This window comes from Actinomyces sp. B33 (assembly GCF_028437565.1).
Classification (GTDB): Bacteria; Actinomycetota; Actinomycetes; order Actinomycetales; family Actinomycetaceae; genus Pauljensenia.
In genome coordinates, this window is record NZ_JAMRYR010000003.1 from 1 (window position 1) to 57,671 (window position 57,671).

At 68.5% G+C, this 57,671-nt stretch carries 45 protein-coding genes and 1 pseudogene (1 of these 46 running past the window's edge); 42 read left to right on the top strand and 4 right to left on the bottom strand.

Features of this window, described 5'->3' with window-relative positions:
- The first annotated feature begins 194 nt into the window (after nucleotides 1-194).
- Nucleotides 195-398 carry an antitoxin gene (locus M3T53_RS04660; RefSeq protein WP_272433313.1) on the top strand — a complete coding sequence of 68 codons (204 nt, stop codon included), beginning with the start codon at nucleotides 195-197 and terminating at the stop codon, nucleotides 396-398.
- A 630-nt stretch (nucleotides 399-1,028) separates the two neighbouring features.
- Here M3T53_RS04660 and M3T53_RS04665 read toward each other — a convergent pair.
- Entirely contained in the window at nucleotides 1,029-2,264 is a 1,236-nt protein-coding gene (locus tag M3T53_RS04665) for an AGE family epimerase/isomerase (RefSeq protein WP_272433314.1), read from the bottom strand.
- Between the two features lie 260 nt (nucleotides 2,265-2,524).
- Between M3T53_RS04665 and M3T53_RS04670 the strand changes: the two genes are divergently transcribed.
- The gene (locus M3T53_RS04670) at nucleotides 2,525-3,880 is read left to right on the top strand and encodes a threonine/serine ThrE exporter family protein (RefSeq protein ID WP_272433315.1); all 1,356 of its coding nucleotides are present in this window, start codon (nucleotides 2,525-2,527) and stop codon (nucleotides 3,878-3,880) included.
- A gap of 72 nt (nucleotides 3,881-3,952) precedes the next feature.
- On the opposite strand, the gene M3T53_RS04675 is transcribed toward M3T53_RS04670, so the two are convergent.
- Entirely contained in the window at nucleotides 3,953-5,548 is a 1,596-nt protein-coding gene (locus M3T53_RS04675) for an aspartate:alanine exchanger family transporter (protein ID WP_272433316.1), read from the bottom strand.
- A 375-nt stretch (nucleotides 5,549-5,923) separates the two neighbouring features.
- On the opposite strand from M3T53_RS04675, the pseudogene M3T53_RS04680 reads away from it, so the two are divergent.
- From M3T53_RS04680 to M3T53_RS04695, 4 genes and pseudogenes are all read left to right on the top strand, one after another.
- A pseudogene (locus M3T53_RS04680) lies at nucleotides 5,924-7,690 on the top strand (acetolactate synthase large subunit); the annotation flags it as partial.
- 2 nt (nucleotides 7,691-7,692) lie between these two features.
- Nucleotides 7,693-8,205: an acetolactate synthase small subunit gene (gene ilvN / locus M3T53_RS04685; protein ID WP_272433317.1), complete on the top strand. Its 513-nt coding sequence runs from the start codon at nucleotides 7,693-7,695 to the stop codon at nucleotides 8,203-8,205.
- Nucleotides 8,206-8,207: 2 nt separating this feature from the next.
- Nucleotides 8,208-9,233 carry a ketol-acid reductoisomerase gene (gene ilvC / locus M3T53_RS04690; protein ID WP_272433318.1) on the top strand — a complete coding sequence of 342 codons (1,026 nt, stop codon included), beginning with the start codon at nucleotides 8,208-8,210 and terminating at the stop codon, nucleotides 9,231-9,233.
- A 142-nt stretch (nucleotides 9,234-9,375) separates the two neighbouring features.
- Nucleotides 9,376-10,434 carry a 3-isopropylmalate dehydrogenase gene (locus M3T53_RS04695; protein WP_272433319.1) on the top strand — a complete coding sequence of 353 codons (1,059 nt, stop codon included), beginning with the start codon at nucleotides 9,376-9,378 and terminating at the stop codon, nucleotides 10,432-10,434.
- A 192-nt stretch (nucleotides 10,435-10,626) separates the two neighbouring features.
- Here M3T53_RS04695 and M3T53_RS04700 read toward each other — a convergent pair whose 3' ends face one another.
- A complete protein-coding gene (locus M3T53_RS04700) occupies nucleotides 10,627-11,700 on the bottom strand; it encodes a hypothetical protein (protein WP_272433320.1) in 1,074 nt (357 codons plus the stop codon).
- Nucleotides 11,701-11,782: 82 nt separating this feature from the next.
- On the opposite strand from M3T53_RS04700, the gene rimP reads away from it, so the two are divergent.
- From rimP to M3T53_RS04820, 24 genes are all read left to right on the top strand, one after another.
- The gene (gene rimP / locus M3T53_RS04705; RefSeq protein WP_442866925.1) at nucleotides 11,783-12,253 is read left to right on the top strand and encodes a ribosome maturation factor RimP; all 471 of its coding nucleotides are present in this window, start codon (nucleotides 11,783-11,785) and stop codon (nucleotides 12,251-12,253) included.
- Nucleotides 12,254-12,258: 5 nt separating this feature from the next.
- Nucleotides 12,259-13,299 carry a transcription termination factor NusA gene (nusA, locus tag M3T53_RS04710; RefSeq protein WP_272433321.1) on the top strand — a complete coding sequence of 347 codons (1,041 nt, stop codon included), beginning with the start codon at nucleotides 12,259-12,261 and terminating at the stop codon, nucleotides 13,297-13,299.
- A 32-nt stretch (nucleotides 13,300-13,331) separates the two neighbouring features.
- On the top strand, nucleotides 13,332-13,658 hold the full coding sequence (locus M3T53_RS04715; RefSeq protein WP_272433322.1) for a YlxR family protein: 327 nt from the start codon (nucleotides 13,332-13,334) through the stop codon (nucleotides 13,656-13,658).
- A gap of 108 nt (nucleotides 13,659-13,766) precedes the next feature.
- Entirely contained in the window at nucleotides 13,767-16,505 is a 2,739-nt protein-coding gene (infB, locus tag M3T53_RS04720; protein WP_272433323.1) for a translation initiation factor IF-2, read from the top strand.
- A gap of 257 nt (nucleotides 16,506-16,762) precedes the next feature.
- Nucleotides 16,763-17,221 (top strand): 30S ribosome-binding factor RbfA, encoded by a 459-nt coding sequence (rbfA, locus tag M3T53_RS04725; protein WP_272433324.1) that lies wholly within the window; start codon nucleotides 16,763-16,765, stop codon nucleotides 17,219-17,221.
- 2 nt (nucleotides 17,222-17,223) lie between these two features.
- Nucleotides 17,224-18,222: a tRNA pseudouridine(55) synthase TruB gene (gene truB / locus M3T53_RS04730; RefSeq protein ID WP_272433325.1), complete on the top strand. Its 999-nt coding sequence runs from the start codon at nucleotides 17,224-17,226 to the stop codon at nucleotides 18,220-18,222.
- A complete protein-coding gene (locus M3T53_RS04735; RefSeq protein WP_272433326.1) occupies nucleotides 18,222-19,211 on the top strand; it encodes a bifunctional riboflavin kinase/FAD synthetase in 990 nt (329 codons plus the stop codon). Before truB ends, M3T53_RS04735 begins: the two co-directional genes overlap by 1 nt.
- A 221-nt stretch (nucleotides 19,212-19,432) precedes the next feature.
- Nucleotides 19,433-19,702 carry a 30S ribosomal protein S15 gene (rpsO, locus tag M3T53_RS04740; protein WP_272433327.1) on the top strand — a complete coding sequence of 90 codons (270 nt, stop codon included), beginning with the start codon at nucleotides 19,433-19,435 and terminating at the stop codon, nucleotides 19,700-19,702.
- A gap of 249 nt (nucleotides 19,703-19,951) precedes the next feature.
- The gene (locus tag M3T53_RS04745) at nucleotides 19,952-22,318 is read left to right on the top strand and encodes a polyribonucleotide nucleotidyltransferase (RefSeq protein ID WP_272433328.1); all 2,367 of its coding nucleotides are present in this window, start codon (nucleotides 19,952-19,954) and stop codon (nucleotides 22,316-22,318) included.
- Between the two features lie 222 nt (nucleotides 22,319-22,540).
- Entirely contained in the window at nucleotides 22,541-23,506 is a 966-nt protein-coding gene (locus tag M3T53_RS04750; RefSeq protein WP_272433329.1) for a class C sortase, read from the top strand.
- An 896-nt stretch (nucleotides 23,507-24,402) separates the two neighbouring features.
- Nucleotides 24,403-27,252: a CshA/CshB family fibrillar adhesin-related protein gene (locus M3T53_RS04755; protein WP_272433330.1), complete on the top strand. Its 2,850-nt coding sequence runs from the start codon at nucleotides 24,403-24,405 to the stop codon at nucleotides 27,250-27,252.
- A 153-nt stretch (nucleotides 27,253-27,405) separates the two neighbouring features.
- Nucleotides 27,406-29,061, top strand: coding sequence for a SpaH/EbpB family LPXTG-anchored major pilin (locus M3T53_RS04760; protein ID WP_272433331.1), 1,656 nt, complete (start codon nucleotides 27,406-27,408; stop codon nucleotides 29,059-29,061).
- A 655-nt stretch (nucleotides 29,062-29,716) separates the two neighbouring features.
- Entirely contained in the window at nucleotides 29,717-31,033 is a 1,317-nt protein-coding gene (locus M3T53_RS04765) for a M16 family metallopeptidase (RefSeq protein ID WP_272433332.1), read from the top strand.
- Between the two features lie 264 nt (nucleotides 31,034-31,297).
- Entirely contained in the window at nucleotides 31,298-32,041 is a 744-nt protein-coding gene (gene dapB / locus M3T53_RS04770) for a 4-hydroxy-tetrahydrodipicolinate reductase (protein ID WP_272433333.1), read from the top strand.
- On the top strand, nucleotides 32,038-32,577 hold the full coding sequence (locus tag M3T53_RS04775) for a GNAT family N-acetyltransferase (protein ID WP_272433334.1): 540 nt from the start codon (nucleotides 32,038-32,040) through the stop codon (nucleotides 32,575-32,577). Before dapB ends, M3T53_RS04775 begins: the two co-directional genes overlap by 4 nt.
- A 70-nt stretch (nucleotides 32,578-32,647) precedes the next feature.
- A complete protein-coding gene (gene dapA / locus M3T53_RS04780; protein ID WP_272433335.1) occupies nucleotides 32,648-33,544 on the top strand; it encodes a 4-hydroxy-tetrahydrodipicolinate synthase in 897 nt (298 codons plus the stop codon).
- A gap of 832 nt (nucleotides 33,545-34,376) precedes the next feature.
- Nucleotides 34,377-35,696: an MFS transporter gene (locus M3T53_RS04785; RefSeq protein WP_272433336.1), complete on the top strand. Its 1,320-nt coding sequence runs from the start codon at nucleotides 34,377-34,379 to the stop codon at nucleotides 35,694-35,696.
- 10 nt (nucleotides 35,697-35,706) lie between these two features.
- Entirely contained in the window at nucleotides 35,707-36,675 is a 969-nt protein-coding gene (locus M3T53_RS04790; protein WP_272433337.1) for an alpha/beta hydrolase fold domain-containing protein, read from the top strand.
- Between the two features lie 32 nt (nucleotides 36,676-36,707).
- The gene (gene caiA, locus M3T53_RS04795) at nucleotides 36,708-37,841 is read left to right on the top strand and encodes a crotonobetainyl-CoA dehydrogenase (protein ID WP_272433339.1); all 1,134 of its coding nucleotides are present in this window, start codon (nucleotides 36,708-36,710) and stop codon (nucleotides 37,839-37,841) included.
- 28 nt (nucleotides 37,842-37,869) lie between these two features.
- Entirely contained in the window at nucleotides 37,870-39,090 is a 1,221-nt protein-coding gene (gene caiB, locus M3T53_RS04800; protein WP_272433340.1) for an L-carnitine CoA-transferase, read from the top strand.
- A gap of 6 nt (nucleotides 39,091-39,096) precedes the next feature.
- Nucleotides 39,097-40,695, top strand: a complete 1,599-nt coding sequence (locus M3T53_RS04805) for an AMP-binding protein (protein WP_272433341.1) — start codon at nucleotides 39,097-39,099, stop codon at nucleotides 40,693-40,695.
- Between the two features lie 3 nt (nucleotides 40,696-40,698).
- Nucleotides 40,699-41,574, top strand: a complete 876-nt coding sequence (locus M3T53_RS04810; protein WP_272433342.1) for a MaoC/PaaZ C-terminal domain-containing protein — start codon at nucleotides 40,699-40,701, stop codon at nucleotides 41,572-41,574.
- A gap of 160 nt (nucleotides 41,575-41,734) precedes the next feature.
- Nucleotides 41,735-43,027 (top strand): MFS transporter, encoded by a 1,293-nt coding sequence (locus tag M3T53_RS04815; RefSeq protein ID WP_334540465.1) that lies wholly within the window; start codon nucleotides 41,735-41,737, stop codon nucleotides 43,025-43,027.
- A complete protein-coding gene (locus M3T53_RS04820) occupies nucleotides 43,024-43,701 on the top strand; it encodes an MBL fold metallo-hydrolase (RefSeq protein WP_272433344.1) in 678 nt (225 codons plus the stop codon). Before M3T53_RS04815 ends, M3T53_RS04820 begins: the two co-directional genes overlap by 4 nt.
- Here the strand turns inward: M3T53_RS04820 and M3T53_RS04825 are convergent.
- On the bottom strand, nucleotides 43,665-44,228 hold the full coding sequence (locus tag M3T53_RS04825; RefSeq protein ID WP_272433345.1) for a TetR/AcrR family transcriptional regulator: 564 nt from the start codon (nucleotides 44,226-44,228) through the stop codon (nucleotides 43,665-43,667). The genes M3T53_RS04820 and M3T53_RS04825 overlap by 37 nt on opposite strands.
- A gap of 194 nt (nucleotides 44,229-44,422) precedes the next feature.
- Here M3T53_RS04825 and M3T53_RS04830 point away from each other — a divergent pair, with 194 nt between their 5' ends.
- The 12 genes from M3T53_RS04830 to recA form a co-directional block, all read left to right on the top strand.
- Complete coding sequence (locus M3T53_RS04830; protein ID WP_272433346.1) at nucleotides 44,423-45,184, top strand: electron transfer flavoprotein subunit beta/FixA family protein; 762 nt, start codon at nucleotides 44,423-44,425, stop codon at nucleotides 45,182-45,184.
- 17 nt (nucleotides 45,185-45,201) lie between these two features.
- The gene (locus M3T53_RS04835) at nucleotides 45,202-46,074 is read left to right on the top strand and encodes an electron transfer flavoprotein subunit alpha/FixB family protein (protein WP_272433347.1); all 873 of its coding nucleotides are present in this window, start codon (nucleotides 45,202-45,204) and stop codon (nucleotides 46,072-46,074) included.
- Nucleotides 46,075-46,086: 12 nt separating this feature from the next.
- A complete protein-coding gene (locus tag M3T53_RS04840) occupies nucleotides 46,087-47,391 on the top strand; it encodes an FAD-dependent oxidoreductase (RefSeq protein ID WP_272433348.1) in 1,305 nt (434 codons plus the stop codon).
- A 29-nt stretch (nucleotides 47,392-47,420) separates the two neighbouring features.
- The gene (locus tag M3T53_RS04845) at nucleotides 47,421-47,717 is read left to right on the top strand and encodes a ferredoxin family protein (protein ID WP_272433349.1); all 297 of its coding nucleotides are present in this window, start codon (nucleotides 47,421-47,423) and stop codon (nucleotides 47,715-47,717) included.
- 158 nt (nucleotides 47,718-47,875) lie between these two features.
- A complete protein-coding gene (locus tag M3T53_RS04850; RefSeq protein ID WP_272433350.1) occupies nucleotides 47,876-49,567 on the top strand; it encodes a ribonuclease J in 1,692 nt (563 codons plus the stop codon).
- Between the two features lie 49 nt (nucleotides 49,568-49,616).
- A complete protein-coding gene (locus tag M3T53_RS04855) occupies nucleotides 49,617-50,567 on the top strand; it encodes a PfkB family carbohydrate kinase (protein ID WP_272433351.1) in 951 nt (316 codons plus the stop codon).
- A 64-nt stretch (nucleotides 50,568-50,631) separates the two neighbouring features.
- Nucleotides 50,632-53,466, top strand: a complete 2,835-nt coding sequence (locus tag M3T53_RS04860; protein WP_272433352.1) for a DNA translocase FtsK — start codon at nucleotides 50,632-50,634, stop codon at nucleotides 53,464-53,466.
- Between the two features lie 19 nt (nucleotides 53,467-53,485).
- Nucleotides 53,486-54,145, top strand: coding sequence for a CDP-diacylglycerol--glycerol-3-phosphate 3-phosphatidyltransferase (gene pgsA, locus M3T53_RS04865; RefSeq protein ID WP_272433353.1), 660 nt, complete (start codon nucleotides 53,486-53,488; stop codon nucleotides 54,143-54,145).
- Between the two features lie 160 nt (nucleotides 54,146-54,305).
- On the top strand, nucleotides 54,306-54,620 hold the full coding sequence (locus tag M3T53_RS04870) for a helix-turn-helix domain-containing protein (RefSeq protein WP_272433354.1): 315 nt from the start codon (nucleotides 54,306-54,308) through the stop codon (nucleotides 54,618-54,620).
- Nucleotides 54,621-54,623: 3 nt separating this feature from the next.
- On the top strand, nucleotides 54,624-54,866 hold the full coding sequence (locus M3T53_RS04875) for a DUF3046 domain-containing protein (RefSeq protein WP_272433355.1): 243 nt from the start codon (nucleotides 54,624-54,626) through the stop codon (nucleotides 54,864-54,866).
- Between the two features lie 215 nt (nucleotides 54,867-55,081).
- A complete protein-coding gene (locus tag M3T53_RS04880; RefSeq protein WP_272433356.1) occupies nucleotides 55,082-56,326 on the top strand; it encodes a hypothetical protein in 1,245 nt (414 codons plus the stop codon).
- Nucleotides 56,327-56,764: 438 nt separating this feature from the next.
- Nucleotides 56,765-57,671, top strand: the 5' portion of a protein-coding gene (recA, locus tag M3T53_RS04885; protein ID WP_272433357.1) for a recombinase RecA. Its footprint extends 194 nt past the window's final position; 907 of the gene's 1,101 nt are visible here — the first part of the coding sequence; it begins with the start codon at nucleotides 56,765-56,767; its stop codon lies beyond the right edge, outside the window.

Genomic DNA, 57,671 nt, shown 5'->3' on the forward strand with positions numbered 1-57,671 from the left:
ATCATCGGCGGTGTCCGGTTGTTGGGGATGCGTGATCGCAGTGCCGTTCCGTTCTGCTGTTCCAACACTTCCTCGAAACAGGCACGGATGCGGGCCCCATGGCCGCTTCGCGGCGATCGAATGCAGCGTGCGTTGTCTTCTCAGCTCGACGATTACCATGAAGAGGACCACAACACCGTTGGAAAGGGCGGCTCATGGGAATCGATGACATCAAGAACCAGACTGAGGGAATCCGGGCGAAGGCCGAGGATCTCGTGCGAACGACGCTCGCCGATGAGGCGAAATCCGATGAGCTGCTCGACCGAGCGTCCAAAGCCGTGAAGAAAGCAACGGGAGGGCGCTTCGACTCCACGGTCGATACCGCCCGTGACGCCGTCGATGAACGCGTCGGCGAATAAGACGACGACATGCGCAACGACTGAATACCAATCGGATACGCAGGTGTGGGCCACCCAAATGGGCGGCCCACACCCCCCTTGCTGGAAAACGCCTTGAGCGGGCTTGCGACAGGAAGCGCCGCAAGAAAGTTCTCTTCTAATACTGGGGTTCGGCGCCCACCCATTGAAGCCACTTCTTTCGCCTGCACCTGCGGTTCGATTCATCGCGCACGCGCGGTTCGACCCGGACTCGCTCGCCTCAATTCGAGACTCCTGGCGACTGCATGCCCTGCTATGTCCCGCCGATGCTTCCTGCGACTTGCGTCCGCGCTGTTCCATTCCCCGCCCGCGCGTACGTGGTCGGGTGACGCTTCGCTTCCCCGGAAAACGAAAAAACCGGCGTGTATACGCGGGGAAATACTCGTTTTCGAAGGAAAGCACGGGGGGGATACGGGCGAGAGCAGGGGCACGATAGAGACCAGAAGGCGAGGTCCCGCCTACAACGGGAACGAACACCCCGACCACCAACCCAACACACCAGGGACAGCCAATCACCCCAAGACGCCAACACCAGCATCAACACCAGCATCAACACCCGGCAATACAAACACCCCACCCAAAAAACACTGGGTGGGGGTGTTTATCCGGGGATCAACCGACGGGAAGGGTCACAGAACTCTCACGGATCCCCACTGCAAAACACGCGCACAACGGCACAGAACCGATAAGACACGCCTGCAACGCATGATAAATATCCGGCTTGCCCGACCACGTCGCATCATCAGGACGATTCAACGCATCCAGCTCCTCGCGCCACTGCCCGGGAGCCTCGATGAGAAACTCCTTCGCCCACCCCCAGAACACGTCGACATCGCACGCGTAAGAACCGTCCCCGGTCGCGACCTCCAAAGTCCGCGCCGCGCAGATCCCCTCAGCCAACACCCAATACATCCGCTGACCAACAACAGGACGCCCCTCAAAATCCACGGTGTAGACAAAGCCCGGCAACCCATCCACACCCCACCCCTCCATCAACGCCCGCCGATACACCGCCGGCGCCAGGCCCGCCAAACGATCATCGCAGGAGATTCCCGCCGTCGCGCACGCATCGTGCACCTCGAGCATCAGCCGCGACCACTCGAGCCAATGCCCCGGCGTCGAACCGAACGGGCGGAACTGATCGGCGGGATTCTCGCGGTTGTACTCGAGCAACGGCCGCCACGTCTCGTCGAAATGCTCCGGAAGACGCAAATCGAACTCGAGGAACCAGCCGAGTACCCGCTCGCAGATGCGCCGGGCCTTCTCCACATGCGCGATCTCACCGGTCGCCGACCACGCCGCGATCAGCGCCTCGACCCAATGCATGTTCGCATTGACACCCCGATAAGGATCCACCTCCAGCGAATCCGGGTCGCGCGCATCGACGACCAGCCCCTCCGCGTCATCCCACCACAGCGCCTCGAACGAGGAGAGGGCCTCCGAGAGCAGCTCGTCGGCCCGCGGGATCCCCGCGATGACGCCCGAGGACGCGGCCAAGACGACGAAGGAATGGTCGTAGGACACCCGGGCCCCCGGACGGACCGAGCCATCGGCCTCGACCGCCGAGAACCACCCGCCATCCCCCGTGGAGCGCAGGGGTCCGTCGAGGAGCCGGGAGACGCCGTGCTCGGCGAGGGCGGCGCTGCCCGGGTGCCCGAGCAGCGCGCCCAAGCAGAAGCAGTGCGTCATCCTCCCCGTGATCCACAGGGGAACGCCCCGGGATTCGTCGATGCCTCCCCGGTCGTTGAGCCAGCCGAAGCCGTGGGGGACGCGGGATCCGCGCGCGAAATCGAGGAGACTCCGCGCCTCGTCGAGCATCTCCTCGGACCTGGACATGGGCTTCGTCATCTCTCTCCTTCGATCCGTCGCTCTCTCACGGGCGTCGGCGCCGCCCGAGGATGCGGGCGGGCTCCGGCTCCGTCGCCGTAGGCGTCGCGCATCGGCATCGCCTCTCGGCGCCATCGTAGCGACTGCGAGCACCGTCTCGGCATCCCCGCCGACCCGAGTGCACCGGCCCGATTCAACGGGGAGGGGAGTAGCCGATCAGACACCCCGTATCAGACGTACGTCTCGATCCACCCGCCTGCGCGAGTGGAACACTAGGGGCCATGCTCGACAACAGTGAACCGCCCCTCCCTCACACGCACCAGCCGCCATCGGAGAAAATCCGGTCCGAACGGGTCGACGCCCACGATCGACTGGCCCACCAGTCCCGCGTCGTCCTCCGACTGGGGCAGATGCTCTTGTCATGCGGAGCCAGCGCCTACCGGGTCAAAGCGGCGATGGCCGACACTGCCCGAGCCGTGGGGATCGCCGAGCACCACGCCCAGGTCACCTACACCGAGATCATCGCCACCGCCTACGCCAACGGGACGTTCCGCACCGAGCTCGCCGAGCAGCGCGCCATGGGCGTCAACGCCGATAAGATCGACCGGATCGTCAACTACGTCGCCTCCATCAAGGGCACGTCCGTGCAGGTCGAACAGGTCGACGACGAGCTCGACGCGATCGACGCGATCGGTCCGCTCTACGACTGGTTCCCCAATGCCGCGGCCTCAGGACTGGCGTGCGCGGCGTTTTCGTTCCTCAACTCCGGCGGCTGGGTCGAATGCTCCGCCGTCGCCGTCGCCGCGTTCTTCGGCCAAGCCCTGCGCCGGCAGATGCTCCATCGCCGCATGAACCACTTCGGCGTGTGGATGTCGTGCGGCGCCCTCGCCGCCCTGATCTACATCCTCCTCATCGCCCCGGCCCAGCAGTTCCTCGGCCTGGAGCCCACCCACCAGGCGGGCTTCATCTCCGCCCTCCTCTTCCTCGTCCCCGGGTTCCCCCTCGTCACCGGGCTCATCGACCTGGTTCGACAGGACTACCTCGGCGGACTCGGACGCATCGTCTACGTCGCGATGCTCGTCGTCTCCGCGGGTGTCGCGACGTGGGCCGTGTCCGCGGTGTTCCACTGGTCCGTGACGCCGCAATACGAATACCACCTCGCCCCCTGGCTCCTGTACCTCCTCCGGGCGATCACGAGCTTCGTCGCGGCCTACGGTTTCGCCATGCTCTTCAACTCGCCGCCGAAAGTCTGCGCCGCCGGTGCGTGCATCGGCGCCGTCATCAACACCTCCCGCCTCGCCCTGGTCGGCTTCGCCGGGATGATGAACCCTGCGGCCGTCGGCCTGGCCGCCCTGGGAGCGGGGCTCCTCGCCGACTTCGTCGCCAACCGCACCCGTTTTTCGCGCGTCACCCTGTCGGTGCCCGCGGTCGTCATCATGATCCCCGGAGTGCCGCTCTACCGTTCGCTGACCTACCTCAACAACGGGCAGACACTCGAGGCCCTCGCGGCCCTGTCAACCGTCCTCTTCACGATCGTCGCCATCGGCATCGGCCTGTCCCTGGCCCGTATGCTCACCGACAAGAACTGGTTGATGGAGGCCCCGTCCACGGTCCCTAACCTGTGGGAGCTCGATTGACGCGCGAGACGCGCGAAGGGGGGCGGCACCGATCGCGGTGCCGCCCCCCCAGTGCATCACAGCCGGATGAGGCTACGACAGGCCTCCGAGGACCGTGGCGACGATAATCTTGCCGACCATCGCCACCGGGTAGACGAGGGCGTAGCCCAGCGACACGCGCGGATCGGAATTCGTCCGGCCGTTCGCGAACGCGAGGACTGCCGGCTGCGTCTGCGAGCCGCCCAGGAGGCCCGACAGCTGAGTGCCGCCCATTGAGAAGACCCATCGCATCGTGCAGTACAGGCCGATCGCCATGATCGTCGTGATGATGAAACCGAGGATCCCGATCTTGATCCAGTCGCCGGAGGTGAAGGCGTTGGCGATCTGACCGCCGGCATTGGCCCCTGCCTGAGCGAGGAACACGAGCAGGCCGAACTCGGAGAGCACCTGGCAGGCCGTGAACGGCAGGGCCGTGACAACCGGGCCGATGCGCCCGATGCGGCCGAACACGAGGCCGACGACGAGCGTACCGGCGGCGGACCCGATCGAGAAGTAATCGCCCGACGGCGTGAGGATCGGCAGCTCGCCGATGGCGATGCCGAGGGCCATTCCCAGGCCCAGCGCGATCGGATTGAGGTCGGACAGGCCGCGCGCCGAATCCCCGAAGAACTTCGTGATCGACGCCATCTTCGACGCCGGGGCGACGACGCGGACCCGGTCGCCTTGCTGGAGGACCAGGCCGGGCTCGGCCACCATATCGACATCGCCTCGGCGCACGCGCGAGATCGTCGCCGAGAACTCCTTGGCCATCCCGAGGCTGCCCACGGTCCGGCCCGCGATCTTGGGGTTGGAGATCGTCATGCGACGGAAATCGAGGTACGAGCGGTCCTGCATGAGGGAGTGGGACGAGGCGTGGCCGAGCTCCGTGGCCGCCCGGGCCACGAGCTCGCGCGGGCCGACGACCGTCACGAGATCCCCCGGGTCGAGGGTGTCCGACATCGAGGGGCGGGTGATCGGCCCGGTCTCCCCGCGGCGCAGGCGGGAGAAGGTCACTTTGGCGCCGAGCTTCTCGTAGATGTCTCCGACGAAGGGGTGGTCGTCGCGCTCGACGCGGATCGTGCGATTCGCCAGGGGCGAGGGCAGGTCGGTGTCGTTCTTGCCGTAGGACAGGGCGGCCATGGCCGCGATGAGCATCCCGATGACGCCGAACAGGTAGGCGATGGAGTAGCCGACCGTCGCCCGATCGAGGGCGCCGGAGGCGTCCCCGGCCGCCGCCAGCGCGGGGGTGTTCGTCAGGGCGCCGGCGAAAGTACCCGCGATCAGCGGGATGTCCATCCCCATCGCCTTGCCGGCGAACAGGCCGACGCCGGCCGCGACCGCGTACAGGGCGACCATCGTCAGGATCGGGCCGATAGCGGTCTTGAGGTTGTGGAAGAACGAGGCGCCGGAGTTGATGCCGATGGCGAAGGTGAAGAGCGTCAAACCGAGAGTGCCGAGCTGGGGGGTCACCCGCAGCTCGATGCCGTAGGCCTGGGCCCAGGCGGCGAGGACGATCGCCAGGAAGAGGACGGCTGCGGCCCCCAGGCCCACGCCTTTGATCTTGACGTGGCCGAACGCCATTCCGAATCCGATGAGGAGGAAGAGGAAGAGGACGGGCTGTTCGGCCAACAGCTCGAATACTGTGGACACAGTCGTGGGCTCCAGTTCATTCGATGTGGATGAAAGACGCCCCAGTATCTCAGCTCCGCGCCGACGACTTCCTATCGAACGTCCTAGATCCGCCGGCGGATACGGCGCCGCCGATGAGCGCTCGCATCCGGCGCCCTCGGCGCGCCCGGAGCACCAGGTCCCGAAGTATGAGATGAGGACTGCCCGGACCCTCCTACGGCCTACGGTTGAGACGTGCTCAACATTCACGTCATGGGGATCCTCGTCTCGGTCATCGTACCGAGGCGTGCGACTCCTACCTCGTGAACGAAGGGTGGATCGCACGCCTCGTCCCCGGCCGCTGACACGCGGAGGGGGCTTTTTCATGCGACACGACCCTCGACACCGAGAGGAGAAACGGTGAACACCACTTCACACCCGCAGACGATGACTGGAGCCCAGGCGATTGTCGCCAGCCTGGAAGCGCTGGGCGTCACCGACGTCTTCGGCATGCCCGGCGGGGCGATCCTGCACACCTACGACCCGCTGATGAACTCCTCCCTGCGCCATATCCTCGTGCGTCACGAGCAGGGAGCCGGGCACGCCGCCGAAGGATACGCTCTGGCCACCGGCAGAGTCGGCGTCGCCATCGTCACCTCCGGACCGGGGGCGACGAATATCCTCACGGCCCTGGCCGACGCCAACATGGACTCCGTCCCCATGGTCGTCATCTCCGGACAGGTCGGCGCCTCCCTCATTGGCACCGACGCCTTCCAGGAGGCCGACATCGTCGGCGCCTCCATGCCCCTGACGAAGCACGCCTTCCTCGTCACCGACCCGCAGGAGATCCCCTCGCGGATCGCCGAGGCCTTCCACATCGCGACCACGGGCCGCCCCGGCCCCGTCCTCGTCGACATCACGAAGTCCGCGCAGGGCTCCGAGATGACTTTCTCCTGGCCGCCCACCCTCGATCTGCCGGGCTACCGCATGCCCGCCAAGCCGAACCGGAAGCAGGTGCGCGCTGCGGCGCGGGCGATCCTCGAGGCCCAGGCCCCGGTCCTCTACGTCGGCGGCGGCGCCATCCGGGCGAACGTTAGCGCCGACCTCGCCCGCCTCGTCGAGCTGACCGACGCCCCCGTCGTCACGACCCTCACCGCGCGCGGCGCCTTCCCCGACTCCGACCGGCACAACCTGGGGATGCCCGGCATGCACGGGACGGTCCCCGCCGTCGGAGCCCTCCAACGCGCCGACCTGCTGATCTGCCTGGGAGCGCGCTTCGACGACCGGGTCACCGGCAGGCTCGACTCCTTCGCGCCCCGCGCCCGCGTCGTCCATATCGACATCGACGCCGCCGAGATCTCGAAGAACCGCGTCGCCGACGTCCCGATCGTCGGCGACCTCGCCGAAGCCCTGCCCGCCCTCAACGACGAGATCGCCGGGATCCTCGTCACCGGGGACGCCCCCGACCTGTCCGGGTGGTGGCGCTACCTCGACCGGCTCTCCGACCGGTACCCGATGGGCTGGACCCAGCCGGAGGACGGGATGATGGCCCCCCAGGACGTGATCTCCCGCCTGTCCGCGCGCGTCGGACCCGACGCTGTCTACGTCACCGGGGTCGGTCAGCACCAGATGTGGGCCGCGCAGTTCGTCGACTACGAGTACCCCCGCCACTTCATCTCCTCGTGCGGCCTGGGCACGATGGGCTACTGCGTGCCGGCGGCGATGGGGGCCAAGGTCGGCGCGCCCGACGCAGTCGTGTGGGCTATCGACGGCGACGGTTCCTTCCAGATGACGAACCAGGAGTTGGCGACCTGCCGGATCAACGACATCCCGATCAAGATCGCCCTCATCAACAACTCGGTGCTCGGCATGGTGCGCCAATGGCAGTCGCTGTTCTACTCCAAGCGCTACTCGAACACGACGCTCAACCCCGTCGATGGCGACCAGGTGCCCGATTTCGAGATGCTCGCCCGGGCCTACGGGGCGGCCTCGCGCACCGTCCGGTCGATCGACGAGGTCGACGAGGCCATCGACTGGGCGATGTCGATCAACGACCGCCCGGTGCTCCTCGACTTCCGGGTGTCCCCCGAGTCGATGGTGTGGCCGATGGTCGCCGCCGGGGTGTCGAACGATGAGATCCGCTATGCCAAGGGCATGGCGCCCGACTGGGAAGTGGAGGACTGACCATGGCCGCGCTGCACACCCTCGCCGTGCTCGTCGAGAACAAGCCGGGCGTCCTCACCCGGGTCGCCGCGCTCTTCGCCCGGCGCGCGTTCAACATCACGTCCCTCGCCGTGGGGGAGACCGAGCATCCCGAGATCTCCCGCATGACGATCATCGTCGAGGCCGACGAGCGGCCCCTCGAGCAGGTCACCAAGCAGCTCAACAAGCTCATCAACGTGCTCAAGGTCGTCGAGCTCGAACCCGACGACTCGGTCGAGCGGCGCCTGCTCCTCATCAAGGTCCAGGCCGATGAGCAGCGTCGAACGGGGGTGCTCCAGGTCGTCGACCTGTTCCGCGCCCACGTCGTCGACGTCCAGCCCGAATCCGTCGTCATCGAGTCCATCGGCTCGTTGCCCAAGTTGGAAGCGCTCCTGCGGGCCCTCGAGCCCTACGGGGTGACAGAGATCGTCCAGTCGGGCGCCGTGGCCATTGGCCGCGGCCCGCGCTCGATCACGGATCAATTGAAGGAGAAATGACCATGGCAGAGATCATCTACGACGACGGCGCGGACCTGGCGCTCATCGAGTCGAAGACCGTCGCCATCATCGGCTACGGGTCTCAGGGCCACGCCCACGCCCTCAACCTCAAGGACTCCGGGGTCGAGGTCGTCGTCGGCCTGCGGCCCGGGTCGTCGTCGTGGGAGAAGGCCGAGGCCGCGGGCCTGACCGTCAAGGACGTTCCCGAGGCCGTCGCGGCCGGCGACGTCGTCATGATCCTCGTGCCCGATCAGGTCCAGCGCCACGTCTACTCCGAGCAGATCGCGCCGAACCTCAAGGAGGACGCCGCGCTCTTCTTCTCCCACGGATTCAACATCCGCTACGGGTACATCGCCCCCGAGGCCGGCCACGACGTCTGCATGGTCGCGCCGAAGGGCCCGGGGCACACGGTGCGCCGCCAGTTCGAGGAGGGGAGGGGCGTCCCCGCGCTCGTGTGCGTCGAGCAGGACGCCTCCGGCCGGGCCCTCGACCTCGCCCTGTCCTACGCGAAGGGGATCGGCGCGACCCGCGCCGGCGTCATCGAGACGACGTTCACCGAGGAGACCGAGACGGATCTCTTCGGCGAGCAGGCGGTCCTGTGCGGTGGAGTGTCGAAGCTCATCCAGTACGGTTTCGAGACGCTCGTCGAGGCCGGGTACAAGCCGGAGATGGCGTACTTCGAGGTCTGCCACGAGCTCAAGCTCATCGTCGACCTCATCAACGAGGGCGGTCTGACGAAGCAGCGCTGGTCCTGCTCCGACACCGCCGAGTACGGCGACTACGTGTCCGGGCCGCGGGTCATCGGCCCGCAGGTCAAGGAGGCGATGAAGGAGGTCCTCGCGGACATCCAGGACGGGACGTTCGCCCGCCGCTTCATCGCCGATCAGGACAACGGCGGCCTGGAGTTCAAGGCGCTGCGCATGGAGAACGAGTCCCACCCGATCGAGAAGACCGGCCAGAAGCTGCGCGCCGCCTTCGGGTGGACGTCGGTCGACGCCGACTACACGGACGGCTCCGCCGCCCGCTGACCGGCACAGGCCTCGCGTCCGCGATCGCAGGCCCCGTCCTCGCCCGACTCGGGCCGGGGCGGGGCTTTCCGCCACCCGCGTCCGCGTGCCCGTTAGCCGAGATGGTTCGTCTTGTCTGCGGAGACGGCCGTAGTCTCGCAGCATGACGACACTCGACCTGGCAGTGATCCCCGGCGACGGCATCGGCAAGGAGATCGTCCCCGAAGGATTCAAAGTCCTCGACGCGGCCCTCGCCGGAACCGGCGTCTCCCTCGACGCCACCGCCTACGACCTGGGCGCCGACCGGTGGCACCGCACCGGCGAGACCCTCACCGAGGAGGACCTCGAGGCCATCAAGGGCCATGACGCGATCCTGCTCGGCGCGGTCGGCGACCCCTCCGTCCCCTCCGGCGTCCTCGAGCGCGGTCTGCTCCTCGCACTCCGCTTCGCGCTCGACCACTACGTCAACCTGCGCCCCTCGAAGTACTACGAGGGCGTCCCCACGCCCCTCGCCGACCCCGGCGACATCGACTTCGTCGTCGTCCGCGAGGGCACCGAGGGCCTCTACTGCGGCAACGGCGGCAGCGTCCGCACCGGCACCCCCCACGAGATCGCCACCGAGGTCAGCGTCAACACCGCCTACGGCGTCGAGCGAGTCGTCCGCTACGCCTTCGCCCAGGCGGCGGCCCGCCCCGCCCACCGGCTGACCCTCGTCCACAAGCACAACGTCCTCGTCAACGCCGGGCACCTGTGGCGGCGCATCGTCGACGAGGTCGGCGCCGAGCACCCGCAGGTCGAGGTCGACTACTGCCACATCGACGCGGCGACGATCTACCTGGTCACCGACCCCGCCCGGTTCGACGTCATCGTCACCGACAACCTCTTCGGCGACATCCTCACCGACGAGGCGGGGGCCGTCACCGGCGGCATCGGCCTATCGGCGTCGGGCAACATCAACCCCGACGGGGCGTTCCCCTCGATGTTCGAGCCGGTCCACGGGTCCGCCCCCGACATCGCGGGACGCGGCGTCGCCGACCCCACGGCGACCATCGCCTCCGTCGCCCTCATGCTCGACCACCTCGGCATGGCGGACCGGGCGAGGGCCGTCACCGCCGCCATCGAGGCGGACATGGCCGAACGCGCCCGGGCGGCCCGGGAGGGCAGGCCGCTGACGCGTTCGACGTCGCAGATCGGCGACTCGATCGCGGCCCGCCTGAGCTGACGAACGGATCCCGGCCGGCGGGCGCGACACGGGCCGCCAGGAAGCCCCGTCCCCAGTGGGCGGCCCCGGCCCGCGGGGGCGTCAGGGGCTTCGCCGGGCCCGGGAAGGTCGCCGTCGGCGATCCGGGTCCGCGGGGCTCGCCGAAGAACCAGCGAAGAGGAGAGGCCGGCGCCGTGCCGTCGTCCCCTCGCGTCACGATCCCGACTGGGCGGCCCCGACCGGGGCGAGCGCGGCCCCGAGATCCACCGAGCCGCGCCAGCGCCGGACGTCGTCGAGGGCCGCGTGGACCCCGGTCAGCCTCACCGCGCGGGAATCCGAGTCCAGCAGGGACAGGTCGGCGTCGATCAGCGCGGCGGCCAGGCCCGCGGCCGTCGCGGCCGGCGGCGAGCAGCGCAGAACCCGGGTGTCCGCCGCCCCCGAGCTCAAGGCGTCGTCCACGCGCCGCAGGAGCAGGTCCGCGGTCGTCACCGCCCCCGCCACCTCCTCGTCGACGACCTCGGCCCTGGGCAGCGACTGGGCGACGCAGTCCCACACGCCGATCGCGGCCGACAGGTGCTCCGACGAGGGGGTCGACGCGTCCTGCTCGTAGTCGACCGCGGGGAGAAGAGCCCCTCCGCCCGAGGCCAGCGCCTCCAGCCCCCACGTGTCGACGGCCGGGTCGGCGAGCGCGACCGCCGCCTGGCGCGCGACCGCGGCCCGGACGTCGTCTTCGCCGGACCCCAGGGGGAGCCCGTAGGCGTCGGCGAGGACGAGGGCCGACTCGTAGCGGCTCAGCGCGACCAGGGCCAGAACCCTCGCCTGATCCCCTTCCAGCACGGCGGGGTCCGCCGCGCGGTCCAGATCCCGTTCGGCGGAGTCCACCAGCCACGAGACAAAAGCGCCGACCCCCATCGGCGCATCGGCGGAGGGGGCGGGCGGCTCGACCCCGTCGGGCGGCCCTTGCGGCCACGGATCCCACATCCCCCCGAGGGCCTCCACTCGCTCCTGTGAGCCGGAGGCCACGGCGTCGAGGGCCGCCGCGCACCCGATGCACGCGGACTCGTCGACGTCGGCGCGCAGCCTCGCGGCCCGACTGGCCGTCGCGTCCTCCGTCCGCGCGGCGCGATCGCGCACGGCCGCCGCCCCCGACAGCGCCGGCAGCCGCTGCGCCGGCGTCAGGGGATCGGGCAAGGCCGAGCAGGAGCCGAGCAGCAGCGAGGCGACGGGCAGGACCGAGGCCCAAAGGAGGGCGCGGCGCGGACGGGCGCTGGGGGAGAGGTAGGGCACCCGCGCATCATCCCACGGCGTTCGGCGGGTACCATGGGGGTCCGATGCCGTGTCGCTCACCCGCGTTCATACAGGAGGTCCCGTGCCCACCCACCAGCCTTCAGACGAGCTGCGCGTCCTGCTCGAACCGACGGTGAGGGCCTGCGGACTCGACCTCGACAGCGTGGTCGTGATCCGCCAGGGGAGCTCGCCCCTCGTGCGCGTCACCGTCGAGGCGCCCGAGGGGGCCGACGGGATCGACTCCGACTCGCTCGCCGACGTGTCCCGAGCGGTCTCGAAGAAGATGGACGAGGCCGACCCCATCGACTCCGAGTACCTCCTCGAGGTCTCGACGCCCGGCGCCGAGCGGGAGCTCGTTGAGCCGCGGCACTGGCGCAGGCAGGTCGGCAGGCTCGCGCGCGTCAAGACCCGCGACGGGGTCGTCGTCACCGGGCGCGTGACCGGCGCCGACGACGAAGCGGCGACGCTCGACGTCGACGGGCAGGCGATGACGGTCGCCTACTCGCAGATCAGGAAGGCGCGGGCGCGCGTCGAATTCGGTTCGGAGGACTGAGGACCATGGAAATCGACATGACAGCACTGCGCATGGTGGAGACCGAGAAGGGGGTCGCCCTCGACACCCTCGTCGACGCCATCGAGGAGGCCCTGCTCAAGGCCTACCACAACATCCCCGGCGCGATCTCCCAGGCCCGCATCGAGATCGACAAGAGGACCGGCCGGGTCACCGTCATGGCGATGGACGAGGACGAGGACGGCAACCCCATCGGCGAGTTCGACGACACGCCGAAGAACTTCGGGCGCATCGCCCAGTCGACCGCCCGCTCGGTCATCATGCAGCGCCTGCGCGACGTCGACGACCAGCGGGTCCTCGGCGATTTCGCCGACCGTCAGGGCCAGATCATCACCGGGACCGTCCAGCAGGCCCGCGACGGGAGGATCACCGTCGTCCAGGTCAGCGACGATTTCGAGGCGATCCTGCCCGACTCGGAGAAGGCCCCCGGCGAGCAGTACCGGCACGGGGACCGGATCCGCGCGTTCGTCGTGTCCGTCGAGCGCACCGAGAAGGGCCCGCGCATCACCCTGTCGCGCACTCACCCCGGCCTCGTCATGGGTCTGTTCGAGCGCGAGGTCCCCGAGATCCAGCAGGGGCTCGTCAAGGTCAAGGCCATCGCGCGCGAGGCCGGCCACCGCACGAAGATCGCCGTTGTCGCCACGCGCGACGGCATCAATGCCAAGGGCGCGTGCATCGGGCCGATGGGGTCGCGCGTGCGCGGCGTCATGACGGAGCTCGGCGGGGAGAAGATCGACATCGTCGACTGGTCCGACGAGCCCGGCCGCTTCGTCGCCAACGCCCTGTCCCCGGCGCGCGTCACCCGCGTCGTCGTCCACTCCGTCGACAACAAGACGGCGACGGCCATCGTCCCCGACTTCCAGCTGTCCCTCGCGATCGGCAAGGAGGGGCAGAACGCCCGCCTGGCCGCGCGCCTGACCGGCTACCACATCGACATCCACGCCGACACCGAGACCGGCGACGACGCGACCCCCTCGCGTTCGTCGATGCCCGACGACGTGACCAGTCGCTCACACGGCCGCGACTGATCGGCCGAGGACCTCGACTAGACTCGGGTGGCGTGCCGCATCCCGAGCATCTTCCGACGCCGCCCCCCGTCACGGACGGGCCCGTCAGGACGTGCACCGGATGCGGGAGGCGTCAGGCGCGCTCGGAGCTCATCCGAGTCGTCGCCTCACCCGGGGGGCCCATCCAGGTGGACCCCCGACGCGATCTGCCCGGCAGGGGAGCGTGGGTCCACCCGGACCCGGCGTGCATCGGCCGGGCCCGAGCGCGCGGAGCCCTGGCTCGCAGCCTGAAGACCGGATCCCCCATCGGGGATGAGGTCTGGGCCGAGCTCGAGGAGATCGCGCGGACAGCGGCGCGGCCAGCGCCGACCGACGAGTAATGGAAGCGGGTTGGAAGCCGATGGGCACCCGATGAGTACCCAGCGATGAGCTGCCAGCAGTACCAGTAACGCGTCTCCGGTTCGGAGGCGCTTCCGAACAGGAGAAAAGTGGCAAAGTTGCGTGTCAGCGAGCTCGCCAAGGAGCTCGGCATCACCAGCAAGGAACTCCTCGAGTTCCTCAACAACAACGGCGAGTACGTCAAGGCCGCCTCGTCCGGCTTGGAGCCGCCGGTCGTCCGCAAGGCCCGGGACCACTACGGCGCGGCCGCGCCGAAGGCCGACGCCCCTGCGGCGACAAAGCCGGCGGCGAAGAAGCCCGGCCCCAAGCCGCAGGCTCCCGTCCCCGCCGCCCCCGAGCGCCGGGCCACGGAGCCCTCGGCCTCGCCCTCGCCGGCGTTCACCGACGCCCCCGCGCCTCAGGCGCCCCCGGCGCCCGCGCCGGCCCCGCGTCCCGCGGCCAAGCCCCAGCAGCAGCCTCCCCGTCCCGGCTCCGTCGGCGGCCCGCGTCCCGGCCCTCGACCGGCGGGTCCCCGCCCCGGTAACAACCCCTACGCCTCCAGCCAGGGCATGCCCCGTCCCGGCGGCACCGGCGGCCCGCGCCCCGGCCCTCGACCGGGCGCCGGCCGTCCCGGCCAGGGCCAGCAGGGCGAGCGCCCGGCGCGTCCCGGCTCCGCCGGCGGGCCCCGTCCGGCGGGCCGCCCCTCCGGGACCCGCCCGAATCCGGGCATGATGCCCGGCCAGGCGAATTTCGCCCGTCACGCCTCCCAGGGGGCGGATGCGCGCGGCGGACGCCCCGGCGGCGCCGGCGGTCGCGGACGCGGCCCCCGACCGGGCGGCGGAGCCCCCGGAGCGGGAGGCGGAGCGCCCGCGGGCGCCGGCTTCGGGCCGGCTCGCGGCGGCGGGCGCGGTGGACGCGGTTCCACCCCCGGCGCCTTCGGGCGCGGCGGCGGGCGCAACCAGCGAGGACGCAAGTCCAAGCGCGCGAAACGTCAAGAGTTCGAGCAGCAGAACGCCCCGATCATCGGGGGTGTGTCGATCCCGCGCGGCAACGGACAGGAGATCCGGATCCGACAGGGGGCCTCCCTGGCCGACTTCGCCGAGAAGATCGAGGTCAACCCCGCGGCCCTGGTGACCGTCCTCTTCCACCTCGGGGAGATGGCGACGGCCACCCAGTCCCTCGACCAGGACACCTTCGAGGCCCTGGGGGCCGAGCTCGGCTACGAGGTCAAGGTCGTCTCCCCCGAGGACGAGGACCGCGAGCTGCTCGAGTCCTTCGACATCGATCTGGAGGCCGAGGAGCTCGACGACCTCGACGGCCTCCAGGCGCGTCCCCCGGTGGTCACCGTCATGGGCCACGTCGACCACGGCAAGACCAAGCTCCTCGACGCGATCCGCCACACGGACGTCGTCGACACCGAGCACGGCGGCATCACCCAGCACATCGGCGCCTACCAGGTCAAGGTCGAGCACGAGGGCCACAAGCGCCCGATCACGTTCATCGACACCCCCGGTCACGAGGCGTTCACGGCGATGCGAGCCCGAGGCGCGAAGGTCACCGACATCGCGATCCTCGTGGTCGCCGCCGACGACGGCGTCATGCCGCAGACGGTCGAGGCCATCAACCACGCGCAGGCCGCCGACGTGCCGATCGTCGTCGCGGTCAACAAGGTCGACAAGGAGGGCGCGAACCCGGCGAAGATCCGCCAGCAGCTCACCGAGTACGGCCTCGTCGCCGAGGAGTACGGCGGCGACGTCATGTTCGTCGACATCTCCGCCAAGCAGCGCCAGGGCATCCGCGAGCTCCTCGAGGCCGTCCTGCTGACCGCCGACGCGGCGCTGACCCTCGAGGCGAACCCGAACAGCGCCGCCCGCGGCGTCGCGATCGAGGCGAATCTCGACAAGGGGCGCGGCGCCGTCGCGACGATGCTCATCCAGCGCGGCACGCTCCACGTCGGCGACGCCCTCGTCGTCGGCGCGGCCCACGGCCGCGTCCGCGCGATGTTCGACGACGCCGGCAACGACGTCACCGAGGCGGGCCCGTCCCGTCCGGTCGCCGTCCTCGGCCTGACCTCGGTCCCGCGGGCCGGCGATTCCTTCCTCGTCGCCCCCGACGACCGCACCGCCCGTCAGATCGCCGACAAGCGCGAGGCCGCCGAGCGCCAGGCGATGCTCGCCAAGCGTCGCAAGCGCGTCTCCCTGGAGGACTTCGACAAGGTCCTCGCCGAGGGCGAGGTCGACACCCTCAACCTCATCATCAAGGGCGACGTGTCCGGCGCGGTCGAGGCCCTGGAGGACTCGCTGCTGCGCATCGACGTCGGCGACGAGGTCCAGCTGCGGATCATCCACCGCGGCGTCGGCGCGATCACCCAGAACGACGTCAACCTCGCGACGGTCGACAACGCCGTCATCATCGGCTTCAACGTCCGGCCCGCCGAGCGCGTCGCCGAACTGGCCGATGCCGAGGGCGTCGAGATCAAGTACTACAACGTCATCTACTCGGCCCTCGACGATGTCGAGGCGGCCCTCAAGGGCATGCTCAAGCCGATCTACGAGGAGGTCCAGCTGGGCACCGCGGAGATCCGCCAGGTGTTCCGCTCCGGCAAGTTCGGCAACATCGCCGGCTCGCTGGTCCGCTCGGGCACGATCAAGCGCGGCACGAAGGCCCGTCTGATCCGTGACGGCGTCGTCGTCGCGGAGAACCTCGAGATCGAGTCGCTGCGCCGCGAGAAGGACGACGTCACGGAGGTCCGCGAGGGCTACGAGTGCGGCATCACCCTGGGGTACAGGGAGATCGCCGAGGGCGATGTCATCGAGACCTGGGAGATGCGCGAGAAGGCCCGCGACTGATCCTGCGATCCCCGGCGCCCCGGTCGTCCCCCTCGGACGGCCGGGGCGCTCCGCGTTGAGGGGAGCCGCCGCCCGGGCCCCGACTGCGGGGGAGGGAACGAGTCGTCGGGTCGTGGGGAAGGACGAGGGGCGGCGCCGCGCGGGCGGGACGATCGGGGCGGGGGCCGGGCGGAATGGTCTGGACCGGGACGGGCCCGTACCATGGGCACCGACCGATCGGCCCTCCCGGGCCGACAAACCCGACGCAGGAGGAACCCATGGCAGACGAGGCGCGCCAGCGCAAGGTCCAGGACCGGATCCAGCAGACCGTCGCCAGCATGCTCGGGCGACGGATCAAGGACCCGCGGCTCGGCTTCGTCACCATCACCGATGTGCGCGTCACCGGGGATCTCCAGCACGCCTCGATCTTCTACACGGTTCTCGGCGGGGACGAGGATCGGGCGGCCACCGCCCGCGCCTTCGAATCGGCTCAGGGGATCATCCGCTCGGAAGTCGGCAAGGCCCTCGGCATCCGCCTGACCCCGACCCTCGAGTTCATCCCCGACGCCCTGCCCGAATCCGCCGCCGCCCTCGAGGACGCGCTCGCCGCCGCCAAGGCCCGCGACGAGCAGATCGCCCGCGCCTCCGTCGGCGCCTCCTACGCGGGCGACCCCGACCCCTACCGTCACGACGACGAGGAGGACGAGGAGGGCGACGAGGACGAGGCCGGCCTCTGACGATGGCCAGACGATCCGACACCCCCGTCCCCGGCCTCGTCGTCGTCGACAAGCCGCAGGGGATGACCAGCCACGACGTCGTCTCGCGCGTCAGGCGACTGGCCGGCACCCGCAAGGTCGGCCACGCCGGCACCCTCGACCCCATGGCCACCGGCGTCCTCGTCCTGGGCATCGGCAAGGCCACGAAGCTCCTCACCTGGGTCACCGGCCACGCGAAGACCTACGAGGCGACGATCCGCCTGGGGGTCTCGACCGACACCGACGACGCCGAGGGGCGCATCCTCGACGCCCCCGGGGCCGTCGACGCCGCCCCCGACCGGCTGGCCGAGGCCATGCGGGCCCTGACCGGCGACATCATGCAGGTCCCCTCAAGCGTCTCCGCGATCAAGGTCAACGGCGAGCGGGCCTACGCGCTCGCCCGCCGGGGGGTCGACGTCGAGCTGGCCGCCCGGCCCGTGTCCGTCGCCCGCTTCGACCTCCTCGCGCCCCCGCGTCCGGGCCTCGCCCCCTCGCCCGACGGGCGCGACGTCCCCATCGTCGACGCCGACGTCGTCGTCGACTGCTCGTCGGGGACCTACATCCGGGCGCTCGCCCGCGACCTCGGACGCGGCCTCGGCTGCGGCGCCCACCTCATCGCCCTGCGGCGGACCCGAGTCGGGGATTTCGGACTCGACGACGCCCTGACCCTCGACGCCCTCGAATCCGCGGCGCTGCCCGCCCCCGAGGACCCCGGGGCCGTCCCCGTCTCGCGCATCCCCCTGATCCCCTTGGACGAGGCCGTCCTCGACATGTTCGCGCCGCTGGCGCTGACCGCCGACGAGGCCCGGGCCTTCGCCCACGGCCAGGCGCCCCGGCGCGCCCCCGCCGACCTGGACGCGCAGATCGACGGTCTTCCCGAGCGGATCCTCGCGGCCGTCGACCCCGACGGGCGCGTCCTCGGGCTCCTGCGGTGCACACCGACCCGAGTGCGCACCGAACTCGTCTTCCACACGGAGAACTGATGAAAACCTGGACCAGACTCGACGAGGTCCCCGGCGACCTGCGCTCGGTCGTCACCATCGGCAATTTCGACGGCATGCACAACGGGCATGCGAAGGTCATCGCCTCGTGCGTCGACCGCGCCCGCCGGGCCGGCGCGTCCTCCGTCGCCATCACCTTCGACCCGCACCCCACCCAGGTCCACAACCCGGGCGTCGGCCTCGAACTGATCTTCCCCCTGAACGACCGCATCGATGCGATGGCCGCCACCGGATTGGACGCCACGCTCGTCGTCCACTACGACGCCTCCGTCTACACCCTTGAGCCCGAGGAGTTCGTCGTGGAGTTCCTCGTCGAGCGGCTCGGCGCCGTCGAGGTCGTCGTCGGGGAGGACTTCCACTTCGGCCGCGCCAACTCCGGGACCGTCGACACGCTGCGCGAGCTCGGCCGCCGCCACGGGTTCGACGTCGTCATGGTCACCGACATCGAGGCCCCCGAGGGGAGGCGCTGGTCCTCCTCGTGGGTCCGCGAGCTCCTCGCCGCCGGCGACGTCACCGGGGCGGCCCGCGTCCTCGGGCACCTCCACCGCATCCGCGGCACCGTCGAGCACGGGTTCAAGCGGGGCCGGGAGCTGGGCTTCCCGACGGCGAACCTCCACGGGGACATCGAGGGGGTCGTCCCCGGCGACGGCGTCTACGCCGGGTGGGTGGTGCGCACCGTCCCGGGGACCTCGTCGACGGAGTTCCTGCCCGCCGCCGTGTCCGTGGGGACGAACCCGCAGTTCGACGGCGATAAGCGGACCGTCGAGGCGCACGTCCTGGGGCGCTCCGACCTCGACCTGTACGGGGAGCGCATCGGCGTGACCTTCGTCGCCAGGATCCGCCCGATGGCCAGCTTCGACTCGGTCGAGGCCCTCCTAGAGCAGATGGACGACGACCTGCGCCGCACGGCGTCGATCCTCGGCGTCGCCGTGGCCGGTCGGGTGGCCCCCGATTCGGTGACCGCCGGCTGACGAGGGGCGCCCCCCGCGATAGTCGTCGGCCCTGGACCCGCGGGGACCGCGCGGGCGCCGACGTGCCCGATCCCACAGGGCCGAGGCCCCCGGCCGGCCCCGCGGCGGGGAGGGCCGGACCCGGCCCGTGCTAGCCTTGACAAGCCGTTGATCGGCCGCGGACCGTCAGCCGATGGGACAAGCCCACCGGCCCCGCGCAACGAGACATCAAGGAGAAGCCCGTGCCCCTGAGCAAGGACGTTAAGGACCAGATCATCGCCGAGTACGCCACGCACGAGGGCGACACCGGCTCCCCCGAGGTCCAGATCGCGCTGCTGACCCGGCGCATCAAGGACCTGACCGAGCACTTCAAGACCCACAAGCACGACCACCACTCGCGCCGCGGTCTGCTCCTGCTGGTCGGCCGCCGCCGTCGACTCCTCGGCTACCTGGCCGACATCGACATCGAGCGGTACCGGTCGCTCATCGAGCGTCTGGGCCTGCGCCGCTGACCCCGTACCGGCCCGATCCCCTCGTGGGACCGGGCCGGTTCACTACCTCCGGACGGACCACCGCCCGAGGTGGGCGCCCGACGTTCCGGGGCGCGCACCGTCCGGACACACTGCTGGAACGCCGCGCGCATCAGCCGCCGGTTTTCGACAGTGGCTCACGGACCCACCGCCAGGGCGCACGCCGTGGGCTTCGATCGAAGGCCGAAGCCGAGCGCGCATCCACTGAGAACGCAAGGAGAGACGCCACCCATGATGGAAGGCACCGATATCGTCGCCGCAGAGGCGATCATCGACAACGGGAGCTTCGGCACCCGCACTGTCCGCTTCGAGACGGGCCGCCTGGCCAAGCAGGCCGCGGGCTCGGCCCTGGCCTACCTGGACGACGAGACGACCGTCCTGTCGGCCACCACCGTCGGCAAGCACCCCAAGGACCAGTTCGACTTCTTCCCCCTGACGGTCGACGTCGAGGAGCGCCAGTACGCGGTCGGCCGTATCCCCGGCTCGTTCTTCCGCCGCGAGGGCCGCGCCGGCACCGAGGCCATCCTCGCCGCCCGCCTCATCGACCGCCCGCTGCGCCCCGGCTTCGTCAAGGGCCTGCGCAACGAGGTCCAGGTCGTCGAGACGGTCCTGACGATCCACCCCGACGACGCCTACGACGTCCTGGCGATCAACGCCGCCTCGATGTCGACGCAGATCGCCGGCCTGCCCTTCACCGGCCCGATCGGCGGCACCCGCCTGGCCCTCATCGACGGCCAGTGGGTGGCGTTCCCGCGCTGGTCGGAGCTCGAGCGCTCGGTCTTCAACATCGTCGTCGCCGGACGCATCGTCACCAAGGACGACGGCTCCGAGGACGTCGCCATCATGATGGTCGAGGCCGGTGGCGGCGCCAACGAGTGGGAGCTGATCCAGGCGGGCGCGACCGCCCCCACCGAGGAGGTCGTCGCCGACGGCCTGGAGGCCGCCAAGCCCTTCATCAAGGCCCTGTGCGAGGCGCAGATGAAGGTCGCCGAGCGGGCGTCGAAGGAGACCGCGGAGTTCCCGCTGTTCCTCGACTACACCGACGAGCAGTACGCCGCCGTCGAGGAGTGGACCGGGGACAAGCTCGCCCGGGCGCTGCTCACCGAGGGCAAGCTGGCTCGCGATGAGGCGTGCGACGCCGTGAAGAACGAGATGCTCGGCGCCCTGCACGAGCGCTTCCCCGAGTCGGAGAAGGAGCTCAAGGCCGCTTTCCGCTCCCTGGAGAAGCAGACGATCCGCCAGCGCACCCTGCGCGAGGAGATCCGCATGGACGGGCGCACGCCGCGTCAGATCCGCTCCCTGTCCGCCGAGGTCGAGGTCCTGCCCCGCGTCCACGGGTCGGCCCTGTTCCAGCGCGGCGAGACCCAGATCCTCGGCGTGACGACCCTGGCGATGCTCCGCATGGAGCAGCAGATCGACAACCTCTCGCCGATCAACGCCAAGCGCTACATGCACCAGTACAACTTCGCGCCCTTCTCGACCGGCGAGGTCGGCCGCGTCGGCGCCCCGAAGCGCCGCGAGATCGGCCACGGCGACCTGGCCGAGCGAGCCCTGATCCCCGTCCTGCCGTCGCGCGAGGACTTCCCCTACGCGATTCGCCAGGTGTCGGAGACGATGGGGTCGAACGGCTCGTCGTCGATGGGCTCGGTGTGCGCCTCGACGCTGTCGCTCCTGCAGGCCGGCGTGCCGCTGCGCGCTCCCGTCGCGGGCATCGCCATGGGTCTGATGACCGGCGAGGTCGACGGCCAGCAGAAGGCGGTCACCCTGACGGACATCCTCGGCGCCGAGGACGGCTTCGGCGACATGGACTTCAAGGTCGCCGGCACGCGGGACTTCATCACCGCCCTCCAGCTCGACACGAAGCTCGACGGCATCGACTCGCAGGTGCTGCGCGGGGCGCTCGCCCAGGCGCGCGACGCCCGCCTGGCGATCCTCGACCTCATCAACCAGGCCATCGACGGGCCCGATGAGATGAGCGCGAACGCGCCGCGGATCATCACCGTCAAGGTCCCGGTCGACAAGATCGGGGAGGTCATCGGCCCCAAGGGCAAGATGATCAACCAGATCCAGGAGGACACGGGCGCCGAGCTGACGATCGAGGACGACGGCACCGTGTACATCGCGTCGTCGAACGGCGAGGCCGCGGAGGCGGCGCGCGCGATGGTCAATCAGATCGCGAATCCGCAGATGCCCGAGGTCGGCGAGCGCTTCGTCGGCACGGTCGTCAAGACGACGTCGTTCGGCGCGTTCGTCTCGTTGACGCCCGGCAAGGACGGTCTGCTGCACATCTCGCAGGTCCGTCGTCTGGTCGGCGGCAAGCGCGTGGAGTCGGTCGACGACGTCCTCCAGGTCGGCCAGCAGGTCGAGGTGGAGATCGCCGAGATCGGGGACCGCGGGAAGCTCAGCCTGCACGCTGTCGTCGAGGGCGAGGCGGGCGACGCCGAGGCCTCCGAGTCCGAGGGCGAGGAGCGTCGCGAGCGCCGTGAGAGGCGCGATCGTTCGGAGCGTCGCGAGCGCCGTCCGCGCACCCGGACCCGCCGCAAGCGCGAGGACGAGGGCGAGGACGCGTCCTCCGAGGGGGATTCTTCCGACGAGTGATCCGATGGATGATCGGTCGTGAGGACTGATGACCGGGCCCGCAGCCACGAGCTGCGGGCCCGGTTCTCGTCGGGCTGCCAAGGGGCTCGCGGTTGCAGCGTCCGCGGGCGCCGGGAGGCGGGTGAGTCGAGGTGCGCGGATTCCCCTGAGCGCTCCGCTCAGGTATCGTGCAGACCGTTCGGGAGGGCGGGCCGCCGTTCCCGTGGAAGTGGGGAAGCGATCATGCGCCGTAGTCAGGGACAGCACCTCGGACAATGGGGGAGGGGAGACGACGGCGAGCATAAAACGAAGAGTGTCGTCGGGCCCCAGTGGCGGTGGGAATTCCAGCCGTTCTCTCTCATACCGGCGTTTCTGGCCGTCATCGGGATGCTGATCGTCAGCTATCCTGCGGTCGCGAGTTGGATTAGCCAGTACAACCAGTCGAAGATCATCACGAGCTACGGGGCCCAGCTTGAGGCCGCCGAGCCGGATCAAGTGGTCCAGCTGGAACGAGCCCACGCATACAACGCGGCGCTTCAGGTCGGGGCACTGCTCGAGGCGAACACGAATGCCCCTACGGGCAGCGGGACGTCCAGCGATGCCGACCTGGACTACGACTCGATCCTCAGCGTCAACTCGGATGGGTTGATCGGGAGGATCCGGATCCCCCAGATCGATGTCGATCTGCCGATCTATCACGGGACTGCGGACCGCACACTTCTGGAGGGGGTCGGCCACCTGGAGGGCACGTCGCTGCCAGTCGGAGGGCGCGGGACTCGAACGGTGCTCACCGGTCATCGAGGATTGGCCGATGCCAAGATGTTCACCGACCTCGACAAGGTCCGCGTCGGCGATATCTTCACCCTCGAGGTGTTCGGCGAAGTCTTGACCTACAGGGTCGACGACCGCAAGGTCGTCGAGCCTGAGGACACAGAGTCCTTGCACGCGGATCCGAACCGGGACCTCGCGACGCTGGTGACGTGCACTCCGCTGGGGATCAATAGCCATCGCATCCTCCTGACCGGTGAACGGGTGACTCCCACGCCCAGTAGTGAGGTCCAGGCTGCCGGTCGGGCCCCGGGGACTCCACGTTTCCCGTGGTGGGCGGTCTGGATCCCCGCCGGCGTCGTCGCAGCGGGTCTGTACGTGTGGTGGTCGGGTCTGCCGAAGCAGTCGAGAAGACGACGCGGCCCTGACGCTGCGAGTTGAGCGCGGCTCGCGTTCTCTCCTGTCCTTGTTCCGCGCGTGCTGATCCGTGAGGCAGTGCGTTTTCACTCGGATTCGGGGAGGCTCTCTCCGACGGGGCATGACGCGGATTGACGATCGTGTGGGGCCCGGTCGTTCGGTGCCTTGGGAACGCAAGCAGTCGTCCGGAGTGGCGAATGGTTCCTGATGAGTCAGCAATATAAGTGTCCTGACCTGCATTAACAGGGGAATAGCTGTTTCCGGTCCTTTTCCTTTTCTTGGTATTTTCCAGCGATTATCCAGGAAAAGTTGCGGGGGGGGGGAGCTATCCTCGACGTGCTCCAGGAGTCTAAAAGCGCGAGAGAAAGCATTGGTGCCCCAGAGAATTCGAGCGCTGATAGGTCAACTGCTTTCAGATGATGGGGCGGTGATGGGCTCCTTCTTCGACGACGGATTGTTCACATATTCAGGTGAGTTTTCCTGGGGCGTCTATTGCCTATTCGATGGCTGTTGACCGCGAGGACTGATAATCCGTGTTATTCAATTCCCCTGCCGCCCCCGGTGCCGCTCATGCTCGCTCGCATCCTCGGTGCCGTCGGAGCATCGTTATGGCATTCGCAGTGGTGGCGTGCCTACTGGTCTCCTCCGGGGGCGTTCTGTACACCGCTGGAGCCCGAGGGGCATTCGCGGCGCAAGGAGAGCCGGTCGCAGTCGGATCGGCCCCCCAATCGGGCGGACAGTCGGCAACCGAGCGTTTCGAGGGGAGAACCTCTCGCCCCTCGGGGACGGTCGACAAGGTTAACGACACAGAGGAGGAGGCGGCAACGGAATCGCAAGACTCTGAAATGGCTCCTCCTGAAACGAATGACGAAGGGCTCGATTCACATTCACCAGACTCCTCGGCCGCGTGGGATCAGGGGATGGTGACCCCCGGGGCTTCGGAACCGGGGCCAGCCGCTTACTCCGCGACTCCGCGCGCCCCCCGAGCCGGCGAACTACCGGCGGTCTTCGCCACGGGAGGAACTGGACGCTTCAAGGAATCGATCCAATGGCTCCAATGGGCGGACTACTCCCAGTTCGAGAACAACCCCCGTCCCAGGGTTCCCGTCCTGGACTATGGGCAGACCAAGACTTTCACGAACGCGCGCGATCTGGGCGAGGCGGGAACCCTCGTCACCACGTGCCAATTATCGGATCTCGACTACATCGGCAGCGGAACCGGAAGACCGGCCCAATCCAAGGCACCGCTGGTCGCGACGATCCCCGGGACCTGGGCGGGTGACGCCCTAGACAACATGTACAACGTCGGAGGAGCGCAGTATTGGAAGGGAGGCTACCCTATCCGCCAGAGTTGGCAGTCCTATCCAGACGATCTCATCAATCCGAATCAGATGGTCATCGGCCTGGCGAACGGCTATGCCTACGTCGGCGATCACTCCTACGAAGACAAGGACCACGACTGGACGCAGGGGAATGCTCCGACCGGACTGAACGCCCGAGTGAGATTCACCCTCTCATGTACCGCGACGCTCAACGGGAAGAATGTACCGCTTGAAGGGCTTGTCTTCGCCGATGCTGAAGCGTCCTCGGACCGTAGTAGTGACGGGATCGGGAACTCGAACAACGTCGAGACCAGCCTTTCGCAGCAGGGCTGGAAAGATGAATGGATCCAAGTGGACACGCTCGACGGGATCGCGAAATTCCGAGTTCTCGACACCCTCAAAGGCGACGGGTGCCCGATCACGACCAAGGCGTGGATCCAGGGGAGCGGCGGCGCGATCTCGAAGCTGCGTTTCATGCCCACCGGTGAGGAATGCGCCTATCAGAGCGATATTCAACATGACAAGTGGAAGTACCCGGTCGGCAAGGGAGGCCCTGATGTCGTGACCTTTATGGAGGGGGCGACGAAAGCCCGAATCACGATCCAGGGCGCCGGGTATTCCGCCGTTGCGCTCGGCCTAGTCATCGCCACCGACTTCGGAGACGCCCCGGCCTCGTACGGGAAGGCCTCATCACTGTTCCAGCCGACCTGGGAAGACGGACAGATCACGTCGAACGGCCAAGACATGTTCGGTGTCGGACAGGCCCGGATGCGCACCGACAAGACCGTCCTCGGTACTCGGATCGACGCCGAAGGGGAGCAACAGCACTCGGATAATGCCCGCGGCGACGACGATTCGGGGAGCCCGGACGACGAAGATGCGGTCGAGGACTCAGTGATCGCCCTCGGGATCTCCACTCAGCCCGGAGCGCTATACGACCTCACTGTCGCCTGCATGGGGCCGGGAAAGGTGGCCGGGTGGATCGACTGGAATCACAACGGATCCTTCGATTCCTCCGAGAAGAGCACCGAGGCCCCCTGCTCGCCCGCAGACAAGAGCGCCGTCGTCAAATGGGCGGTGCCGGCCGACGTCGTCCGCAGCGTCGACAACGAACCCGGCAGCGAAAACGACACCTACATGCGCCTGAGGATCACCAACGACAACAACGGCGATGGGCAGAAACCGACAGGTAACACCTCCACCGGCGAGGTCGAGGACTACAAGCTCTCCGTTCGCATTCCCACGCTCCAGATCGTCAAGAAGGTCGATGCCCCCCATGCGTCCGAAGAGGTCGGGGCCCTTCCGCCCCACGAATGGGCGCTCTCGGGCCGCAATGCCGTCGCATCCGGGTCTTTTGCTCGTGTCGAGGGATTCGGAGATACGGGTATCCAACGAGTCCAGCGAGGAAAGTACGCCCTTTCCGAGCAGTCGACCCATGCCGATGCGGCCGCCTACGAGGCCGGGCACTGGACCTGCGCCGAAACCCCTGGCACCATCCGCGAAACCGGAGTGCCCTTTGAGTCCACCGTGTCGACATCGACCGTGACCGTCGCGAACTCGGACCGCGTGACATGCACGATCACGAACTCCAGCCTGCCTGGAACCCTGACCTGGAATAAGGTCGACGAGGATTCCGCGACCCTCCTCGGAGGGACCTCATGGGTGCTGACCGGACCCGGAGTCCCCCCGGAGACTGTTGTCGTCGACTGCGAACGCGCGGCCTGCCCCGTCGGCGACCACCTGGATCAGGATCCAGCACCCGGCCGGTTCCGATTGACGAATCTGCGCTGGGGAACCTATTCCATTCAAGAAAGGACCGCCCCCGCCGGATACTCCGTCCTCCCCGATTCCCTGAGATTCACGACGATCATCCCCACTGGTCTCGAGGGGACCCTCGAAGCGCTCGGCTCGGGTCCGGTGAACGAGGACGGCGCAGTGGTCAACCGACGGATCACGGGGTCGGTAACCTGGCAGAAAGCCGACGAGTCGGACGAGTCTCATACGCTCTCGGGCTCACAGTGGTCATTGACGGGAGGGGCGTCCCTGCCGGCCGAAGGCGTGGTCATCGCCGACTGCGTGGCCTCAATCCCCTCCCAGTGCCCCCATGCGCCTAACGGCACCTACTATGATGTCGATCCGAAAGCAGGCGTGTTCAAGGTCGAAGGCCTCTCCTGGAGCGATACCCCCTATTCCCTCATCGAGGCCGTCGCTCCGCCCGGCTATCAGATCTCCTCGCAGGAGTACTCCTTCACCATCACCCGGGACCAGCTGAACTACGTATTCTCCGCACCATTCACGAATCGTCTTCAGGAAGTCCCACCCCTGCCGTTGACAGGTGGGACGAGCACGGACTCCTTCCTCATTCTCGGAGGAGCGGTGGGCGGCCTCGGCGTGATCGCGGGAGCCATCCTCGCGCACGGACGGCGACGGACTCGGTCAAGCCGATGACTGACGAGCATGCTCCCGTGTCTTCTGCAAGACGAGCTCTCGCATCGAACACCGAGTGAGGAGGCGCGTAATAGGGGCTGACAGCACTCTTTCAATGAACACAAGAATTCCTGCTGTTTCATCCATCAAGGCAACATAGTGGAAGGACAATTTGTGGAAACCACACGCCATCCCCTCGTGCGCCGAGTGCTTGCGACAGGCACGGCGATCGCCATAGGCCTCGTCGGCCTGAGTGGCACCGCATGGGCGACCGAGCCGAGTTTCGGCAACATCGATACGACCGTCAGCGATGGGAAGATCACGCTTCACAAGCACATCGAGCAGACCGGTGCAGTGGTGACGGGAGACCCCAGCGGCACCCCCGGCGTGGCCTCGAAGGCGATCGAGGGAGTCGAGTTCACCTTGTACAAGGTCAAGGATCTCGATCTCACGCAGTTCGCCGGCTGGGAGAATCTCTCCCAAGCGACCGTATCCGCCACCTGTGACAAACTGACGGTCGATACGAAAGATTACACGACCGAGAAGATCAAGGCCGTTAAAACCACCGCTGAAGGCATCGCGGTGTTCTCCGGCCTGTCCGTCGCCGCTTACGTCGCATGCGAGACCGACACCTCCGGGGCGAAGATCGACGGCCAGGCGACGACGGTCGTCGCCAAGGCCGCTCCGTTCCTTGTGACCCTCCCGTACCCCGATACGACGGATCCGACCCCGTCGGGCACATGGCTCTACGACGTCCACGCCTATCCGAAGAACTCGGTGGCGACGGCGAAGAAAACAATCGACCAACAGACCGCCTACGGTCTGGGGGCGGTCGTCACATTCCCAGTGACGACAGAGATCCCGACGATTTCTGCGGATAAGCTCTTCGCCTTCTACTGGGTCCAAGATGACCTGGACGTCCGCCTTGGCGACGTCAAGGTCGAGAAGGTCCTTCTCGACGGCGCGGCCCTGACCGCCACTGATGACTACACCGTGGCGATCATCAATAACAAGGTCACGATGGTCCTGACCAACAAGGGACTGGCGAAGGCCTGGGCCAAGCAGGGCAAGCAGATCATCACGACTTTCAGCGGTACCGTGACCAAGCTCGACACCGATGGACAGGCGAGCGGCGTCATCAAGAACACCGCGAAGCTCTACGTCGATACCTACACGAACCCGAATCCGCCGACTCCCCCGACACCCGACAATCCGCCTGAGCCGCCGAATCCGCCGACTCCCCCGACACCGGACCAGCCGACCCCTCCCGAGCCTCCGGTCCCCCCGGTCCCCACCAATGAAGTGACGACCAACTGGGGCGACGCCCGTATCCTCAAGTACGACGCGAACGACACCGCGTCGAAGAAGGGCCTCGCCGGAGCGAAGTTCAAGGTATACAACGGGAAGGGGACCCCAGGGGCCTGCCTCGCGGAGAAGTCGGATAATCAGGCGGTCACGACCGCGGCCGTACCCACGGGAGAATTCACCTCCAATGACGCCGGCCTCGTCGCGATCGACGGCCTCTATGTTTCGGATTCGGTCAACGGAATCGCCAACGCCCAGTCCCGCTGCTACGTGCTTGAGGAGATCGCTGCTCCGGCGGGCTACACGATGCCGGCGAACACGTTGACATCCCTGGAGGTGAGGATCGGCAAAACCGCTGAAGCCTCTTACGATCTTGAAGTCCCGAACACCAAGCAGAACGTCCCTCAGCTTCCGCTGACGGGGGCGAACGGTGAACTGCTGTTGACGATCGGTGGTGCATCCGTGATCCTCCTCGCGGTCGGCTCCGCCTTCGTCGTGCACCGGCGTCGTCAGCAGATCTCATGACATCGCGAGCAGCCGGGTGGCAGGCTCCTTGAGCCGATCTATCGGCTGAACGGGGTGGCGGGGAATCCTCTTTCCCCGTCGCCCCTTCGCGTGCGCGGCCTCACCGGGGGCGGACGGGTCAGTCAGTCGCCTCTTCATGCGCACTGACTCTCACCCGTTGCCGAAGATGAAGAGACAAGAATCCGGCTCGCGTAGAGTAGAGATGAAGCCCATGACAACAGAAAGAAGGCTGTAATGCTTCGTGCATGGAGGGGATGGAGCGCCTGGAGGAGATTCGCCGAGGTCTCGACCTTGGCCGGGTCCGCCGTCTTGGGATCCGGCCTGATCTATGCCATCGTCGCCGGGACCGATATCCCTGCGTGGGCCTGGTGGGGTTTTTGGATCGGACTCCTCCTGGCCCTGCCTTTCTACGGAATGGACAGCGCCCAGCGCCGTCGACAACCGAGCGCATCCCGGCCCCCGGTACCGACAGCCGACGGGACGCCCCACAACCGGTGACCCGGTCACCAGCTACGGGCCCGCGCACCCCTGTCCAGGGGACGCGGGCCCCGGCGCATCGGACGAGCCCCATCCCACACGAGTCGGAGGGGAGGCCGGCGAGGCCGCGGAACTACACTGCCGACAGCACACGACCGCAGCCTGAGGGGAACCGTCCATGACACCGCCCATCGACCTGCCCATCGGCGCGCCCGCATCCGCGTCCTTCGACGACTCCGACACCGCCGTCGAGCGCACCGTCACCGACGCCGGCACCCGCATCATCACCCAAGCCGTCCCCGCGACCCGCTCCGTCGGCATCAGCCTGTGGGTCCCCGTCGGCTCGCGTGACGAGGCCCCCCGCCACGCCGGATCCACCCACTTCCTCGAGCACCTCCTCTTCAAGGGCACCGGCCGGCGCTCCGCCCTCGACATCGCCGTCGCCTTCGACTCCGTCGGCGGCGAGTCGAACGCGGAAACCGCCCGCGAGCACACCGCGTACTGGGCGCGCATCCTCGGCGACGACCTCGACATGGCGGTGCGCACCCTCGTCGACATGGTCGCCGACTCCCGCCTGGACCCCGCCGACTTCGACATGGAGCGCGGCGTCATCCTCGACGAACTCGCCATGAGCGAGGACAGCCCCACAGAAGTCGTCCACGACGCCTTCCAGCTCGCCGTCCACGGCGACACCCCCCTGGGGCGGCCCATCGGCGGCACCCCCGACGCCATCCGGGCCGTCACCCGCGACGACGTCCACACCCACTACCGCCACCACTACGGGCCCGACGCCCTCGTCGTCGCCGCCGCCGGAGCCGTCGACCACGCGCGCCTCGCCGGCCTCGTCGCCGACGCCCTCGCCGACTCCTCCTGGGCCGACGCCGCCGCGAGCTCCCGCCCGTCGCGCCCGCGCCGCCCCACCGCCGCCCCCGCGCCCCTCGACCACGAGCACGAGATCGTGCGCCGACGCGACGTCGAGCAAGCCCACCTGATCGTCGGCACCCGCGGCATGCGCGCCAACCACGACGACGGCCCCGTCATGTCCGTCCTCCTGAGCGTCCTCGGCGGCGGCATGTCCTCACGGCTCTTCCAGGAGGTCCGGGAGAAGCGCGGCCTGGCGTACACGACCTACGCCTTCGAATCCGCCTACTCCGACACCGGCAGCTTCGGCATGTACGCGGGGACCTCCCCCGACCGGCTCGCGGAAGTCGAGAGGATCATGATCGGCCAGCTCGAGGACCTCGCCTCCGACGGCCCCACCGACGACGAACTCGCGCGCGTGCGAGGCCAGGTCCGGGGCTCGGTCGCCCTGGGATTGGAGGACAACTGGTCGCGGATGATGCGCCTGGGGCGAGCCGAGGTCTCCGGACGCTACCGCACCGTCGCCGAAACCCTCGACGCCATCGACGCCGTCACCGCCGACCAGGTCCGCGGCCTCGCCGCCCGGCTGGCCCGCCAGACCCGCGCCCGCGCTCTCGTCCTGCCTCGCGACTGACACCGGTCCCGTACCAGGGGAGGCCCTCGTCTACGAGGCGGAGCGCTCGCACGCCCCGCGACTGCCCACAGCCCCCGTATCCGGGGCGCTCCGCCCCCGGGGCGCCCCGGACGACGCCGCACGGACCCGGGCGCGATCCGCGGCCATGACGCTCGGGTCGTCTCCCCGTGCCCCGACCGACCCCGCCCGATCGCCCGGCCCTGCGCGCGTCCCCACCCTCGGACCCGCCGCGAGCCCGCGGCGCGGAGCCGATAGGGTGAGCCCATGCAGATCCGAGTAGCAGTGACCGGGGCCAAAGGCCGCATGGGATCCACCGTCGTCGACGCCGTGACGAACGCCGACGACATGGACGTCGTCGCCCGACTCGACGCGGGCGACGCCATCACCGCCGAAATCCTCGCCGGCGCCCAGGTCGCCGTCGACTTCTCCACCCCGGCCGTCACCGAAACCAACGTCCACGCCCTCCTCGACGCCGGCGCCCACGTCGTCGTCGGCACTACCGGCTGGGACGACGACGCCTACGCGCGCGTGCGCGACCACGCACGGGAAACCGGGCTCAGCGTCCTCATCGCCCCCAACTTCTCCATGTCCGCGGTCCTGGCCATGACATTCGCCCAGATCGCCGCCCCCTACTTCGAATCCGCCGAAGTCATCGAGATGCACCACCCCGACAAGGTCGACGCCCCCTCGGGCACCGCCGCCGCCACCGCCCGTCGGATCGCCCGGGCGCGCGAGGACGCCGGCCTGGGCCCCCTGCCCGACGCCACCGAGACCGACCCCGCGGGAACCCGCGGAGGCCGCGTCGACGGGATCCCCGTCCACGCGGTGCGCCTGCGCGGCCTGACCGCCAGCGAGGAGATCCTCCTGGGCAACCCCGGCGAGCAACTCGTCATCCGCACCGACGCCTTCGACCGCGCCTCCTTCATGCCGGGCGTGCTCCTGGGCATCCGCCGCGTCGCCGACCGCCCCGGACTGACCATCGGCCTCGACCGGCTCCTCGGGCTGTGACCGACCGGCCCCGACCCGGCGCCGACCGCTCGGTGCGCCCCGCCCTGGCAGACGACGCCTCGGACATCGGACGGATCCAAGCCGCCGCCCTCGCAGCCCTCGCCCCCGGCCTGCCCGGCGCCGACCCCGCCTCCCTGGCCGCCGCCTGGACGACGAGCCTGACCGGGTCGCGCCCGCCCGGCGTGCACGCGCTCGTCGCCCTCCACGGGACCGCGGTCGTCGGTTACGCCCTCGCCGCCCCCGGGGAGAGGATCGACATCGCCGGCCGCGATCCGATCCCGGCCGGCGCCGACATCCACGAGCTCGCCGTCGACCCCGACTTCGCCCGCAGCGGCCACGGCTCGCGGCTCCTCCACGCGATCGCCGACACCACCGGGGCCGCCTGCCTGAGGGTCTGGGTCGGAGCCGACGACCAGGCGAGGATCCGCTTCTATCAGGGGGCCGGATTCGCCCCGGCCGGACTGCGCTGCCGCCTGACCGCCCCCGGTGCCCGCGCGGACGACCTCGTCCAGCACCTGTGGTGGGCCGCCCTCTGACCCCCTGACACGCCGCCCACACCGCGAGCGCTCGGGCCAGCGCACCCCTCGACCGCATATGCTCGCCCCCATGAGCCACACGCCGCCCCGCACCTTCGGCACACTCGCCCCCGCGATGGTCACCCCCTTCCACGAGGACGGGTCCATCGACCTCGACAGCGCCCAGCGCCTCGCCGGCCGCCTCGTCGACGACGGCAGCGACACGATCCTCCTGTCCGGGACGACCGGCGAATCATCGACCACCCACCAGCCGGAGAAGAACGACCTCACCGATGCCGTCCGCGAGGCCGTGGGGGACAGGGCCTTCATCCTGTGCGGCGCCGGCTCCAACGACACCGCCCACGCCGTCCGCATCGCCGAAGGAGCCCAGGCCCACGGCGCCGACGGGCTCCTCGTCGTCTCCCCCTACTACAACAGGCCCTCCCAGGAGGGCCTGCGCGCCCACGTCCTGGCCATCGCCGAGGCCACCGACCTGCCGATCATGCTCTACGATATCCCCGGGCGCACCGGCCTGGCCTTCAGCGACGACACCCTCGACATCCTCGCCGCCCACCCGCGCATCACCGCCGTCAAGGACGCCACCGGCAACGTCGAGCAGGGCGTCGAGCGGATGCACCGCACCGGGCTCGAGTACTACTCGGGGGACGACGGCCTGAACTTCGCGTGGATGACCGGCGGGGCCTCCGGCTTCATCTCCGTTGTCGCCCACATCGCCGCGCGCCACTACCGGCGGATGATCGACCTGCTCGACGCCGACCAGGTGTGGGAAGCCCGCGAACTCGCCTACTCCCTGCGACCCCTCGTCGCCGCCGTCATGGGCGGCGGGCAGGGCGCGGTCATGGCCAAGCACGCCGTCCACCTCCAGGGCCTGATCTCCAGCCCCGCCGTGCGCCTGCCCCTCGTCCAGGCGCACGGCGAGCAGGTCGCCCGACTGGAGCAGGCGATGAGGGACGCCGACCTGCTCTGAGGAGCGCGCTCCGAAGAGTCCGCCCGCAGACCGGCCGGTCCGTCATCGAAGGCCGCTCCTCCTCGCCAGGGCCTGCCCGCAGCCGCTGTGCGGCGGTCATGGCGACCATGGCAACTCTCCTCCCCGCAAGGGCCTGCCCGCGGCGCTTCCTCGTACGGCCCGCCCGCGGCGCGGCGCAGTGCCCGCAGTGCTGCCGCGCCGGACGCCCGCCCCCCGGGCATCCGCGACCGGGCATCGGCGATCCCCGTCGTGCCATATGCCCGTCGGGAAGCCCCGGCGGTCGAGTCCGACCAGGATCTGATCGACCGGCTTTCGATCGGATCGGCTGACTCCCGATGCACGGGGTCAGTACGGCCTCCGATGAGAGGATCGACGCCGCCGCGGCTGACTCCCTATCCGTACAGGGCCAGTCGGGGTGTTCCTCCCCCTCTCGAAGGTGCGATGCGCCGGATTTCGGCTCGCCCGTTCCTGAGCCGCGCCAATGCCGAGGGCATTAGATAAATGGACATTATTCGTCCAAAAAGAAACCGGTTTAGCTAATAGTGGCCAAATATCGCGCAGAAGTCGTTTTCGGACGGTGGGGGACCGAAATTCATAACGGCAGTTCTGGGACTAACGTCTAGGGCAAGCGTGGGAAGCGTCGCTACCGTATCCGTCGTGGCGCTTAGCGAATGCGACTCTCAGTACCGCGTGAATATCAATGTCGATCAGAGCGGTGGCCGAAGTCGTTATCGTGACGCGAATTATCGGAATTCAACCCGCGCATGAAAGAAAAGCGCGAACCCCTCGACGAAAACACTATTCCCTCCTCGCCATATGAAAGGTGATCATAGTGCTGAGCAACCTCACTCAGGAACGCTGCGCCGATGAGCTCACGCGATTCCACCGGGTATTCCTCCTCATCCTGGTCTCCATCGGCAGCTCGATCGTCTACACGCCCGCCTACCTGCAGTACGTCTTCGACGAGCCCCTCGGGAAAGCCCTGATCGCTTCAGGGGCCGCGAGCCAGGAGAACGTCGCAACGACCCTGGGAACGCTCCTGGCGGCCTACTCGTGGACCGCCCTCGTGTGCTACCTGCCGTCGGGCATCGTCGCCGATCGGATTCGCGTTCGGACCCTGGCCTGGGTGGGGTTCGGTACGACTGCGCTGCTCACCTACTGGTATGCGCTCTTCCCGTCCTACGCGACCCTCATCGGCCTGTTCATCGCCATGGGAGTCACGACGATCCTCATCTGGTGGGGCATTCGATTCAAGCTCGTCCGACTCGTCTCCGAAGAGGACCAGTACTCCCGCAACATCGGCCTGTCTTACGGCTTCTACGGGCTGGCCGGCCTGATCCTCGGATTCGTCAACGCCGCCATCGTCTCCCGCCTAGCCGATCAGGGCGACATCGTGCCCATGCGCGTGCTCCTCCTCGTCCTCGGCAGCGTCATCATGGTCCTCGCCGTCCTCTCCTTCCTCTTCATCCCGAAGTTCGAAGGCGAGATCGGATCTTCCGAAGGCGGCTTCAACCTGGCGCAGCTCGGGCAAGTCCTCTCGAACCCCGTCGTGTGGCTCGCCGCGCTGACGCTCTTCTTCGTCTACTTCTTCTACACCGGCGTCAATCAGACCACCGGCTACATGAACAACGTCATGCACATCGCCCCGGGCATCGTCCTCGTGGTCGGCACTGTCCGCACGTACGGCGTCTCGCTCGTCTCGGCCCCCGTCTTCGGTGCGATCGCCGGCGCACTCGGATCCCCCTCGAAGGTCATCGGGGCCGGATCAGCAGTCGTCATGGTCGGTCTGCTCGCCTTCGCCTTCCTCCCCGCCCAGGCCTCCCTGGCGTACGCGGCGGTCGCCATGGCGATCCTGCTCGCCTTCATCGCCAACGGCGTCTTCGGCATCTGCTCGAGTCAGCTCACCGAGGGCAAGGTCCCCGTCAGCGTCTTCGGGACCGCCACCGGGCTGCTGTCCGTCATCGGGTTCCTGCCGGACACCTTCTCCTACATCTGGTTCGGCTCCATCCGCGACGCCCACCAGGACAACCCCGCCGCGGCCTACACCCAGATCTTCCTGATCCTCGCAGGGGCGGCCCTCATCGCGGCGGTCTGCGCCTTCTGCCTCATCGCCGTCGCGCGCAGGCGCGACAACGCCCAGCGGAACGCGTAAGGGCGCGGACATGGGGCACAAGTACGACGCTCCCAACCTGTGGAGCGAACAGATGGGACAGGTCGTCGCCACCCAGAACGAACTCGCCGAAGGGGCCTACACCACCGGGCAGAGCCTCGAAGACATGCGCCGGGCGTACCGTGCGGAACGATCGTTCTGGAACGAGGGCGGCCCCAGCGTCGGCTCCTGCGTCGACGAGGAGACCCCCACGCGCCACGGCTGCGTGCGCGTGCGCCACTACCGCCCCCACGGCGACGGAATCCTCCCCCTCATCGTGTACACGCACGGCGGGGGATGGGTGATCGGGGACGTCGATACGCACGACCGGATCACCCGCACCCTGTGCCATCTCACGGGCGCGGCCGTCATCAGCATCGACTACACCCTCGCCCCCCAGGCCAAGTTCCCGCGTCAGATCAACGAGTGCCGCGACGTCATCGCGAACATCCGCGACCGCGCCGACCAGTGGCGCATCGACCCCGACGACATCGCGTTCGCCGGCGACTCGGCCGGGGCCAACATGGCCGTCGCGACTGCGCTGATGATGCGCGACGAGGGATCGCTCGCCCGTGCGCGCGCCCTGCTCCTGTTCTACGGGGCCTACGGATTGCGGGACTCGATGTCCATGCGCCTGCTCGGAGGACCCTGGGACGGGTTGACGGAGGAGGACTACGCCTACTACCTGGACCAGTACCTCTCCGACCCGGCGGACGCCGAGAACCCCTATTTCAACATCCTCGGCAACGACTTCAGCTCGGGGATCCCGCCCTGCTACGTCGCGGCCGCGGGACTGGACCCCCTGCGCGACGATTCGCGCGCCCTCGCGGAGATCCTCGGAATATGCGGGGTCCCCCGCGTCTTCCACGAGGTCGAAGGGGTCATCCACGGGTTCCTCCACCATTCGAGGATGCTCGACCAGACCATGAGCGTCCTGACCGAGGCCGCCGACTTCTACACCGAACACCCCCTCGACCGCTGAGCGCAGGCGCTCAGGCACAGAAAGGACTCACCATGGAATTCTCCCTGTCCGAAGACCAGCAGCTCATGGTGGACGCGTTCACCGAACTCATGCGCTCACGCGGATGGGACAAGTACTTCCACGAGTGCGACGAGAAGCACGAGTACCCGATCGAATGGACCGAGGCGATCTGCGAACTCGGGTTCGACCGCATCCTCCTGCCCGAGGAGCACGACGGGCTCGGCGCCGACTGGGTCACCCTCACGGCGGCCTACGAGGCCCTCGGGCGCGCGGGCGGCCCCACCTACGTCCTCTACCAGATGCCCTGCTGGGACACCGTCCTGCGCGAAGGCACCGAGGAGCAGAAGGAGAAGATCCTCTCTTTCGTGGGCTCCGGCAAGCAGATGATCAACTACGCCATGACCGAGCCGTCGGCGGGATCGTCGTGGGACGACATGCAGACCACCTACACCCGCAAGGACGGCAAGGTCTACCTCAACGGGCACAAGACCTTCATCACCTCCTCCCTGCACGTCCCCTACCTGGTCGTCATGGCGCGCGACTCGGAGAACATGGACACCTACACCGAGTGGTTCGTCGACATGAGCCTGCCGGGCATCACCAAGGAGCCTCTCGACAAGCTGGGCCTGCGCATGGACTCGTGCTGCGACGTCTACTTCGACAACGTCGAACTGGAGGAGAAGGACCTCTTCGGCACCGAGGGCAACGGCTTCCGTCGGGGCGTCGCCGACTTCGACCTCGAGCGATTCCTCGTGGCCCTGACCAACTACGGCCAGGCCTACTGCGCCTTCGAAGACGCCGCCACGTACGCCAACCAGCGCATCCAAGGCGGTCAGGCCATCGCCCGCCACCAGCTCATCCAGCTCAAGTTCGCCGAGATGAAGATCCGCCTGACGAACATGCGCAACATGCTCTACGAGATCGCGTGGAAGCACGACGAAGGCCTCCTGTCGCGCGGCGACTGCTCCATGGCCAAGTACTACTGCTCCCAAGCGTCCTTCGAAGTCGTCGACCACGCCCTTCAAGTCCTGGCGGGCGTCGGCATCACCGGCGAGCACCGCGTTCAGCGCTTCTACCGGGACCTGAGGGTCGACCGGGTCTCGGGGGGCACCGACGAAATGATGATCCTCGCCGCCGGGCGCTCCGCCCTCTACGACTACCGCTGATCGCCCGAGGAAGAAAGGAACGACAGAGATGGCACTGCCCACGGACAAGCCCTCATTCGGAGTCCTCGACGGCGTCAAGGTCGTCTACTCCGCCGTTGAGATCGCCGCCCCCACGGCGGCGGCCGTCATGGCCGAATGGGGAGCCGACGTCACCTGGATCGAGAACGTGTGGACCGGCGACTCCATGCGCGACACCGCCTGGGTCAAGGAGATGGAGCGGCGCAACATGCGCTCGATCTCCATGAACCCGTTCACGGAGGACGGCAAGGAGGCCCTGAGGGCCATCGTCAAGGACGCCGACATCTTCATCGAGTCCTCCAAAGGGCCCATGTACGCCCGCAAGGGGATCACCGACGAGTTCCTCTGGGAGATCAATCCGAGGCTCGTCATCGTCCACGTGTCCGGATTCGGGCAGTGGGGCGACGACGAGCAGATCAACTCCGCGGCCTACGACCTGACCGTGGCCGCCTACGCGGGCATCATCGCCCAGAACGGCACGACCGACCAGCCGATGAACATCTCCCCCTACCTGGGCGACTACATCAACTCCCTGATGATCGTCTCCTCCGCGCTGGCCGCGCTCCACCGCGTAGGGGTCACCGGCGAGGGGGAGAGCATCGACATGGCGATGTACGAGACACTCCTGCGAGTCGGCACCTACTACATGATGGACTTCATGAACGCCGGGATCTCGTATCCGCGGCCCGGCGCGCGCCACCAGAACCTGTGCGGCATCGGCGTCTACGAGTGCGCGGACGGATTCATCGGGCTGTGCCTCTACGGCGTGCCGCAGAACAAGTACCTGCTCGAGACCATCGGCCTGGGGCACCTGTGGGGCACTGAGGAATACCCGGAGGACACCTCGGCGCTGTGGCTCAACGGCCCCAAGGCCGAGCTGATCCAGGAGACCCTCGAGGCCTACCTCAAGACCCAGTCGAAGCACGACGTGCAGAGCGATTTCGTCGCCCATCGGATCGCCGCTCAGGTCGTCAACGAGTTCCCGGACATCCTCGCCGCCGACCACGTCAAGCAGCGCGAGTGCTTCATCGAATGGGAGAAGGCCGACGGCGAGCGCGTCATGGGACTCAACACCTTCCCGAAGTTCTCCCGTAGCCCCGGCGCGTTCTGGCGCCCCATGCCGGCCCTGGGCGAGGACACGCGGGACGTCTTGGCGCGCGCGGGCTACTCCGCGGAGGAGATCGCGCGCCTGGCGGAAACGGGAACCGTGAAGATCGCCGACGAGGACTGACAGATCGTGGCCCGCTCGGAGTTCACGCCGGAGACCACCACGCTGCCGCAGCTGTGGGAGCGACAGGTCAAAGACAGGGGAGAGCACGAATTCCTCGTGTACGAGGACGCTCGGACCCGTCAGACCCGTCGTTTCACCTATCGAGAGTTCGACGCGCGGGTCAACCAGTGCGCCAACGCCTTGGCCGCGCGCGGCATCGGTGAGAAGAGCCTGGTGGCGCTCTACCTCGATAACTGCATCGAGTTCGTGGAGTGCATGCTGGCCCTGGCGAAGATGGGGTCTGTGGCCGTCCCCGTCGACGCCTCTTCGGCGCCCGTCGAGCTGGGCCGCATCCTCCGCCTCTGCCGCGCCGCGACGCTCGTGACGCGGGTCAGGGGCGTGGGAGGGGTGCGCCCCCACCTGCCGGTCACCGTCGAGGACATCGTCGTGGTCGGCAGGGGGGACGACGCGGATGAGGCGGTCGCCGCGGACCTGCCTCATTTGGATGAGCTGAGTCGGCGAGAAAGCGCGGTTTTCGTCTCGAACCCGCGTGTGGGGCCCTTGGATCTGTGCGAGATCCTGTTTACCTCGGGGACCACCGTCGAGCCCAAGGGCGTGATGATCACGCATGCGAATATCGTCTTCTCAGGCGCTTTCGTCAACTGGGAACTCGACATGACCCCCGAGGACCGCTACATGACCTCGATGGTGGCGGCCCGGGTGAATTACCAGCTCTCGGCGCTCGCGCCCGTCCTGACGCTGGGCGCGACCCTCATCATGATCTCCCACTATCGGGCGACCTGCTTCTGGCAGCAGGCCCGCCTCCACAGGGCGACCCTCGTCCAGGGGATGGCGATGATCGCCGCCACGATGCTGCGCCAGCCCGTCGATCCTGACGAGCGCGATCACCACGTGCGCGAGATCCACTACTTCCTGCCCCTGAGCACGAAGGACAAGGAGGCCTTCGAGTCCCGTTTCGGCGTCCCGCTGCTCAACAACTACGGTTCGACCGAGTGCCTGATCGGCGCGATCACCGATTCTGCGCACGGGCCCCGCCGGTGGCCCTCCATCGGCCGCGCGGGGCCGGGCTACGCCGTTCGCATCGTCGATGAGAACGGCACCGACCTGCCGGACGGGCACGTCGGCGAACTCGTCCTCCACGGGGTCCCGGGGGTGAGCCTGATGGCGGGCTACTGGGGAGATCCCGAGGCCACGGCCGCCGCGATCGACGAGGACGGGTGGTACTACACCCGCGATTACGCCTATGTCGAGGACGGATGGGTGTATTTCGTCGATAGGCGCGTCGACCTCATCAAGCGCTCGGGAGAGTCCGTCTCCTCGGCGCAGGTCGAGAGCGTGATCGGAGACCTGGACGGGGTCTGCGAGGTCGCCGTAATCGGCGTGCCCGACAGCGTGCGCGGTCAGGCCGTCAAGGCGTTCGTCGTGCCCGCGTCGGGTGCCGAGCTCAGCGTCCGATCCGTCCTCGATCACTGCGAGCGCCGACTCGCGGCCTACAAGGTGCCCACGGTCGTCGAATTCGTCGACGATCTTCCGCGCGGTACCTACGGGAAAGTGCAGAAGCATCTCCTGGCGATATCAAGAAACCATCCCGCGAAAGGACAATGAACAATGGCGATCAATACTGAGATGGTGGGGCAGACCTTCGGCCCATTCGTGCGCGATTACACCTTCCGCGACCTGGAGCTCTTCGCCTTGGGCTGCGGTGCGGGCATCGATGGCAAGGACGGCCTCGAGTACCTCAATGAGCACGACGAGCGGGAACCCAGGCTCAAGGTGCTGCCGATGTTCGGCGCGATGCTCATCGTCGACTCGGAGGTGACCCGCACCATCGACTACGGGTACAACTACGCGGGCTCCCTGCACTGGGGCTTCGACATCGTCTTCCACAGGCCGATCACGAAGATGAGCGACCGCCTGGAGACCAGAGTGCGCCTCGAGGGGCTCTACGATCGCGGCGAGGGCCGGGGGCTGCTCGCCCAGCACATCGGCGACACCTACGACTCCGACGGCAACCTGCTCTTCACCAACGAGTCCTGGGACTGCCTGATCTACGACGGCGGGTGGGGAGGCCCCCAAGCCCCCAAGGACATCGTCGAGATGCCCGATCGCCCGGCGGATATCGAAGTCGTCGAGACGATCCCTGAGAATCAGGCGCTCATCTACCGCCTTTCGGGCGACTACCACCCCCAGCACATCGATTGGGACTACGCCGCCGAGAACGGCGAGCCGCGCCCGATCCTGCACGCGATCTCCTACGCGGGAGTCGTCATGCGCCACGCGATCACCGCCTTCGTGCCGGGAGAGCCCGAGCGCATCACGCGCTTCAAGACCCGCATCACCTCGCCCGTGCATCCTGGCTCGACTCTGAAGACCCTCCTGTGGAAGGTCGGCGAGGGGGAGTTGCGCTTCGCCCTGGTCGATGCCGACGCCGAAGAGACCGGCGCCAAGCCGCACCTGAATTGGGGAGTCATCGAGTACCGCTGACCATCTCTTGATGCAGCCCCCGGGACGGCTCCGAGCGGTGGCGCGGGAGGCCCCTCCCGCGCCACCGCGAAAACCCCCACCCGCGTGCATCCCGCACTCAGATCGGAAGGAGACCGACGTGACCAGCGATGAGCCCGTCATCGACCTGGAAGACCTCGAGATGACGCCGCTGCTGCGGCGCGTCATCGTCTTTTCCTCGGGAGGCCCATTCCTCGAGGGCTACGTCCTGTCGATCATCGGAGTGGCGCTGGGCGCGATGGGAACCGACCTGGTCCTCGACGCGCACTGGAAAGGCCTCCTCGGCGTCGCCGCCCTCGTCGGCCTGTTCCTGGGCGCCTCGGTCGGAGGATGGGTCACGGATCTCATCGGTCGGCGCAAGATGTTCGTCATCGACCTGGTCGTGATCGCGGTTCTGTCCGTCGCATGCGCGCTGGTCGACTCTCCCGCGGCCCTGGTGGCCCTGCGCTTCCTCATCGGCGTGGCGGTGGGCGCCGACTACCCGATCGCGACCTCGATGATCGCGGAGTTCTCCCCGCGCAAGTACCGCGCCGCGGCGATGGGAATCATCGCGGCGGCCTGGTACCTGGGGGCGAACGTCGCCGCCCTGGTGGGCTTTGCCCTCATCGACGCGCGATGGGGGTGGCGCTGGATGCTGGCCTCCTCGGCGATCCCGTGCCTCGTCATCCTGGCGGGCAGGTGGAATATTCCCGAGTCCCCCCGGTGGCTCGTGTCGAAGGGGAGGGGCGACGAGGCCCAGCGCATCGTCCACGAGACTTTGGGGGCGAACGTGCGCCTTCCTCAGGATGAGCAGGCCGCGCCGACAACGGTCATGAAGGTGCTCCGCGGCGTCTACCTTCAGCGGGTCCTTTTCATCGGCGTCATCTGGCTCTGCCAGGCCATCCCCATGTTCGCCCTGTACACGTACGGGCCCCAGATCATCAGCGCCGTCGGCCTGGGGGAGGGGAGGAGGGTGCTCCTCGGCGAGCTGCTCATCGGCACCTTCTTCATGCTCGGCACCCTCCCCGCCATGTACCTGTGCGAGAAGATCGGCCGCCGGCCTCTCATCATCTCCTGTTTCGCCGGAATGACCGCGGCCCTGGCCCTCATCGGGTTCCTGCCCGGCGCCGGAATCGGACTCATCATGGGGTGCTTCATCGCCTACGCGGTCCTGTCGGGAGGGCCGGGGAACCTCGAATGGCTCTACCCCAACGAGCTCTTCCCCACGGAGATCCGGGCGACCGCTATGGGTTTCGCCATGGCCTTCAGCCGCATCGGCACAGTCGTGTCGATCTACGTCCTGCCCGCGTTCACCGCGGAGCACGGGATCGGCATGACGATGCTCGCCGGCGCGGCGATCTCCGCGCTGGGCATGATCGTTTCGATCATCTGGGCCCCCGAGACGCGCGGGTACACGCTCGCCCAAACGGGCTCGCCCGACTTCAGGGGGCGGTGACGGTGTTCACCATCGACCGGATCGCCGTCGGGGCGTGGAGGGCCGTGTGCTACGCGCTGACGAACACCGGCGGCACGCTCCTCATCGACCCGGGGGCTCAGCCCGACCTGCTCCTGCGCTGGCTCGCCGGCGCTCGCGTCATCGGGATCGTCCTGACCCACTGCCACTGCGACCACATCGGGGCCGTCAACGAGCTCGTCGACGCCCACGGCTGCTGGGTGGCCTGCGGGGCCGACGACGTCGACGGGGTCGCGGACGTCCACCGGTCGGGATTCGACGAGGAGGGCGTCGACTACACCGTCGACCGCATCGACCGGCCCCTCGGCGAGGGGGATGTCGTCGCATGGGGAGAGGACAGCCTCCGGGTCCTCCACACCCCGGGCCACACCCCGGGCAGCATCTGCCTGCTCAGCGAATCCCAGCGCACCCTCTTCAGCGGGGACACGCTCTTCGCGGGGGCCGTCGGCTCGACCGCTTTCGTCATGGGAGATACCGCTGATATGAGGCGCTCGTGCGCCCGGCTGTCGCAGCTCCGGACCGACCTGGCCGTCCTGCCCGGTCATGGCAGGCCGACGACCCTGGCGCAGGAGCGGCCCATGCTGCGCTCGATCGCCGGGCCGCAGCTGGGCGGCGGGGATCAGGCGCTCAACTGGCGCGAGGGCTCATGGTGGTGAAGTTGATCGTCGACAAGATCGGCAACATAGGCCGGGACCTTCTCCAGGAAGCAGTCGATGACGTCGTCGGGCAGGCAGAAGGTGCGCATGAGCACGCTGCCCTCGATCGCGTCCAAGAGCCGCACCACCGACGTGTTGAGAGGCAGCCCGCCTTCGGCCTTGAAGCGCCACAGGCGCTCGCGAATGGCCGACAAGGGGGTGACGAACAAATCCTCGTAGATCTGCCAGATCACCGGGTCCTCGGCGTTGCCGGCTTCGACGAACAGGCGGCGCACGGCGGAGCGATTGGGCCCCAGGTATTCCCGGAGACGGAAATCGGCCTCGTTGACGAGGACCTCCCGGGGGGAGTCCCCGATCGGGCCCGGGCAGATCACCAGCGCCGTGAATGCGCGGTGGAGGAGCTCATCGCGATCGCTCCAGCGAGAGTACAGGCTCGATTTCCCGACCCCGGCCTCCGCCGCGATCTTGGTCAGGTTGAAGCCCGCCCATCCGTCTTCCCCGTACACGTCGAGGGCTGTCCGGAACACGCGCTCCTCCAACTGCGGGTCGCGCGGCCGACCGGGTTTAGGCGAGGTGAGAACCGCAGGATGCGCCACTGCCCACGCACCTTTCGTCAAGGGGGTCACATATCGCTATGTGAGTGATTTCTATCGGACCTCTCCAGAGATTCCCACCATACATAACACACCGCTACCCGCACCTCGTGCAGAAAGAGCAAACGATGAGCATCGTTGTCGCGTACAAGTACGCCGCTAACCCACAAGACACCACCGTTGACGCCTCCGGGTCGGTCGACTGGTCGCGCGCCAAGGCCTCGATCTCGGAGTACGATCCCGTCGCCGTGCAGGTCGGGCGCGACCTGGCCGATTCCCTGGGAACCGACGTCGTCGGGATCTCCGTCGGCACCCCTGCCGTCGCGACATCCATGGCGAAGAAGGGCGCCCTCTCGCGCGGCATGGATCGCGCACTCGTCGTCGCCGACGACGCGACCTCCGCATGGAACGCGACCACGGTGGCCAGCGCCCTCGCCGGTCTCGTCGGCGCAGTCGATGAGGCGGCCCTCGTCCTGACGGGGGATTCCTCCATCGACGAGTCCGCCAAGATCGTTCCCGCCCTCATCGCGGGCTTCCTCGGCTGGCCCTGCTTCCAGGAGGTGACCGCCATCGAGGCGTCGGGAGACGGCTGGACCCTGACGCAGAGCACGGCCGGCGGCACTCGGACCATCACCGTCGACGGCCCCGTCGTCGCGGCAGTCGCCACCGATGCCGTCCCCGTCAAGGTCCCCGGCATGAAGGACATCCTCGCCGCCGGCAAGAAGCCGCTCGACGAGGTGCCCGTCGACGACCTGCCGATCACCCCCGTGACCCTCGACATCACCGGCCGCTCCAAGCCCGTCGCCCAGGCGCGCCGCAATGAAATGTTCACCGGAGACGATGCTGCCGCCCAGCTCGTCGCAGCGCTGCGCAACGCCGGCGCGCTCTGAGAAAGGACAGCAGAACAATGACGAACACCTGGATCCTCACCACCGACGAGAGCATCGGCGCCCTCGTCGAGACCGCCGCCTCGATCGGCGGGACCTCCACCGTCGTGGCCGTCGCCCCCTCCGCTCCCAGCGTCACCGGGGTCGACCGCATCATCCATGTCCCCGTCGCCGAGAACACCCCCGCCGAGGCCTATGCCGGGGTGGTCGCGGGATTGCTCGCGGATGCGGGCTCCGACGTCGTCCTGACGGCCAACCGGCCCGCAGAGCGGGCCTTCGCCGGGGCCGTCGCCGCGGCCCTCGCCCTTCCCATCATCGTCGGCGCGACCAGCGTCGGCGCGGATACCGCCGAGGTCGCCCGCTACGGGGGCCTCACCAACGAGACCGTCGAATTCAACGGGGCCGTCCTCGTTCTCGACGGCGGGGCAGCGACGCAGGCCGGCGGCCCCGCGCCCGAAACCCACGAGGCGGCGCCGATGGGCGCGACCGTGGTCTCGGCGCAGCCCGCCTCCTCCGGCCCGGCGAACCTCGCCGCGGCCCGGCGCATCGTCTCGTGCGGCCGCGGCTTCAAGTCCGAGGAGGATCTCGCCATCGCCCGATCCCTCGCCGACGCGCTCGGCGCGGAGACCGCCTGCTCGCGCCCTCTCGCCGAGGGGACCGCCTGGATGACCAAGGACCGTTACATCGGCGTCTCCGGCATGCGCGTCTCACCCGACCTCTACATCGCCCTGGGGATCTCCGGGCAGGTGCAGCACACGTCCGGAATGGCGGGATCGAAGATCGTCGTCGCGGTCAACACCGACGCCAACGCCCCCATCTTCCGCATCGCCGACTACGGCATCGTGGGCGATATCTACGAGGTCGTGCCGGCACTCGCGGCCGCGCTGGCCTGAAACGAGGAGACCGTGTCCGAGGAAGCGAACGTCGACTTCGACGTGATCGTCATCGGGGGAGGGGTGGCGGGCGCGGTGTGCGCCTACGCCCTGGCCCACCAGGGCCGGGAGGTCCTGCTCATCGAACGGGGAGCGGAGCCCGGCTCGAAGAACCTCTCCGGAGGCGTGTTCTACTGCCGGGTGATGGAGGAGGTCTTCCCCGACTTCGTCAATGCTGCTCCCGTGGAGCGCAGGATCACGCGCAACTGCGTGAGCCTCATCAACGAGGAGTCGTTCGTCACCATCGACTACTGGGACCGGCGCCTGGCCGAGCCCGCGAACGCCGTCACCGTCCTGCGCGCCAAACTCGACGCCTGGCTTCTCGAGCAGTGCGAGGAAGCGGGAGCGACCGTCATGCCCGGTGTCAAGGTCGATTCTCTCATCATCGAGGGCGACCAGGTCGTCGGCGTGCGGGCCGGCGAGGACGAGTTGCGCTCGCACGTGGTCGTCGCCGCGGACGGGGTGAACTCCTTCATCGCCCAGGGCGCGCAGATCCGGCGCAAGGAGCCGAAGAAGCACCTCGCCGTGGGCGTCAAGTCCGTCATCGGACTGCCGCGCACGGTTCTCGAGGACCGTTTCAACGTCCGCGGCGACGAGGGGGTGGCCTATGCGATGGTCGGGGATTGCACCAGGGGCGTCGCCGGCGGCGGATTCCTCTACACCAACGAGGAGTCCGTCTCCATCGGCGTCGTCATGCGCCTCGACGATCTCGAGGAGTCGGGACTGTCCTCCTCGGACGTCCACGACCATCTGCTCAAGCACCCGGCCATCGCCCCTCTTGTCGAGGGCGGCGAGCTGCTCGAGTACGGATGCCACCTGACTATCGAGGACGGTCCGGCGATGACCTCCCATGATCTGACCCGCCCCGGGCTCATCATCATCGGGGACGCGGCCGGCTTCACCCTCAACACCGGACTGACGATCCGCGGAATGGACCTCGCCGCGGGTTCTGCGCTCGCCGCGGCGAAGGCCATCGACAGCGCATTCGCGACGATGGACTTCGGCCAAGGGGCCATGGACGGGTATCGGAGGGCGCTCGACGAGGGCTTCGTCGGCCAGGACATGAGGACCTATTCCCGGGCGCCCGCCTTCCTCGAGCGCCCCCGCATGTACAAGGAGTACGGCAGGCTCGCGGCCGACGTGTTCCACGGCGTTTTCGCCCACGACCTGACCCCCCGGCGTCACCTGCGCACGGTCGGTCTCAATGCCTTCAAGGCGTCGGGACTGAAGATCACGCAGCTCATCGGGGACGTCCTGGCGGGTATCCGCGCCCTATGACCCGCATCTTCTGAAAGGAGCACGGAGCAGTGACTGAACTCGTCATTGACAGCGTTCCGGCACGACTGGCCAGGAACACCTACAACCTGGATGAGGAGGAGTCCCACATCGAGGTCAATCAGCAGCTCGCTCGCAAACTCGGAGCGGGGCCCCTGCTCGAGCGCATCTGCCCGGCGCACGTGTACTCTGTCGAGGCCGACGGCAGCGTCGGCGTCGAGTACGCGGCATGCCTCGAGTGCGGCACGTGCTTGGCCGTGGCGCCGCAGGGCGTCCTCCAGTGGCGCTACCCGCGCGGGAGCTTCGGGATCATGTTCCGCGAGGGATAGGCGCCTCGGCTGCGATCAGACCGCCTCCGGCACCTCCCCGGGGGCCGACGGCGGGGGATCTTCCCCCGCCGTCGTTGCGCGCCCGCTGGTACGGGCGTGTGGCCGACCCGAAGCGCAGCATCGAGGTCGAAGAACCAAGAACCAGTAGAATCGGCTTCATGAAGCCCCTGTACGAGAACCTCCCCGAACCCGCGCCCCTCGAAGACGGGGCCCTGCGCGTCATCCCCCTGGGCGGCCTGGGCGATGTCGGCCGCAACATGAACGTCATCGAGTACCGCGGCAAGCTCCTCGTCGTCGACTGCGGCGTCCTCTTCCCCGAGGAGTCTCAGCCCGGCGTCGACCTGATCCTCCCCGACTTCTCCTGGATCGAGGGCCGCCTCGACGACGTCGTGGCCGTGGTCCTCACCCACGGGCACGAGGACCACATCGGCGCCGTCCCCTACCTCCTCAAACTCCGCGACGACATCCCCCTGTACGGCTCGGACCTGACGCTGGCCTTCGTCGAGCCCAAGCTGCGCGAGCACCGCCTGCCGGCCGCCGATATGCACGTCGTCGCCGAGGGCGACCGCCTCGACGTGGGCCCCTTCGACCTTGAATTCGTCTCCGTCACCCATTCCATCCCCGACGCCCTCGCCGTCTTCGTGCGCACCGACGCCGGGAAGGTCCTCATCACCGGGGACTTCAAGATGGACCAGCTCCCCCTCGACCGGCGACTGACGGATCTGCGGGCCTTCGCCCGCTTCGGGGAGGAGGGCGTCGACCTGTTCATGGTGGACTCGACGAACGCCGAGGTTCCCGGGTTCATCACCCCTGAGCGCGAGATCGGGCCCGTCCTCGACCGCGTCTTCGGCGAGGCCCCCGGCCAGATCGTCGTCGCCTCCTTCGCCTCCCACGTCCACCGCGTCCAGCAGGTCATGCAGGCCGCCCACCACCACGGGCGCAAGGTCGCCCTCGTCGGGCGGTCCATGGAGCGCAACATGCGCATCGCCGAGGAGAAGGGCTATCTGACGATCCCCGATGGGCTCATCGTCGACCTCAAGGACATCGACGGCCTGCCTCCGGAGCAGCGCGTCTACATGGCCACCGGATCCCAGGGCGAGCCGATGGCGGCCCTGTCGCGCATGAGCGTCGGCTCCCACCGGACCGTGACGATCGAACCGGGCGACATGGTCGTCTTCGCGTCCTCCCTGATCCCCGGCAATGAGAACTCCGTGTACCGGGTCATCAACGATCTGACGCGCCTGGGCGCCCGCGTCGTCCACCAGGCCAACGCGAAGGTTCACGTCTCCGGGCACGCGTCCGCCGGCGAGCTGATCTACTGCTACAACATCATCCAGCCCAAGAACGTCATGCCGATCCACGGGGAGGTCCGCCACCTCGTCGCCAACGGGCAGCTCGCCGTCAAGACCGGGCTGGCCCCCGATCGCGTCGTCCTGGCCGAGGACGGGGTGTGCGTCGACCTGAAGGACGGCGTCGCCCGCGTCTCGGGCGCGGTTCCCTGCGAGTACGTCTACGTCGACGGTCGTTCGATCGGCGAGATCTCCGAGGACGAGCTCGAGACCCGCCGGACGCTCGGCTCCGAGGGGTTCGTCAGCGTCTACGCCGTCGTCGAGCACGACTCCGGGATGGTCCTCGCCGGTCCGACGATCCGCGCGATCGGCATGGCCGAGGACGACTCGGTCTTCGACGAGATCCTCCCCGACGTCGAGGCGGCCCTCAAGGACGCGGCCGCCCCGGGCCGCGTCGACCCCTACGTCCTCCAGCAGGCGATGCGGCGCGTCATCGGGCGCTGGGTCGCGCGCCGACTGCGGCGCCGCCCGATGATCGTCCCGGTCGTCACCGAGCAGTGAGACCAGCAAGACCCCGCCCCCGGACGGCCGCAAGACAGGATCGGAGCCCATGACCGGACGCTTCATCTCGACCCACTCGGTGGTCCTCGTGCTGCCGATGAACATCTCCTACATGCCGGCGCCGGGCGGCTCGGTTCACGCCGACGCGGCCGGCTCGCGTCCCGGCGGCGGCTTCACGACGCTGTCGACGGTGGCGGCCCTCGGCGTGCGCGCGGCCCTGGCCTCCCCCCTGGGGACCGGGCCGAACTCGTTCACCGTCCGCCAGCAGCTCGCTGAGGCCGGGGTGGAGGTCCTCACGCAGGAGCTCGTCGGCGACATCGGCGTGGCGATCCAACTCATCGAGGAGACCGGGTCGATGACGTCGATCGTCACCGCCGGCGTCGAGTCGGAGCCGTCGCGAGCCTCCCTCGACCACCTCGTCCTGACTCCCGGGGACCTGATCTACGTGTCGGGGACGGACCTGACGAACCCGTACTCCGCGAAGGTCCTCGGCGGTTGGGCCGCGTCCCTGCCCGCCTCGGTCCGCCTCGTCATCGGCCTGTCCCCGGCGGTCGAGCAGGTGCCCGTCGAGGCGTGGAAGCAGGTCCTGGGGCGCGCCGACCTGGTGACGATGAACCTGCGGGAGTCGGCGGCGCTGACGAAGATCCTCGCCTCCTACTCGCCGGCCTCGTCGATCCGCGAGCTCATGCGCCCCGAGGCGGGCGTCGTTAGGCGCATGGGCGCGCGCGGCTGCGAGGTGCAGGCCGACGCCGACGCCGAGTTCGTCCCGATCGCCCCCTACGAGTCGACGGTCGCGGACACGGCAGGCGTGGGGGACACCCACGTGGCGACGATGTGCGCGGGACTGCTCATGGGGATGAGCCTGACGGAGGCGTGCACGATGGCCAACGCCGCGGCGGCCATCGCGATCTCCCACGAGTCGGCGCTGCCGGTGCCGACCCGCGAGCAGGTCGACGCCGTCATGGCGACCGGCAGGGTGAGCGACGCCCCGGTTCGGTAAGGCGGTCGTCGGGCGGCGCGCCTGAGGGGAGGCGCCGAGCGGGGCCGGTAGCGTCAGAAGCATCATGGCCTCACAGTCGTCCTCCTCGAAGAAGCCCCGTTCCTCCGCGCGCGGGGGAGCGTCACCGCGCCGATCCGCCGCGCCCGTCGACGGCCCCATCGAGGGCCCCGGGCTCCTCGCCCGCGTCTTCTCCGCGATCGGCCGGGGCACCGTCGCGGTCGTGCGCGCCTGGCGGGCGACCGACCCGCAGGTCAAGCGCGACGCCCTCGCTTTCATCCTCCTGGCCGGCGCCGTCCTCGTCGCCCTGCGCGAGTGGTTCCAGGTCTCGGGCCAGGCCGGCGACTTCCTCCATCACGCCTCGGCCGGGTCGGTCGGGATCTTCTCCGTGGTCGTCCCGCTCGCCCTCATCGGGCTGGCCCTCGAACTGATCCGGGCGCGCACCGGCGCCTACGCGCTGCCCCACCACATCGCCGGGGGGGCCGGCGCGGTCATGGCGGTCACGGGCCTCGTCCACGTCTCCCAGGGAAATCCGGCGCTGACGAGGATCGAGGACGTGGAGTCGGCCGGCGGCCTCGTCGGCTGGTTCGTCGCCCGGCCTCTGACGAACCTCCTGTCCGCGTGGGGGGCGGGCGCCGTCCTCGTCCTCCTCCTGGCGTATTCGCTGCTCCTGGGGACGCGCACCGGCATCGCCGAGGTGCCCGCCCGACTGCGCGCCGCCGTCGACCGCCTGCGGGGGATCTCCGCCGAGGACGGGGACGAGGACGGGGCCGCCGAAGCGGCCCGCGCGGCCCGGCGCCGCGCCCGCGACGATCTCGCCGCCGGGGACGACCCGTTCCTCGCCCAGTACGACGGCGACGAGTCCTTCCGCCGCGCTCACGAGACGAGCCCGGCCGACGCGACGACGATCCTCGACGGCGACGAGGCCCTGCCGCCGACCCCCGCCGGGATCCACGGGGTCGCCCCCGTCTCGGCCGCCGATCTGCCGACGGAGGCGCTCGACGTCGCGGGGTCGGCTGGCGCGGGCCCGACGGACGAGATCGAGGTCCTCACGAGGCCCGCCGACGACCCCGACGCCGACGCTGACGACGAGGAGATCGCGGCCCCGCCGATCACCCGGGCCCCCGAGGGAGCCTTCCAGCCCGACCTCGACGAGGCGATCGCCTACGACCTGCCCTCCGAGGACCTCCTCGTCGCCGGCCCCCCGCACAAGACCCGTTCGGCCGTCAACGACCAGGTCGTCCGGGCCCTCGCGCAGGTCTTCGCGGACTTCTCCATCGACGCGAGGGTCACGGGGTTCTCGCGCGGGCCGACGGTCACCCGTTATGAGGTGGTGCTCGGCGCTGGCGTCAAGGTCGACAAGCTGACGAACCTGTCGAAGAACATCGCCTACGCCGTGGCCTCCGCCGACGTGCGCATCCTCGCGCCGATCCCCGGCAAGTCCGCCATCGGCATCGAGATCCCCAACACGGACCGTGAGAACGTCGCCCTCGGCGACGTCCTGCGCTCGGGGGCGGCGCGCCGCAACCAGCATCCGCTCGTCGTCGGCGTCGGCAAGGACGTCGAGGGCGGCTACGTCGTGACGAACCTGGCGAAGACCCCGCACCTGCTCGTCGCCGGCCAGACCGGATCGGGTAAGTCGAGCTTCATCAACTCGATGATCACGTCGATCATGATGCGCGCGACCCCCCAGCAGGTCCGGATGATCCTCGTCGACCCCAAGCGGGTCGAATTGACGATCTACGAGGGCATCCCGCATCTGATCTCGCCGATCATCACGGACCCGAAGAAGGCCGCGGAGGCCCTCGAATGGGTCGTCAGGGAGATGGATGCGCGCTACAACGACCTGTCGGACTACGGGTTCAAGCACATCGACGACTTCAACAAGGCGGTGAGCGCCGGGCAGGTCCAGGCCAAGCCGGGCCTGCAGCGGACCCTCCACCCGTACCCGTACCTCCTCGTCGTCGTCGACGAGCTCGCCGACATGATGATGGTCGCCCCCCGCGACGTCGAGGCGTCGATCCAGAGGATCACGCAGTTGGCGCGCGCCGCGGGGATCCACTTGGTGCTGGCCACCCAGCGGCCGTCGGTGGACGTCGTCACGGGCCTCATCAAGGCGAACATCCCGTCGCGGCTGGCGTTCGCGACCTCGTCCCTGACCGATTCGCGGACGATCCTCGACCAGCCGGGGGCGGAGAAGCTCATCGGCCAGGGCGATGCGCTGTACCTGCCGGCGGGGGCCTCGAAGCCGATGCGCGTCCAGGGCGCGTGGATCTCCGAGTCGGAGATCCACCAGGTCGTCTCCCACGTCAAGTCCCAGATGGAGGCGCGGTACCGCGACGACGTGGTCCCCGAGCAGAAGTCCGCGAAGGTCGCCGAGGATATCGGCGACGACCTCGACGACCTCCTCCAGGCGGCCGAGCTGGTCGTGTCGACCCAGTTGGGGTCGACGTCGATGCTCCAGCGCAAGCTCCGCGTCGGGTTCGCCCGGGCGGGGCGCCTGATGGACCTGCTCGAGTCGCGCGAGATCGTCGGGCCGTCGGAGGGGTCGAAGGCCCGGCAGGTGCTCGTCGCCCCCGAGCAGCTGCCGGAGGTCCTGGCGATGCTGCGCGGGGAGGGGCCTGCGCTCGGGGCGGGGGCGGCCGACCCGGCGCCGGCTCCGTCCATGGGCGGGGCCGGCGACGATCTGGGAGCGCACGTGGGAGGGGCCGAGGGAGAGACGGCCGGTTCGGGGATCTCCGACGTGGCGGGGGAGGGGGCGCTTTCGGGCGCGCCCGTCTCCTCGGCGGACGGGATCGCCGCAGACCCGTACGCTGGACATGACTTCGGCGCGAAATCCCCTCAGTGGGTGGATGAGGAGCCGGAGGACGACGAGGACGCCTGGCAGTTGACCGGGCGCTGAGACACGAGAGGACCCACCGATGGAGCCCACCGAGACGCGATCCGACCGGCATCGGAGTGCCTCGCAGGTCAATGTGCCCAATGCGTTGACGCTGCTGCGACTGGTGCTCGTCCCGGTGTTCGTCCTCGTCAAGCTCCAGCCGACGTGGGGGATGCAGTGGGCGGCGCTGGGGATTTTCGCCGTCGCCGCGCTGACGGACAAGCTCGACGGGCATATCGCCCGGTCTCAGGGCCTCGTCACGGATTTCGGGAAGCTGGCCGATCCGGTCGCGGATAAGGCGTTGACGCTGAGCGCCTTTGTTCTTCTGTCGGTCGAGGAGACGCTGCCGTGGTGGCTGACCGGGCTCGTGGCCGTTCGCGAGTTGGGGATCACGGTGTGGCGCTCGGTCCTGGCTCGGCGGGGGGTCGTGGTGGCGGCGAATTCCGGGGGCAAGGCGAAGACGCTCGTGCAGATGCTGGCGCTGGGGACGCTGCTGATCCCGTGGGGCCATTTCGTCGTCATGAACGAGGCGAACCGCGGGTGGGCGACGGTGATGACGTACGCGGGGTTGGCGTTGGCGGGCGTCGCGCTGGCGGTGACGCTGTGGTCGGGGGCGGTGTACGTCTACGAGGGGGTGCGGTCCTCGCGTGTGTCGCAGCGGGACGAGGGGAGGGAAAAGACCGATCTTGAGTCTGCTTGACTCAACTTTAATGGTTTTTTCCGAACGAGGGGAATACTTCCCCAACGCGCGGCGTTCTAACGATATGACGAATTCCCACTCGCCCACTGGGCGGCTTCTCACACGTCCGGCCCCCGGTCCGCCGATGCGCCGCGGGTCCGCTTCGCGATACCGTGAGCCCATGACGACCTCCCCGACCCCCCAGCCGCTCCTGCGCACCGAGCTCGGCGACGTCCTGCGCGGACTGCGTCAGCGCCAGGGCCGGACCCTGCGCGAGGTGTCGTCGCTGGCCCAGGTCTCCCTCGGATACCTCTCCGAGGTTGAGCGCGGCCAGAAGGAGGCATCCTCGGAGCTCCTCGAATCGATCTGCTCGGCCCTGGGCGTCCCCCTGTGGTTCGTTCTGCGCGAGGTCTCCGACCGCATGGCCGTCCTCGATGCGGCGATCGTCCCCGACGTGGTCCCCGATGACCTCGTCCCCGTCACCCTCATCAGCTGACGGGTGAAGCTCTCAGAGTTCTGGGAGGCGGTCGACGCGGTGTTCGGCCCCGTCCTCGGGCGCTCGTACGTCCGCGACCTCTATCTGCCGGGTCTGAGGTCGACTGCCGCTGAGGCGCTGGCGGCGGGGGAGGCCCCGGATGTCGTATGGGGGGCCCTCGTCGACGAGACCGGAGCGGGGCAGGAGGCGCGGTGGGTCCATCGGATCGACCCGCGCGAGCGCCCCGGGTCGCTGGGCAGTCGATAAGGGCCCCGTTCGGATCGGATGGGGCAGGTGGATCCCGGCTGGTGCGTGGACGAATGTCCAGCGCGCGTGCGCATGTGAGAGGGGCGCGCGGGAATGCGATGAGGGGCGGTTCCGCGTGCGCAGGGTGTCCCAGAGCACGAGTCTTTTTCTGCCGAGGGAATGTTAGCCTTAACCCGTCCTTGCGAAACTCCCATCACGCAGAATGGATGCTACTCATGAATATCGCACCCCTCGGCCGCTTGGCGGCGGCCGCTCTCCTGGTCACGGCAGTGGGCGTCGTGCCCGCCGCGGCGGCTGTGGCAGCGGTCCCCGGAGCCCCCACGGTCTCCGTCACAGCTGCGACGTGCCACGCGCCGACGAACACGATCTCCCTGTCGGGAGTCGACGAGTCGAAGGCCGCCGATATGCGCCTGGCCGTGTTCGTCGACGGCGCCCTCGAACGAGTCATCGGCAAAGCTTTTAGCCCGATGCTGTTCGTCAACGGCACGCGAGTGTTCGATACTCTGCCGACTCTCGGCGGCGGCAAGACGCCGGCCGACTACTACGGGAAGAACGTGACCTTCGCGGCCTACTACTTCGATAAGGCCAACGAGGCCCCGGAGCGGCACGACGCCACGATCGGCAAGGATAAGTTCATCAAGCTCGCGGAGGCGTCCTTCACCCCGGTCGATCCCGCTAAGGCCTGCAAGACCGAGCTCCCCGCCACCCCGGACGTTGAGATCAGCCGCATCGATGGCAAGAATCGAGTCGAGATCACGGGATTCGATCCCGCGCTGATCGACGGCTACCGCTTCATCGTCTCCATCGGCGACGAGGTCAAGGCGGTCCCGAAGGACCTGTCTCGAGAGATCCTCGCCAACGGCGGCACCTTCAACATCGAGGACTACATCCCCGCTGAGCTTGCTGCGCAGTACTACGGCAAGGACGCGACCGTTGACATCTACTACTTCGACCGCGCCGGCGAATACTCGACGGACACGTACGTCGATCCGGCGAGCGTTCAGCCCGGCAAAGTGAAGGACCGGTTCATCAAGCTCGGCAAGGACGAGGTCCGCCCCGTCGGCGATTCCGAGTGGGCTGAGGAGATCGCCCCTGGCGTTGTTGAGGTGAACACGGAGCATGAGTCGGAGTGGGCTGAGGGCATTGCCCCGGGCGTTGTTGAGGTGAACACGGAGCACGAGTCGGAGTGGGTCGAGGACATCGCCCCCGGCGTCGTCGAGGTCAACACCGAGTACACGGCCGAGTGGGTCGACGAGAACCTCTCTCCCGACACGACCACCCCGGATGCCGTTCCGGCCGATCCGGCCGACGTCGCTGACGCGAAGAAGCCCGCGAAGGCCGAGAAGGGCAAGAGCCTGGCGGCCACCGGTGCCCACACCACGGCCCTCGCCGGGGCCGCGGCCCTCCTCCTCGGACTGGGCGCCGTCACCGCCTACGGCGCTCGCCGCCGCGGAATCTGAGGATGAGCGCAGCGCCTAGTGCGTAGATCCCTCATCGGATCCGGGGGGGCGGGAGTCTCGAATGAGACTCCCGCCCCCCTTTGTTGGCACTGCATCTTTTTCGTCGACACCGCCCCTCCATCTGTCGAGGAGCATCGGTCCAACGGCTCTCTCTGGGAGAGCTTGCGCCTCTGCGCCCCTAGGGCCAACGCCTACGCAATGCTCGTCGAGGATGCCTGGCTCCACCGCTCGCCTCGGCGCGCCGCTCGCATCGAACACCTGTTCCATGTACTCTGTCCACCGGTGACGAACCCCCTCGCGGATCCACAGGAGCCGCCGGCGGGGGATGCAGATGCCCATGGTCCGGCATAGCGTCATCGTGTCGCCCCGGAGAGGGGACGGCTCCCACGGATCAGACCATTCGACGGCCGGAGAGGCCCAGGACTAGGAGGACCCGCTATGGCGGCCACCCGCAAGAACGCATCATCCGGTACCGGGAACGACCGCAACACGGCGCTCGAACTCGCCCTGTCGCAAATCGACAAGCAATTCGGCAAGGGCTCCGTCATGCGCCTGGGGGACGACTCGCGCCCGGCCGTCCAAGTGATCCCCACCGGCTCCCTGGCCCTCGACGTCGCCCTGGGCATCGGCGGCCTGCCGCGTGGCCGGGTCGTCGAGATCTACGGTCCGGAGTCCTCCGGCAAGACGACCGTCGCCCTCCACGCCGTCGCCAGCGCCCAGAAGGCCGGCGGCAACGCCGCGTTCATCGACGCCGAGCACGCCCTCGACCCCGTCTACGCCCAGGCCCTCGGCGTCGACATCGACTCCCTCCTCGTCTCCCAGCCCGACACCGGCGAGCAGGCCCTGGAGATCGCCGACATGCTGATCCGCTCGGGCGGCATCGACATCATCGTCATCGACTCCGTCGCCGCCCTGGTCCCCAAGGCCGAGATCGAAGGAGAGATGGGCGACTCCCACGTCGGCCTCCAGGCCCGCCTAATGAGCCAAGCCCTGCGCAAGATCACCGGCGCCCTGTCGGCCACCGGCACCACCGCGATCTTCATCAACCAGCTCCGCGAGAAGATCGGCGTCTTCTTCGGCTCTCCCGAGACCACCACCGGTGGGAAGGCCCTGAAGTTCTACGCCTCAGTGCGCATCGACGTGCGCCGCATCGAGACCCTCAAAGAGGCCGGCGCACCCGTCGGCAACCGGACCCGTGCCAAAGTCGTCAAGAACAAGATGGCTCCGCCGTTCAAGCAGGCCGAATTCGACATCGTCTACGGCAAGGGGATCTCCCGCGAGGGCTCGATCATCGACATGGGGGTCGACGCCGGGATCATCCGCAAGTCCGGCTCCTGGTTCACCT

Coding starts and splice junctions, on each gene's coding strand:
- M3T53_RS04660 (WP_272433313.1), top strand. CDS start 195: ATGGGAATCGATGACATCAAGAACCAGACTGAGGGAATCCGGGCGAAG.
- M3T53_RS04665 (WP_272433314.1), bottom strand. CDS start 2,264: ATGACGAAGCCCATGTCCAGGTCCGAGGAGATGCTCGACGAGGCGCGG.
- M3T53_RS04670 (WP_272433315.1), top strand. CDS start 2,525: ATGCTCGACAACAGTGAACCGCCCCTCCCTCACACGCACCAGCCGCCA.
- ilvN (WP_272433317.1), top strand. CDS start 7,693: ATGGCCGCGCTGCACACCCTCGCCGTGCTCGTCGAGAACAAGCCGGGC.
- ilvC (WP_272433318.1), top strand. CDS start 8,208: ATGGCAGAGATCATCTACGACGACGGCGCGGACCTGGCGCTCATCGAG.
- M3T53_RS04695 (WP_272433319.1), top strand. CDS start 9,376: ATGACGACACTCGACCTGGCAGTGATCCCCGGCGACGGCATCGGCAAG.
- nusA (WP_272433321.1), top strand. CDS start 12,259: ATGGAAATCGACATGACAGCACTGCGCATGGTGGAGACCGAGAAGGGG.
- rbfA (WP_272433324.1), top strand. CDS start 16,763: ATGGCAGACGAGGCGCGCCAGCGCAAGGTCCAGGACCGGATCCAGCAG.
- truB (WP_272433325.1), top strand. CDS start 17,224: ATGGCCAGACGATCCGACACCCCCGTCCCCGGCCTCGTCGTCGTCGAC.
- M3T53_RS04735 (WP_272433326.1), top strand. CDS start 18,222: ATGAAAACCTGGACCAGACTCGACGAGGTCCCCGGCGACCTGCGCTCG.
- M3T53_RS04745 (WP_272433328.1), top strand. CDS start 19,952: ATGATGGAAGGCACCGATATCGTCGCCGCAGAGGCGATCATCGACAAC.
- M3T53_RS04750 (WP_272433329.1), top strand. CDS start 22,541: ATGCGCCGTAGTCAGGGACAGCACCTCGGACAATGGGGGAGGGGAGAC.
- M3T53_RS04755 (WP_272433330.1), top strand. CDS start 24,403: ATGGTGACCCCCGGGGCTTCGGAACCGGGGCCAGCCGCTTACTCCGCG.
- M3T53_RS04765 (WP_272433332.1), top strand. CDS start 29,717: ATGACACCGCCCATCGACCTGCCCATCGGCGCGCCCGCATCCGCGTCC.
- dapB (WP_272433333.1), top strand. CDS start 31,298: ATGCAGATCCGAGTAGCAGTGACCGGGGCCAAAGGCCGCATGGGATCC.
- dapA (WP_272433335.1), top strand. CDS start 32,648: ATGAGCCACACGCCGCCCCGCACCTTCGGCACACTCGCCCCCGCGATG.
- M3T53_RS04790 (WP_272433337.1), top strand. CDS start 35,707: ATGGGGCACAAGTACGACGCTCCCAACCTGTGGAGCGAACAGATGGGA.
- caiA (WP_272433339.1), top strand. CDS start 36,708: ATGGAATTCTCCCTGTCCGAAGACCAGCAGCTCATGGTGGACGCGTTC.
- caiB (WP_272433340.1), top strand. CDS start 37,870: ATGGCACTGCCCACGGACAAGCCCTCATTCGGAGTCCTCGACGGCGTC.
- M3T53_RS04810 (WP_272433342.1), top strand. CDS start 40,699: ATGGCGATCAATACTGAGATGGTGGGGCAGACCTTCGGCCCATTCGTG.
- M3T53_RS04815 (WP_334540465.1), top strand. CDS start 41,735: ATGACGCCGCTGCTGCGGCGCGTCATCGTCTTTTCCTCGGGAGGCCCA.
- M3T53_RS04830 (WP_272433346.1), top strand. CDS start 44,423: ATGAGCATCGTTGTCGCGTACAAGTACGCCGCTAACCCACAAGACACC.
- M3T53_RS04835 (WP_272433347.1), top strand. CDS start 45,202: ATGACGAACACCTGGATCCTCACCACCGACGAGAGCATCGGCGCCCTC.
- M3T53_RS04850 (WP_272433350.1), top strand. CDS start 47,876: ATGAAGCCCCTGTACGAGAACCTCCCCGAACCCGCGCCCCTCGAAGAC.
- M3T53_RS04855 (WP_272433351.1), top strand. CDS start 49,617: ATGACCGGACGCTTCATCTCGACCCACTCGGTGGTCCTCGTGCTGCCG.
- M3T53_RS04860 (WP_272433352.1), top strand. CDS start 50,632: ATGGCCTCACAGTCGTCCTCCTCGAAGAAGCCCCGTTCCTCCGCGCGC.
- pgsA (WP_272433353.1), top strand. CDS start 53,486: ATGGAGCCCACCGAGACGCGATCCGACCGGCATCGGAGTGCCTCGCAG.
- M3T53_RS04870 (WP_272433354.1), top strand. CDS start 54,306: ATGACGACCTCCCCGACCCCCCAGCCGCTCCTGCGCACCGAGCTCGGC.
- M3T53_RS04880 (WP_272433356.1), top strand. CDS start 55,082: ATGAATATCGCACCCCTCGGCCGCTTGGCGGCGGCCGCTCTCCTGGTC.